The sequence below is a fragment of the Novimethylophilus kurashikiensis genome (assembly GCF_003112435.1).
GTDB classification, from domain to species: Bacteria; Pseudomonadota; Gammaproteobacteria; order Burkholderiales; family Methylophilaceae; genus Novimethylophilus; species Novimethylophilus kurashikiensis.
The window spans coordinates 1-57,671 of record NZ_BDOQ01000003.1 but is presented as its reverse complement, the minus strand read 5'-3'; the positions used below and the strand labels follow the sequence as shown (position 1 = coordinate 57,671).

Below are 57,671 nucleotides of genomic sequence, written 5' to 3'. Positions count from 1 at the left end.
GCGTCGGGCGGCAGTCGGCATGGTTGCCGCAGCACTTGGGGTTGCGCTGGGTTTGCTTGTGTTCGTCTAGCCTCGAACTGCCCTCACTGCCTCAATTCACCCGGAAACGGCCGACCAGCGTTTGTAGTTCGGTTGCCAGCCGGTCTAAATCCTGCGAAGCGGCTACTGTTTGGGAAACGATATTGCTGGCCGCATCGGCGCTCTCGGCAATTGCGTCCATATTGTCGGCGACCGATTTGCTGGTAGTACGCTGTTCCTCGGTAGCCCCCACGATGCTGTTAACGGCGAGGCTGACCTGCTCGACCGATTCGCGGGCATGGGCTAATACCGCTTCGACCTTGCCTAACGCGGCTTCCCCGCTGCCGATGTAGTCGAGCCCCTTCTGCATCGATACCTCGACCTGGGCCGAGCGCTCGCGCAAGGATGTCGTGATGGCGTCGATTTCGTTGGCTGCGCTGGCCGATTTTTCCGCCAATTGGCGCACCTCGTCCGCAACCACGGCAAACCCGCGGCCTTGTTCCCCGGCGCGTGCAGCTTCGATAGCAGCGTTGAGGGCGAGGAGGTTGGTCTGGCCGGCGATATCCTTCACCTCCTGCGTCATGTCGCTGATGGCGTTGGCGCTTTCGATGAACTGTTGCACTGCACTGGCGATTTCATCGACCGATTCGGCTACCAGCTTGATTTTCTGAGTCAACTCGGCCAGGTTCTGCTGTCCTTCACGGGTCTTTTCCTGACTTTGCAGCGATTGTTCCTGAAGATGATCGGCGCTTTCTGCAATGGCGGCGATCCTGTCTGCCAGCGCGTCGACGGCGGCCGAGGTCGACGACGATTTCTCGCGCTGCAAGCTGGCCGTGTCGGCGACCTGGCGCGAACTGGTCGATAGCTTGTGTGCCGATCCCATGACTTCAGACGCCGAACTGGCAACCTTGGCAATCAAGGTCTGGAACTGCGTCATCATGCGGTTGAATACTGCCGCCGCCGAGCCGATCTCGTCCTGGTTCTTGACCTCCAGGCGCCGCGTCAGGTCGCCTTCGCCTTGTGCGATGTCGCTAAGGCCGCGCGTCATCGCCTCCAGCGGTTCCGTCACGAATTTGCGAATAAAGGTGTAGACGAAGAACAGCAAGGGTAGTGAGAGCCCCAGCGCCACGCCGATGATCTGGAGCGTGAAGTCACGCACCGTGGCGTTGGTTTTATCCAGCGAGACTTTCATGCTCACAGCGCCCAAGGCGGTGCCTTCGGGCACCATGTGGCAGGCGATGCAATTCTTGCCGAGGTAATTGGAGCGGGCGATGATGGGGAAGCGCACATGCAGGAACTGGCCTTTGCCGTCGTCCTCCATGGCGTATACCGGCTTCTTGTTCTGCATGACTTGCTTGACGATGGGGTCGCGGCTGGATTCGTCGGCGGCACCGGGGCCGAATTTCTTGATGACTTCTTCACCCCGTACCACCTGTACGTCCCGCAGTTCGTTGAGCTGCTTGATCTGGTCGAGGAACACGGCACGCTGGGCGACGGTTCCCGTGATCATCATGCCGGTAAGACCGGCCATGGTCATTTCATACACGCTGCCGGAAAAGTCCCGGGCCTGATCGATGGCAAGCTGCTTCTGCTTGTAGGCCGTCCAGGCGATCATGCTGCCCCAGGCAATAAAAAGCATGATCCAGATAGCGATGAAGAGACGCATCCAGATTTTGAGATCGTGAAACTTCCGCATGATGTTCAAACCAATTTAAGAGGATTAGGTCCTATTCTGCATTCGGAGTACGGTCGACGTCCAGCCGCAACAGGCTGGTATAATGGAATATTTGATTTTTAACGGAATCGTCATGGAAGCCGAACGCCTCAACGCCATCGCTAATCACCTGCAGGATCTCGAATCCCGCGGTGCCGACCTGCGGAGGTATCTTTGACTTCGACGGCAAGAAAGATCGCCTGACCGAAGTCGATCAGCTCGTTGGGGACCCCAGCGTCTGGAACGACACTGAAAAAGCCCAAGCCTTGGGCAAGGAAAAGAAATCCCTCGAAGCTGTGGTGCTTACACTGGAGCAGGTTGCCAATAGCCTCAAGGACGCGCAAGAGCTGTTCGAGATGGCGCGCGAAGAGGGCGACGACGATACGATCCTCTCTATCGAGGGCGATGCGCAGGAACTGGAAAAAGAGGTGGCCAACCTCGAGTTCCGCCGCATGTTCTCCAACCCCATGGACCCGAACAACTGCTTTATCGACATCCAGGCCGGCTCCGGCGGCACCGAAGCTCAGGATTGGGGTTCCATGCTGCTGCGCATGTATCTAAGGTATTGCGAGCGTAAGGGTTTCCAGGTCGAAGTGCTGGAGGAATCCGAAGGCGACGTGGCCGGCATCAAGAGCGCCAGCCTGAAAATTTCCGGCGATTACGCCTATGGCACGCTGCGCACCGAATCCGGCGTGCATCGCTTGGTGCGCAAGTCGCCGTTCGATTCCAACGCGCGTCGACACACCAGTTTCTCGAGCGTGTTCGTCTACCCAGAGGTGGACGATTCCATCGAAGTCGATATCAACCCAGCCGACCTGCGCATCGATACTTATCGCGCTTCCGGCGCCGGTGGACAGCACATCAACAAGACCGATTCGGCCGTGCGGATCACGCACATCCCGACCAATACGGTCGTGCAGTGCCAGAACGACCGTTCGCAGCACCGCAATCGTGCCGAAGCCATGGCAATGCTGAAGGCGCAGTTGTATTCGCTGGAACTGCGCAAGCGCAACGAAGAAAAACAGGCGATGGAAGATGCCAAGACCGATATCGGTTGGGGCCACCAGATTCGTTCCTACGTGCTGGATCAATCCCGCATCAAGGATCTGCGCACCAACGTCGAAATCGGCAATACCCAATCCGTGCTGGACGGCGACCTCGATCCGTTCATCACCGAAAGTCTCAAGCAGGGAGTTTAAATGAGCGAACAAGAGAACCCGTCCGTGCAAACACAGGACGAATCGCACGTCATCGCCGAGCGCCGCAACAAGCTGAAGGCGTTGCGGGAACAAGGCGTGGCTTTCCCCAACGATGTGCGTCCGACCCACAAGGCTGCCGAACTGCATGCCGAGCATGGCGAGAAACCGGGCGAGGAGCTGGAGCCGCAAGCCGTCCGCGTGGCCGTTGCCGGCCGCATGATGCTGAAGCGCGTCATGGGCAAGGCGAGCTTTGCCACGTTGCAGGACGCGACCAGCCGTATCCAGTTGTTCATCCAGCGCGAGGCTATCGGCGAAGAGCTCTACGATGCGTTCAAAAAGTGGGATATGGGCGACATCCTGAGTGCAGAGGGCACGCTGTTCAAGACCAAGACCGGCGAGTTGTCGGTGAAGGTGGATGTTCTGCGCCTGGTTTCCAAGTCTCTGCGCCCGCTGCCTGAGAAATTCCACGGCTTGGCCGACCAGGAAACCAAGTACCGCCAGCGCTACGTCGACCTCATCATGAACGAGGATACGCGCAAGACCTTCGCCGCGCGTAGCCGTGTCGTTTCCGCGATCCGCAATTTCATGACCGGCCATCAGTTCCTGGAAGTGGAAACGCCGATGCTGCATCCGATTCCGGGCGGCGCGGCAGCCAAGCCGTTCACTACCCATCACAATGCGCTGGATATGCAGATGTTCCTGCGGATCGCGCCAGAGTTGTTCCTGAAGCGCCTGATCGTCGGCGGCTTCGAGCGCGTGTTCGAGATCAATCGAAACTTCCGTAACGAGGGATTGAGCGTTCGCCACAACCCCGAGTTCACCATGATGGAGTTCTACGCGGCCTACACCGATTACAAGTGGCTGATGGATTTCACCGAGGAGTGCATTCGCGCTGCTGCCATTGCAGCCTGTGGCACGGCGACGGTGACCTATCAGGGACGTGAGGTTGATCTGGCAAAACCGTTCCAGCGCCTCACTATTGTAGGAGCGATCAAGAAGTACGCACCGGAATACACCGATGCGCAACTGGATGATGTCGGGTTCATTCGTGCCGAGCTCAAGGCCAAGTGGGGCATCGAGGCGTTGGCGCATGTCGGTTTGGGTGCGCTGCAACTGGCGCTATTCGAGGAAACTGCTGAATCTCAGCTGTGGGAGCCGACGTACATCATCGACTACCCGGTCGAAGTCTCGCCATTGGCGCGTGCGTCCGATACGATTCCGGGCATCACGGAACGTTTCGAGTTGTTCATCACCGGGCGCGAAATCGCCAACGGGTTCTCGGAGCTGAACGACCCCGAGGACCAAGCCGATCGTTTCCGCAAGCAAGTTGAAGCCAAGGAGGCTGGAGACGACGAGGCGATGTATTACGACGCCGATTACATCCGCGCGTTGGAATACGGCATGCCCCCGACAGGTGGTTGCGGTATCGGGATCGACCGCTTGGTGATGCTGCTGACGGATTCGCCTAGTATTCGGGATGTCATCCTGTTCCCACATATGCGGCCTGAGGCGTAAGGCGAGCTTTACAGGAAAGTACCCGCTTGCCAAATTGACAGGCAAGCGGTTTTGGCAGTTTAATAGGTCAACAATAAAAACAAATACCTGAAAAGGGCAAACCTGCCGCAAGGCAGGGGCGCAAAATTACCGGTCCTAAGGATGTGCGCGGACAGCGGGATTACCAGGTGAATGGGTGTATGGCCCTGTTGTTTCCCCTCGAAATTCCCTTCCTGCCTACCCGGCCCGCAAGAATAAGCTAAACGAAAAGATCAACTGGTTCCGGGGGGAACGAAAGCATGGTGAATGCCGGTATCGATGACCGCGCACTCGCCGAGTCCATGGGGCTCGACGAGGAGGATGTGCGTCGCCGTAAGGAATTCCTCGAGTTCACGCCTCGCGATATCGCCCTGCTTAACGCACTCCAGCGTCAGATTCGGTATGATGCCGACGCGTTCTTCGACGATTTCTGCACGCTCCTCCAAGCCGATCCTGAATGCCAGCGCGTCCTTCAAGACAATGCCCAGCTTGATCGTCTAAAACGACGGCAGCAGGCTTATTTCCAACAGCTCCAAGCCGGTGAATACGGTGTCGACTATGCCCAGGCCCGGATGCGGCTCGGCATGGCTCATCAAGCAGCCGGCATCAAGCCGAAATGGCATCTTGGTGCCTATGGCAAGCTGGTGCTCGGCATGCTGCCGGAGGTCATCGAATATTGCGGCAACGATCAGGAAAAACTGGTCGGCACCGTGTCCGCGCTCATCAAGCGCATTCTGCTCGACACCCAGATTTCCCTGGACGCTTATTTCCAGAACGAACATGAGCTGCTGCGCCTGTTGTCGCAGGCGTTTGAAAGCAACATCGAATCGGTACTGATCGCCGATATCAAGGGCAAGGTTCTCCATGCCAATCGCACGGTGCAAGATGTGACCGGTTTTGCCCCTGCGGAATTGGCTGCGCGCCCGTGGGAAACTTTGTTCGCCGATCCGCATGCAGAAGCGCTGACGCTGATTCGGCACACCGTGGCCGAAGGCGGCCAATGGCAAGGTGAGGCCTGGCTCAAGCATCGATCGGCTGAGGATTTCCCGGCCTGGATCAACGTGAGCTCTGTGAAGGACGAGCAGGGCGTCGTCACCCACTTCATTCTCGAGTTTTCCAATATCACCGCCTTTAAGCAAACGCAGCAGGAGCTGGCGAAACGCACCGAGGAACTAGCCCATTCCAACCGCGAGCTGGAGCAGTTCGCCTACGTCGCTTCCCACGATTTGCAGGAGCCGCTGCGCATGGTGGCGAGCTATACCCAGCTACTTGCACGCCGCTACAAGGACAAGCTGGACGCCGACGCCAACGAGTTCATTCATTATGCCGTAGACGGCGCCACCCGCATGCAGGCGCTCATCATCGACCTGCTGACGTTGTCGCGTGTCGGCACCCATGGCAAGCCGATCGAACTGTGTGAGTCCAAGGTGGCGCTGGACCGGGCCTTGGCCAACTTGCGGTTGGCCGTCGAGGAGTCGGGTGCGGTCGTCACGCACGATCCCATGCCCATGCTGACGGCAGACGTGTCGCAACTGACACAGTTGTTCCAGAACCTGATTGGCAATGCCCTCAAATTCCGTGGCGAAATGTCTCCAACGATCCATATCGGAGTCGAGAAAAAAGAGCACGAGTGGCAGTTTTCCGTACGCGATAACGGCATTGGTATCGCGCCGGAGTTTTACGAGCGGATTTTCGTTATTTTCCAGCGCTTGCACGGCAAGCACGAATACCCGGGCACCGGCATCGGGCTCGCGGTCTGCAAGAAGATCGTGGAACGCCATAGCGGTCGAATCTGGATCGAGTCGGAACCGGGCAAGGGCACGACTTTTTACTTCACCTTGCCGTTAGACGGGGGTAAGAAACATCATGGAGATTGAATTGGGTAGACAGGTTGAATTTTTGCTGGCGGAAGATAACCCCGGCGACGTGCGGCTGACCAAGGAGGCGTTGCGCGAGAGCAAGATCCGCAACAATCTCAACGTGGTGCCGGATGGAGTGGAGGCGATGGCCTTCCTGCGCCGGGAAGGCAAGTATGCCGATGCGCCCACGCCGGATGTCGTGCTCCTCGACCTCAACCTGCCGAAGAAAGACGGCCGCGAAGTGCTGGCCGAGATCAAGACCGACCCGGTGTTGAAGCGTATCCCGGTGGTCATCATTACGTCTTCAGAAGCAGAGCAGGACATCCTGCGTACCTACGACTTGCACGCCAACTGCTATGTCACCAAACCGGTAGACCTGGATCAGTTCATCAAGGTGATCCAATCCATCGAGAGCTTCTGGCTGACCATCGTCAAGCTGCCTTCCAGCGTGAGCGACTAAGCGGGACGGAGGGTTCCATGGATCTCAAGCCTATCAATATTCTGCTGGTTGAAGACAACCCGGGAGACGTGCGGCTGGTCAAGGAGCTCCTGGACGAGGATGGCGAACGCTATAACCTGGTCTTTGCTGACCGTCTGGAAGAAGCCATCGCGCTGCTCGAAAGCCAGGATATCACCGCCATCCTGTTGGACCTGCAATTGCCCGACGGTACCGGGCTCGAAACCTTGCATGCGATCAGTGCCGTGGCCATGGGCGTACCTATCGTCGTGCTAAGCAATATTGCCGATGAGCGGCTTGCGGTACAGTCGGTACAGCACGGTGCGCAAGATTTCCTCGTCAAGGGCCACGTCAATGGCCATCAATTGATGCGTTCGCTGAGCTACGCGATCGAGCGCAAGCGCATGGAAGAACGCCTCAACTATATTGCCCACCACGATAGCTTGACCGGGCTGGCCAATCGCAAGCATTTCTACGATAGGCTCAAGAGCGCCATGGCGCTGGTGCGCCGCCAGCACAATCTCTTGGCGCTGCTGCTCATGGATCTCAATGGGTTCAAGGCGATTAACGACACCTTGGGCCATCATGTGGGCGACCAACTGCTGCAACAAGTCGCGCAACGTCTGAGGGAGTGTATCCGCGAGACCGATTGCGCTGCCCGCATCGGAGGAGACGAGTTCACTGTGATCCTGACCGGTATCCGCAATCACGAAGACGTCGCGATTGCCACCGCCAAGATACTCGAGGCCATGGAGCGGCCTTTCCTCATTGAAGGCCAGGCGCTCAATATCTACGCCAGTATCGGTATCAGCTTGTATCCGACAGATGCAGACAATCTTGAAAGCCTGATCCGGCATGCCGACGAGGCCATGTATCAAACCAAGGCGGAGTCGAGTTCCAGTAGTACTTATCGCTTCTATTCACAGGAAAAACCGCCGGAACAGAATGATGGTCCCAGCCTCTACGATGAACTGGTGTTCGCGCTGGCCAATGGCGAATTCGCCATCAACTATCAGCCGCAGGTGAACGTACGCGGCGGATATATCACCGGCATGGAGTCGCTGTTGCGCTGGCAGCATCCGCAGCGCGGATTGCTGCTGCCGCACCAGTTTATGCCGGTCCTGGAAAATACCGAATTGATGTTGAAAGTCGGCGAATGGGTTCTAAGAACGGCTTGCGTCCAAGGCAAGCTTTGGCAGGATATTGCAAGGACACCCGTGGCGATTTCGGTCAACCTTGCCCCTCGCCAACTATTGCAGCCCGATTTTGCCGATATGGTGAAGGAAATCTTGAGCGAAACCGGCTTTGCCCCGCATTTGCTCGAACTGGATATCCCCGAGCATGCCTTGTGGGAGGACGAAGACCAGGCGTACGAACAAGTGTCGCGGCTCAACATGATGGGCGTGCGTCTTGCACTGGACAACTTCGGCAACGGGCGGGCTTCTTTTTACTATCTGCGCAAGTTCCCATTCCACGCCATTAAGCTTGATCGTCGCCTGACCCAGGATGCGACCTCGACGACAGAAGGCGCCGACATGGCGCGCGCCGTCATCGAAATCGCCCATGTATTCCGCATGAAAGGCTCGGCCAGTGGCGTAGAAACGGCGGCACAGCTGGATACATTGCGCAGTCTGGCCTACGATGACGCACAAGGCTTCCTCTACTGCCAACCCCTGCCGGCCGCGGCCGCTACACAACTATTAGAGCGGGCATATCTAGAGCCCGCCGCAATCGAGGCACAATGAACGTTCTGCTTGTCGAAGATAATCCGGGCGATGCCCGTCTGCTCGACCTGATGCTGCAGGAGGCGCTGCCCGACTACAGCCTCACCCATGCCGCTTCGCTCAGCGAAGCTTTTCCGTTGGTGCGGGAAGGGCGCTTCGATGTGATTCTGCTGGACCTGTCCCTCCCTGACGCGAGCGGCCATCAGACTTTCTGGCAACTGCATTCCGTTGCATTTTCCACACCCATCATCGTCATGACCGGCCTTGACGACGAAGCCTTGGCGGCGGAATTGGCCCAGGCCGGTGCCCAGGATTTCCTGGTCAAGGGCACCGTCGACGCACGCGTCTTGCAGCGCGCCATGCGCTACGCCATCGAGCGCAAACGTGCCGAATCTCAGCTGCGCCTTGCGGCACGGGTGTTTGAAAGCACCATGGAAGGCATCCTGATCGTAGAGGTAGGCGGCCGGATTGCGGCTGCCAACGATGCTTTTTGCAAAATCACAGGCCATGCCGAGGGCGACATCGTTGGGAAGTCGCTGGGATTATTGTGGGAAGGCGGCGACCATGACGAAGTGATGCAAGTGGTGCGTGCGTCGCTCGAGAACAACGGCAAGTGGCAAGGCGAGGCGTGCCTGCGTCGCAAGAGCGGGCAATTATTCCCGGCCTGGCTGGGCGCCAATGCGGTATTGGATGCGCACGGCCAGGTGACGCACTGGCTCATCGTTTTTACCGATATCAGCGACCTCAAGGAGTCTCAGGATCGTCTGCAATACCTGGCCTACCACGATCCGCTGACGCACCTGCCAAACCGTATGCTGTTCCAGGACCGGTTGCAGCAAGCTATTGCCCAGACGACACGAGGCGTGCATGGGGTGGCGGTGATGTATCTCGACCTCGACCGCTTCAAGAATATCAACGATACGCTAGGCCATGCCTACGGCGACCGCTTGTTGTGCCTGGTCGCTGAGCGCGTACGGGAATGCGTGCGAGAAACCGACACAGTAGCGCGGCTGGGCGGCGATGAGTTTGCGTTGGTGCTGACCTTTATCAACCACGATCAGGATGCCATCCTGGTCGCGGAAAAACTGATTGAGGCGCTGGTGCCGCCGTTCCAGCTCGATCAGCACGAAGTGTTTATTTCGACCAGTATCGGCATCTCCTTTTATTGGCCGGGCCAGGAGCACAAGTCCAACATCCTCGAAGAAGCCGACGTGGCGATGTATCACGCCAAGAGCCTGGGCCGTAATGGCTATCAAATCTATGTGCCGGAACTGGATGCGGTCGCCTACGAGCATCTGGTGATGGAAACCAATATGCGCTACGCGCTGGAGCGCGACGAATTCAAGCTGTATTACCAGCCGCAAGTCGCGGTCGAGGGCGGCCGCGTCACGGCTGTGGAAGCGCTGTTGCGCTGGCTGAGCCCGGAACGCGGGCTGGTGCCGCCGGACGAGTTCATCCCCTTGCTCGAAGAAACCGGCCTCATCGTGCCCGTTGGGGAATGGGTGATTCGTACAGCCTGCAAGCAAGCCAAGCAGTGGCTAGATGCGGATATGCCGACGCGAGTGGCAGTTAACCTTTCAGGCCGTCAGTTCAAGCAAGCCAATCTGGTTCAGACGGTGGCGAAAGCCCTGCAGGAACATCAACTCCCGCCGCATTTGCTGGAACTCGAAATCACGGAAACTATTCTGATGGATCGGGTCGAAGAGAATATCCGGCAGTTGCACGAGCTCAAGGCGCTAGGCGTCACCATCGCGTTGGACGACTTCGGTAGCGGCGCATCGTCCCTGGGGTATCTCAAGGATTTTCCGGTCGACAGTGTCAAGATTTGCCAATCGTTCGTGCTCAACTTGCCTCACAGCGATGACGACAGCGCTATTGCTAGCGCCGTGTTGGGACTCGCTCAAGGCATGCGCCTTACCAGCGTTGCCGAAGGTGTAGAAAACGAAGCCCAGGCGAATTTCCTCAAGGAACGGCGCTGCGATTACCTGCAGGGTTACCTCTTCAGCAAGGCCGTGCCGCCGGAAGAGTTGGAACATCTGCTGCGCGGGCGGTTTTAAGGCTCCTGAAATCGACGAGTGCCTTTTGTACTGAAATCAATCTTTGAAGGATATTTGATGGATAAAGTAACGCTAGATATTGACGGCATGGCGTGCGGAGGATGTGTCGCTACCGTCCAGAAAGTGCTGTCACAAATTGAGGGCGTAGCATGGGCCGATGTCGAGCTTGGGTCGGCAAGTGCCGAAATTACCTATGATCCTTCAAAGGTGCAACCACCTGCTCTAATCTCTGCATTGGCCGAAGCCGGCTATCCTTCAAAGTAACGGGCTCTCAACTTTAAGATTCTTCCGGCCGCCCCTGATGGAATGAAATGGCTTCTGACATAAATAGGCGCATACGATGTAAAGTCAATAGAGGATCAAGTTTGTAACTTCACATGAGCTTCGTTCAGCCTCCATTTACAGCACTTCCTTAACAACACTAGATTAGCTCGGCAAGCATCTACTCAGATGTCTTCGTCGATATAGTCCGTTCACAATTTTTTCTGATTTTCCCCTTTTCACTCCAAGCGGGTGCTCTATGTAAAGATAATTTAATGATGTTGTGCGCCGGCTTTCGACATAATTGCGCTCGCTTAAGTCCCCGTCGCATGAGGTGAGTTTGTTCATCGTATTCTTCCTGCGTCCGGGTGGTCGGCCATCGCCGACCGTGCAATAGGCGCTCATTCAGTAGTGAATCGGTGAGCGATAACGATAGGGTTTTTGCAGGGGAAAATCTGGATGTTATGGATTGTTAGAGTCGCGTTAAGCCGGCCTTACACCTTCATGGTGATGGCAATATTGATCCTGCTCATCGGACCTATTGTCTATTTGAACATGCGGACGGATATCTTCCCGGATATCAAGGTTCCGGTCGTCAGCGTGGTGTGGACCTACAACGGCTTGCCGGCCAGCGAGATGTCGGACCGCATTACGACATATTACGAGCGTCAGATGACCACGACCGTCAACGACATCGAGCACATCGAATCGCAATCGTTGCCGGGCGTGGCCATCGTCAAGGTTTTTTTCCATCCTGGAGTCAACATCAACGGCGCAGTGAGCCAGGTGACTGCCGTTTCGCAGACCGTGCTCAAGCGCATGCCGCCTGGTATTACGCCGCCGTTGGTTCTCACCTACAACGCGTCCAGTGTCCCGATCTTGCAATTGGCGCTATCCAGCAAGACCTTGCTCGACAATCAGTTGTTCGATATCTCGAATAACTTCATTCGTCCGCAACTCGCCCAAGTGCAAGGCGCGGCGATTCCCTCGCCCTACGGCGGCAAGAACCGTCAGGTTCAGGTCGATCTGGATCCGCAGGCCTTGCGTGAAAAAGGGCTATCACCCGCCGACGTGACCAACGCACTGGCGACTCAGAACCTCATCTTGCCCTCGGGTACCGAAAAAATCGGAAAGTTCGAATACAACGTGTTGCTGAACGCTAGTCCGCACGAGCTGGACGAACTTAACGATTTGCCGGTCAAGACTGTCAACGGCTCGACGATTTTCCTGCGCGATGTCGCCCATGTGCGGGATGGTTTCTCGCCCCAGCAGAACCTGGTGCGCGTGGACGGCAAGCACTCGGTGCTGACTACCATTCAGAAGAATGGATCGGCCTCGACCCTGGACATCATCGAGCACGTGAAATCGCTGTTGCCAAAAATCGAGGCCGGGGCGCCGCCCGGCTTAGTGGTGGGGCTGGTCGGCGACCAGTCGGAGTTCGTCAAAGCGTCCGTTGCCGGCGTGATTCGCGAAGGCGTGATCGCTGCCGCGCTCACCGGCTTGATGATTCTGCTGTTCCTGGGTAGCTGGCGATCCACACTCATCATCACCGTCTCCATCCCGCTCGCCATTCTGTCGGCCATCATGGCGCTGTCGGCGCTCGGTCAGACCATCAACATCATGACCTTGGGCGGCTTGGCGCTGGCTGTGGGCATTCTGGTGGACGATGCCACGGTGACCATCGAAAACATCAATTGGCACCTCGAAATGGGCAAGCACGTGGAAGCGTCGATCATGGACGGCGCGCAGCAAATCGTGGTGCCGGCGCTGGTGTCCCTGCTGTGTATTTGCATTGTGTTCATTCCGATGTTCTTCCTGGAAGGCGTGTCCAAGTACCTCTTCGTGCCGTTGGCAGAAGCTGTGATCTTTTCCATGATCGCCTCGTTCATCCTATCCCGGACCCTGGTGCCGACCCTCGCCAAATATTTGCTCAAGCCGCACGCCCAATACGAGCATCACGACGGCCACACGCCAACTCGGAATCCTCTGGTGCTGTTTCAGCGCGGCTTCGAAAAATATTTCAGCATTGTGCGGGAGAAATACAAAGCCCTGCTGTTGCTGGCCTTGGCGAAGCGTCCCGTGTTCATCGTCGGTTTTCTTACGGCCGTGCTGCTGTCGTTCGCACTGGTCCCCTGGCTGGGTAGAAACTTCTTTCCGGCGGTGGATGCCGGCCAGATCAAGCTGCACATCCGTGCCCAGACTGGGACCCGGCTGGAAGAAACGGCACGGCTCTGCGACGACATCGAGAAAAAGGTCCGCGAGCAGATTCCGGGAGCCGAAATCAAGAACATCGTGGACAACATCGGCTTGCCAGTGAGCGGCATCAACCTGACTTATAGCAACTCTTCGCCGATTGGACCGGCAGACGCCGATATTCTGATTACCCTCAACGAGGATCACCATCCGACGGCGGGTTACGTCAATAAGCTCCGAGATACATTGAACAATCAGTTTCCCGGCGTCAGCTTCGCTTTCCTGCCGGCCGATATCGTGAGTCAGATCCTCAATTTCGGGCTTCCGGCACCGCTGGATGTACAAGTCGTGGGCTTTAACCGTTCTGAAAATAGGGTGTATGTCGCCGAGCTGCTGAGGAAGATTCGCGCCGTACCCGGCATCGCCGATCTACGTTTACAGCAGGCGTTCAACCAGCCGGAGTTGCATGTCACGGTCGACCGTGCTCGTGCACAGGAGTTGGGGTTGAGCCAGCGCGACGTGGCGACCAGCTTGCTCGTGACTTTGTCAGGCAGCCAGCAAACCGCGCCTAACTTCTGGGTGAACCCCAAGAATCACGTGTCTTATCCGGTGGTGGTGCAGACGCCGCAGTATCGCGTCGAGTCGATCAGCGATTTGCAGAGCGTACCGCTACCCGCCGGTAAAACATCGGGCCAGCAGATTCTGGGCGGGTTGGCGACGGTGACACGGACGCAAGGCGACGGTGTAGTCTCGCACTACGACGTGCAACCGGCACTGGATATTTTTGCCACGACCCAGGACCGCGACCTCGGCAGCGTTTCGCACGACGTCGAGGAAATCCTCAAGGAAACCGCCAAGGACATTCCTAAGGGCTCCACCGTCGTCCTGCGCGGCCAGACCGAAGCCATGAATGCTTCCTACACCGGCCTGCTATTCGGCCTGTTGGGTGCCATTGTGCTGATTTATCTGCTGATCGTAGTCAACTTCCAGTCCTGGCTCGATCCTTTCGTTATCATCACCGCGTTGCCGGCTGCCTTGGCGGGGATCGTGTGGATGCTGTTCGTCACGCACACCACGCTCTCGGTGCCTGCCCTGATCGGCGCCATCATGTGTATGGGCGTCGCGACCGCGAACAGTATCCTGGTCGTCAGTTTTGCACGAGAACGGCTGCGGGAAGGCGATAGCGGGATGACCGCCGCAATCGAGGCCGGTTACATCCGCTTCCGCCCGGTGTTGATGACCGCGCTTGCCATGATTATCGGCATGGCGCCGATGGCCCTGGGGCTGGGTGAGGGCGGGGAGCAGAACGCTCCGCTCGGCCGCGCTGTGATCGGCGGCTTGATGTGCGCCACGGTCGCCACGCTGTTTTTCGTCCCGGTTGTTTTCAGCCTGGTCTACCGCAAACACAGGAAATTCACTCCACACAGCCAGCAGCATGGCACTCAATTGACGCAATCTGGAGAACATGATGTCGCATGATACTTCCCACGCAACTGCCTCTTGGTACTTGAGGATAGCGGGTATCGCCTTGTTGGGGATTGCCATTGCCGTAGTCGCCACCGGTGTTCATAGCCGCACCACCCACGAAGAGAATCTGGAAAAACGCGCCCTGCAGCAGGATGTGATTCCCGTCGAGGTGATCGCGCCACAGCAGGGGCCGGGCCAGCAAGACCTGGTCTTGCCCGGCAATGTCACGGCCTTTACCGAGGCGCCGATTTACGCCAGGGTCAGCGGCTATCTCAAGAACTGGAATACGGATATTGGAGCGCACGTTAAAACCGGCCAGGTGCTTGGCACCATCGAAACGCCTGAATTGGACGAGCAAATTCACCGCGCTGAAGCCGATTTGTCGATGGCCGAGGCCAACTATGAACTGGCCGCCAGCACGGCCAAACGATGGCAAAACCTCTTGCTCACCGATTCTGTCTCGCACCAGGAAGCCGACGAGAAAACTGCGGACGCCAAGGCTAAGCAGGCGACAGTGAACGCCTTGCGCGCCACCCTCGATAGTCTGCGTGCGCAGCAATCGTTCAATCGCATTGTCGCGCCGTTCGACGGCGTGGTGACGGATCGCAAGACCGATATTGGCATGTTGGTCAGTGCCGGCAGCAGCGCGAGCGCCCAGGCGTTGTTCCGGGTCGCGGAAATCGACAAATTGCGCATTTACGTCGAGGTGCCGCAGAATTTTTCGGCCCAGGTCAAACCGGGTCTGAGCGCCGAACTGCATTTTCCAGAACATCCGTCGCAGACTTTCCAGGCCAAGCTGGTCAGCACGTCGAATGCCCTGCACCAGGACTCCCGCACGCTGACTGTCGAATTGCAGATGGATAACAAGACTGGCGAAATTTTGCCCGGCACCTATGCCGAAGTGCATTTCTCGCTGCCGTCGAAGGCCAACGTGCTGCGCTTGCCCACGAGCGCCTTGCTGTTCCGCAAGAATGGCATGGAGGTTGCCACGGCGAATCCTGACGGCAAGGTGGTGCTGAAGCCGATTACTATCGGCCGGGACTTGGGAACGACGGTCGAAGTGGTTTCGGGCCTGCAAAGCACGGACCAAGTGATCGACTCGCCTTCGGATTCCCTAGCTGAGGGCGATCAGGTCCGCATGGTGCAACGTGCGGACCCGGTCCAAGCAGCGTCGGCTCAGCCAGGGGCGAAGTCATGAGGAAAACCTGCTTTGCGCTGGCCGTTGCGCAATTGCTGGCTTTGGCCGGATGCGCCACCTCGCCGCCGTATGTAACGCCGAAAGTCACCGTGCCCGACCAATACAGGGAAATGGGGCCGTGGCAGGTAGCGAAACCCTCCGATCAGATGCTGCGGGGCGATTGGTGGAAGTTGCTCAACGATCCGGTGCTCGACGGGCTGGAGGAACGGATCAATGTTTCCAACCAGGATTTGGCTGGCGCCTTCGCCCGCTATACCGCTTCGAAAGCACTGGAGGCGGAAACCGATACGGCGATGTATCCAACGGTGCAAGGGGGGGCGGGGATTACGCGTAACCGGCAATCGGACGACCGCCCACTGCGCGGTAATAATCAGCCGGATTACTACTGGGCCAATAGCATAGGTTTTTCTGCCAGCTACGAACTCGACCTTTGGGGCCGTGTGAACAGCTTGGTCACTGCCGGTACAGCGGCTATGCAAGCCAGCGCGGCCGATTTGGAATCAGTACGTCTGGCCTTGCACGCCAATTTGGCGAGCGAATATCTGGTGTTGCGCGGCTTCGACGCCGAATTGCAATTGCTCAAGGATACGGTTGAGGCTTACCGCCGTCAGCTCACGCTGATCCAGAACCGGTTCCAAGGCGGTATCGCCTCGGCGCAGCAGGTGGCGCGTGCCCAAACGCAACTGCAGGAAGCACAAACCAAGGTGGCAGATATCGTCGCCCGCAGGGCGATGGCCGAGCATGCGATTGCTGTGTTGGTCGGGGAGCCGGCATCGGCGTTTTCGGTTGCCGGTGCGACCACCCCCATTGTCCAGCCTGAAATCCCCTTGGGCTTACCCTCCACGCTGTTGCAACGTCGGCCTGACATTGCAGCGGCCGAACGGAGGGTGGCCGAAACCAATGCTGAGGTAGGGATTGCGCGCGCCGCGTTTTTCCCCAATATTATCCTAGGGCTGCAGGGAGGCTTTCAGAATACGGGAGGGCTGAATTTGTTGTCGCTACCCAACAGTTTCTGGTCGATCGGTCCTGCCGCAGTGATGACACTGTTCGATGCAGGCCGCCGCAAGGCGGAAGTAGAACGGGCGAAGGCCAGGACGGACGAGGCTGCTGCGCTATATCGTGCCACTGTTCTGCATGCCTTCAAGGAGGTCGAGGATAACCTTGTGCTACTGCGGCAATTGCGCGATGAGCAATTCACCGAGCAAGCCGCAGTTGCCTCCGCTGAGAAAAGTCTTGAACTGGCGATGAACCGTTATCGGGAAGGTGTCGTAAGCTATCTCGAAGTGATCGATGCCGAAGAGGCGGTTCTGCGCACTAAAAGAACCTCTCTCGATATCGGGACGCGCTCGTTGCAGGCCAGCATCGGCCTAATTCGAGCCATCGGAGGCGGATGGACCGCACCGGTTGCGGCAGAGCCCAGCACGGCGTCCATCCCAGAAGATAAACGCGGTTAGGTTCGATATCGAGCACAGCTCAGGAAAAAAGCCGGGGGTCGAGTAAAGGGAGGGCAATGACGCGAGTTCTGACCATAGAGGATGACGAAATCACCGCGAAGGAGATCATGGCGGAGCTTTCTACGCACGGCTTCGAGGTCACTTGGGCAGCAACTGGCCGGGATGGGCTGGCGCAAGCTAGCTCTCAGCCGTTCGATGTAATTACCCTCGACCGCATGCTGCCCGATATCGATGGGCTGGAAGTGGTCACTTTCCTGCGGGCCTCGGGTATTGATACCCCGATTCTCATGATCAGCGCCTTGAGCGATGTCGATGAGCGCATCCGCGGGTTGCGCGCCGGCGGCGACGATTATCTCACCAAGCCGTTCGTTCCCGATGAAATGGCTGCCCGCCTGGAGGTCATGTTGCGGCGGCGGAAGCCGGCTGCAAGCCAAAGCAAGCTCAAGGTGCAGGATTTGGAACTCGACCTGATCGCCCGCATCGCCCATCGCGGTACGCAAAAAATCAGATTGTCGCCAACGGAGTTCCGGTTGCTAGAATACCTAATGCGCAATTCCTCTCAGGTGGTGACCAGAACCATGATTTTCGAGGCGGTCTGGGGCTACTCATTCGACCCGGGGACTAATGTCGTAGATGTTCATGTGACTGGGTTGCGCAGGAAGATCGACCCCGAGGAGTTTCCTCCGTTGCTTCGCACCGTGCGCGGAGCCGGCTATGTCCTCGGTTAGATTGTCAGATACCTGGCGTACGACGACCTTCCGGTTGGTATTGTTGTACGGCGGGATGTTTACCATCGGCGTGGTCACGCTGTTGGCGGTCATTTATTTTCATACTCAGGATTTCATCGATCAGCAAACCGCCTACGTCCTCAAGGCGGAGCTTCGCAATTATCTGGCGACGCCGCCGGATAAAATCTCGGATTCGTTCAATATCGATATCCAGCGCGATAGTCGCCATATCGAGATTTACGGGTTGTTTTCGGACACGGGCGTGAGGTTGACCGGCAATGCCGAAAAGCTGCCGCGCGGTTTTGCGCTCGATAGCGAGCCTCATCTCATCAGGCCTCGGTCCTCCGATAGCTGGCTGACGCTTAGGACCGACGTTTGGGGTGTGGGTGCGCGGCTGCCTGATCAACACATCCTCTTTCTCGGCCGACAGCAGGTTCAACTCGATGAAATCCGGCAAATCATCATTCGCGCACTCGGCGGTGCAGTGCTGGTGATCCTAGTCGGCACGGCACTCGGCATTGCCTCGAGTATTCGGCCAATCCAGCGCCTGCGCAAAATCCAGGGCGTCAGTCAAAGCATTATTCAGGGCAATATCGACCTGCGGCTTCCCATGACCGGTAATCAGGACGAACTCGATCTGCTCGCCAAGATCGTGAACAAGATGCTGGATGAAATCGCCCAGCGTATGAACGACATCAAGGGGGCTGCCGATAGTGTGGCCCACGACTTGAGGACGCCGTTGACGCATTTGCGCACCAGGCTCAACCGTTTGCTGAGTCTTTTGAATGCGCCGGACCAGCAGCAGTTGGTGGAAGAAGCCATCGATGAAGTCGACACCGTGCTATCGCGGTTTAGGGCACTGCTCAGGATCGCGGAAATTTCGGGCTCCATGCGGCGTGCCATGTTCAAGCAGGTAGCGATCCAGCCGCTGCTCGAAAACATCAAAGATATCTACACCCCTCTGGCGGAAGAAAAAAACGTTGCCTTGCTGTTCGATCTACCCGAGGTGGAGCTGACGGTCATGGGCGACGGGGATCTGCTATTTGAGGCGGTGATGAACCTGGTCGATAACGCCGTAAAGTTTGCCTCGCAGAACGGGTATGTTACCGCGCGGCTGTTCGAAAAATCAGGCGTTTGTCATATCGAAATCGAGAATAATGGACAGGGTATCCCCGAAGATGAACTCAAAATGGTGATCTTGCCTTTTTACCGTAGCGAGCTCAATCGCCATCAGTCGGAAGGCTACGGTGTGGGCTTGAGCATCGTGAACGCGATCGTCAACCTGCACGGTTTTCGCTTAAGCCTGCAATCGGCCAACGGTGTCACGCGGGCAATCATTGAATGCAGCAATCGCTTGGCAAGCGAGAACGGCGTATAAAGAAATACTAATTCATCGCACCACAATTCTTTAGCCATTCAAACGGCTGTCATACAGATGTAACAATTTCTCTCCAAAATCCGCAACCGCGTGAAAGCTCAATTGGCCAATTAAGTTTTCATCTTCTACTTTCGGATTTGGGGAGCAATTTAATGAAACAAACCAAAATTCGTGCCAGTGTGGCGGCAATCACCGGCATGGCTCTTTTCGGAATCAACGGTCTGGCACAAGCCGACTCTGTCGATGCGCTGCTCCAGGCGCTACGCGACAAGGGCGTGTTGTCTCAAGCTGAATACGATACCTTCAACAACGCTCGCGATAACGAGCGTGTTGAAAAGGTGAAGGAATCCGCGCTCAACAAGGGCAAAATCAAATTGGGCGATTACATCAATAGCATTACCCCGACGGGTGATGTGCGTGTTCGGTATGAACTGCGCGATGCGAAGGGCCAGGCAGTTAATGGTACCAATGGACAGAACGCATTCGAAAAGCTGGGCCGTGCGCGCTATGCCTGGCATCTGGGGTTTAAGTCGGATTCCGATAATGACTTTTTCACTGAATTCCGCTTTGCTTCCGGCACGAATTCCCGTTCGCCCAATAACGACTTCAACAACACAGTAACCACCGATGCAGGCTCTGCCCCAATGAGCAAGCAAGGGGGGGCACAAGTTGACCGCGTGATGATCGGTTGGAATACCACTGAATGGCTAACCTTGAAGGCTGGCCGGATGCAGAATCCGCTGTACACGACTTCCATGGTTTGGGATGGCGATTTGAATCCTGAAGGGTTGGCAGAAGAACTGCACACCAAGTTCAACGATGTCGATCTGTTTGCGACTTTAGGTCAGTTCTCATTGCGGACTAAGTATGACCGTCAAACCTACACTGATCCCATTACTGGGGCCGTGGTGAAGGAAAACAACGTCGCCACCTCTAAACTGTTTGCCTTCCAAGGCGGTGCGCATTATAAGTTCAATGACGAAACCTCCGTCAAGATTGCTCCTGTTTACTATAGCTACGCCGGTTCCGGCGGTAATGGCGCGTTTAGTCCTGGTCTGGGCAACTTGGTCGGTGCCACCAGCGCTCAGCTTAAATGCAGTTCCGGTAAATACGGTGCATCGCTCCCTGTCGGCACATGTAACAACACCGGCACGAACAATCTCGCCATTCTGGAAGTTCCGGCTGAATTCAACTGGAACATGGGCGGTCATCCCTGGAAGATCTGGGCTGATTACGCCCACAACTTCGACGGGGATGACCGTGCTAAGGCTGCGGGCGCCATCACAGTTGCGAACGGTGGCAGCCCGACCTTGGATAAGAGCAGCCAGGACAATGCGGTATTGGTCGGTATCCAAGTCGGTTCCCCGATGGCGCTGGCTGCTTGGGAAAAGGTCGGCACTTATCTTGGTAGTACGAGTGGCATGAAGAAGCATGACTGGATCGCTCGTGCCTGGTATCAGCGCGTAGAAGCCTACTCGCTTGATCCAAACTTGGTCGATTCCGATGTCATGAACGCGCAGGTCAACATGCAAGGCTTAGCTGCAAGCGCTAGCTACATGCTGTCCGATAACGCTTTTGTGACACTATCCGGTGCGCACGGTACCCGCATTAACGATGCATTGGGTACCGGCGGTTCGGTTGATACCTCGATCATCAATGCTGATCGCCGTTACAACTTGTTGCAAATGGATGCAACCTGGAGGTTCTAATCCTCTTACGGAAGCTTCACATCAAGTTACCTAGCCACTTGATGACGCAAACCGGCATGCGCGGAGAAAAATCACGCATGCTTGCAAAGCCCCCGGTTTCGGGGGCTTTTGCTTTCTAGTCGGTTGTTGCAAAAGCTTCATTTCCCCTTAATCAAAACGTCACTTTAAGCCTCTACATTACGCAGCATAAAAATGATTCAAGGAGAGTCTACATGCTGCAACAAATTAAAACCGTCGCCCACGAACGGACCCGGCCGTCGCTGCATTACAGTTTTGCTCGCACGCCAGCCGAAGTGATGGAAGCGCAGCGTCTGCGCTATAAGGTTTTCGCGGAAGAAATGGGGGCTAAATTATCAGGACATGACGGGCTGGACCGCGACGGGTTCGATGCGTTTTGCGAGCATCTGCTGGTGAGGGATGTCGAATCAGGCAAGGTGGTAGGAACCTACCGCATTCTCGATCCGCAAATGGCGGGCGAGGCCGGCGGATACTATTCAGCGGGCGAGTTCGACCTGACGCGCCTGATGCATCTTTCGCCTTCCATGGTGGAACTGGGGCGTGCTTGCGTGCATCGGGACTACCGTAGCGGGGCCACTATCAGCTTGTTGTGGGCCGGGCTGGCAAAATTCATGGTCAAGAACGGTTACGAATACCTGATCGGCTGCGCCAGCATTGGCATGGCCGACGGCGGTCACATGGCGGCCAATTTGTACGAGCAGCTAAAAGACAAGCATCTCGCCCCTGTGGAATATCGTGTATTCCCGCGCTGCCGACTGCCGATCGAAGCATTGCAAAACGATATGCCTGCAGACTCTCCAGCCTTACTAAAAGGATATCTGCGCCTTGGTGCTTACATTTGCGGCGAGCCGCATTGGGACCCTGACTTCAATGCGGCCGATCTCTTAATCATGTTGCCGCTGGCACGCATGAATCGTCGGTACGCTGACCATTTCCTAAAATAAACCCCGCATCACCTTCTCGGTTTGCCCGCTTCGTGCGGGCTTTTTTTATGCGGCAGTAACAGCGGTTAAGCAAATGTTGGATAATAGCCTCCAATATATTGTTGAGTTCCGAACAGGGTTGAAGCTGCTTAGCTATTACCGTTGGGTCGATGTGCCTCGCATTCTGTTGCTGGCCTGCCTGTATTTGGCCGGAGCCCGTTTCGGACTGGAGTTTGCGGCCTTCGGCAAGAACGTCACGCTCATTTGGCCGCCATCCGGCATCTCCCTGGCATTCCTGCTCATATACGGTCTTCGGTTATGGCCCGGCGTAGCGCTGGGTGCTTGCTTGAGCGCAATGCTCAGTACCCATTCGGGTATCTTCGCTATTGGACAAATTGTGGCAAGCTTGGTCGAGACCTTGCTCGCTGCCTGGCTGATTAAGCGTATCCGCGGATTCGATATCTCCCTTAATCGCATCAAGGACGTGATCGGATTGCTCGGTTACGGCGTTCTGCTTGGGCCGCTGTTCGCCGCCCTCGTTGGCTCTGCTTCGCTGATGTTCATTGGGGACATCCATGGGCTGCAATTCTGGCGCGGACTGATGCTGTGGTGGATGGGCGACGCCCTCTCGGTGCTGGTGATTACCCCGTTGCTATTGTCGATACGATCTAATCCCATCGATTGGTCCTGGATACGCAAGGGCGAAGTCGTGGCCCTGACCTCAGCGTTGGCGGTTCTTTCTGCCGTGGTCTTTTTCGAATGGTCGCCCCTCGGCCTCGAGTTTCACCCGCATGTGTTCGTGCTGTTCCCGCTGGTGGCGTGGGCGGCGCTGAGTTTCGGACTTTCCGGGGTCACCGTTGCCATTTTTTTCATCACGGCAATCTCGCTGGTCTCCGGTATTAACGACATCGGTCCTTTCGGGCTGGATTTCGCCAAAGGCAATATCTTCAATTACTGGCTTTACATTGCCATTATCGCGGGCAGCAACCTGGTGCTGAGCGGCGTGTATTCCGGACGCTTGCAATCCGAGGCCACGCTACGCGATCAGTTGCAGCTTTATAACGCGCTGATTCAGGCCCAGTCCGACGTGGGTGAGGGCGTGCTGGTGGTCGAGAACGAGAGAGTCATGTACGCCAACCAGGCGATGAGCTTGATTACCGGATACAGTTTGAAAGAGATGTATGCCTTCGACAGCTTTCATCAGCTCCTAAGTCCGGAGGAGCGACCACGTGTCCGCGAGAAGCACGTGCGAAGGCTGGCCGGTGAGCCGGTAGAGCGCCGTTACGAAGTGCTGGGCCTGCACAAGCTAGGTTATCCCATCCATCTCGAACTCGCCGTATCGCTGATGCGCCAGAAGCACGGCGCAACCCGCATGACCATCGTGGTACTGGATATCTCCGCCCGCAAACAGGCCGAGGCCAACCTAGTACTGGCGCATCAGGTGTTCAGCCATGCGGCTGAGGGCATCCTTATCATCGATCCTGAACAACGGATCCTGGAGGCCAATCGGGGATTTGAGGAAATCACCGGCTACACGCGCAGCGAAGTCGTGGGCCAGAAGCGCGAAATGTTCGTGGCGGGACCCGATAATACGGTGATCGATGCCGACGTTTGGCGCGAAGTGCATCAATCCGGGTTGTGGCAAGGTGAGATATGGAGCCGCCGCAAGAACGGCGAGTTATATCCGGAATGGCTTTCTCTGAGCGAAGTGGTAGACGAAACGGGGCGTGTCGCCAACTACATCGCCGTGTTTTCAGATATTACCTTGCGCAAGGAGTCGGAGCAGCGTCTGCAATTTCTAGCCACGCACGATGCCCTCACCAAGCTGCCTAACCGTACCCTCTTGCAAGAACGTATTGACCACGCCTTACGCCTCGCCCAGCGTAACAAGACACGTCTCGCAGTACTGTTCATCGATCTTGATCGCTTCAAGGTCATCAACGACACCTTGGGCCACGATGCCGGCGATCAACTTCTGCTCGAAGCCTCCGACCGCTTGCAAAAATGCCTGCGCGACTCCGATACCATTGCTCGCCAGGGCGGGGATGAGTTCGTGGTGCTGCTGGAGGAGTTCGGCGAGGACGTGCAGGTGCTTGGTCATATTTCCCGCAAGATCATGGCGGCCCTGACGCAGCCGTTTGAGTTGTTGGGGCAAGAGGTGTTCATCAGCGCCAGCATCGGCATCAGCGTATATCCGCAAGATGGCCAGGATATGAACACCTTGCTCAAGAACGCCGATATCGCCATGTATCGCGCCAAGGAGCAGGGCAAGAACAATTTCCAGTTCTACGCTTCGGATAGTAACGTCCATAGCTTCGAGCGGCTGGCATTGGAAAATAGCCTCCGCAAGGCGCTGGAGCGCGACGAATTCATATTGCATTACCAGCCTAAGGTGGATTTGAAGACCGACGCTATCGTCGGTGCAGAAGCCCTGGTGCGCTGGATGCATCCCGAACTTGGCATGATTCCGCCCAACCAGTTCATTCCGCTGGCCGAGGAAACCGGCTTGATCGTGGCGATCGGCGAGTGGGTGTTGCGCGAGGCGTGTCGCCAGAATCGTGCCTGGCAGGAAGCCGGGCTACCGTTGATCCGCATGGGCGTTAATCTTTCCGGGGGGCAGTTCCGTGACGACAATCTGCGCCATGTGATCGCCTCGGCGCTCGCCTATAGCGGCATGCAGCCTGACTACCTGGAGCTCGAGATTACCGAAAGCATGATCATGCATAACCCAGATCGTGCCACGCTGATTCTCCAGGGTTTCCGCGACATGGGCATGCGAACGGCGATCGACGACTTCGGTACGGGTTATTCATCGTTGGGCTACCTCAAGCGTTTCCCTCTGGATGCGCTCAAGATCGACCGATCCTTTGTGCAGGACGTGCCGGGCGACCAGGACGATGTGGCAATCACCCAGGCCATTGTCGGCTTGGCGCACAGCCTAGGGCTTAGCGTGGTTGCGGAGGGCGTGGAGACGCCGGACCAGCTGACGTTCCTGCGCCGCCTGCAATGCGAACAGGTCCAGGGCTTTATCTACAGCAAGCCGGTGACAGCGGAGAAATTTGCGGAATTACTGGAGGCCGGCCCATTCAGCACCCTGGGCGGAGAAATCTAGCAACGGAAAACCTGAAACTACTCGGTAGCGTCGATATTGCCCTGTTGCTGAACCACTTGCTTGTCCAGCCGGCGGGCGCCGTTGAAACGCTTGGTCCAGTAAGCGTCGTTCATGTTCACGATATCTACCCCGCCGCCGCTCGAAGGCGCATGGATGAATCGGCCGTCGCCAAGATAGATGCCGACGTGCGAGAAGGATTTTTTGAGCGTATTGAAGAACACCAGGTCACCTGGCTGCAATTGATCGACCGGAATGGATTTACCCAACTGGCTGATGGCGCGTGCGCCGTGTGGCAGCGTCAGATTGGCGGCCTGGTTGAACACGTAGCGGACGAACCCGCTGCAATCGAAGCCGGTTTCAGGAGAAATCCCCCCGAACTTGTAAGGCGTGCCGCTCAGGGCGAGCGCACTCAGCAGGACTTCCTGCATGGTGGAGCCAGCCTGCTGCATGGCAGATGTTGCTTGGCCGAAGAAGCCGAGGCTTTCAGGCGCAGCATCATCCGCATGGCCGATATTGGCGGCGAGGCCAAATACGGCTGTCAAAATAAGGGCATATAAACGCATCGCTCGGATTTTATAAGCGAATTGCCTATCGAAGCAACCACTTTGGCTTGGGTGTAGAATCGAAAACAGGATCAACCTTAGATCGGAGATCATCATGAGCGATGTGCAGAAGCTAACATTGGATGAAATCAAGGCCGCTGCCGAGCGCTTGGTCAAAGCCGGTGGAAATGTGCGCGAAACTTTGCGCGAACTGACCGTGCAGGCGCTCACCCAGGGCGAACTGGCCGAGCGCGAAATCCGCGAGGTGTTGGCCGCGATTACAGAAGGCGTGAAACTGGGCGCCGAACAACGCGCCAGCGAAGTCAAGAATGCCTTGGGAGATGCATTGCATGGCATGGACGATGCCTTGACGCACGCCGCGGAAGCCATGCAACTGGCGATCAAGGAGGCTGCTTCGGATGCCAGGGAGTTCGGCAACAGCGATTTGCAGCAAAGCCTCAACGATCTCAAGATGCTTGAGGAAATGCTGCTGGAAACCTTATCGCGTGCCGCTGAAGGGGCGCAAGGGCTGGTCAAGCAGGAATTGCTTTCCATGGCTGAGCACGGACGTCGCATCGGTACCGATACCGGCACCCGGGTGCGTGCCGTGGCTGATGATCTCGGTAATCGGGTCAGGGGAGCGGTGCAAGGGGCTGCCACTGCCGGCAAACAAGCGGCTCGCATGGTCGGTGCACGTGTCGCCCACATGTCGAGCCGCAAGCTCGGCGAAATCGCCGATCGCCTGGCGCAAAAAGCCGAGCAGCTTAAACACTAAGCGTTAACAATCAAAAAAGATAATTCCTGAACAATGATTCGCGAAACCGTTTCGGTCATGCGGGACTTCGGTCGCCTGCGTGAAATTGCCGGTATTTTTATCCGTTACGGTTGGGGCGATGCCATCAAGCGCCTCGGCCTGAGCAAATTACTGGGGGCATCCAAGCTGCTGCACCCCCAGGCCGCGCTCGAAGTCATGCACTTGCCGCCAGAAGTGCGGGTGCGCATGGCGATACAAGAGTTAGGACCTACTTTCGTCAAACTCGGCCAGGTGCTTGCTACCCGCCCTGATATCTTTCCGCCGAGCTGGATCGCCGAATTCGCCAAGCTGCAGGACAAAGTTCCGCCTGTGCCGTTCGAGGAACTCCTGCCCCAACTCGAGCAGGCCCTGGGGCATTCGCCTTTTGAAGTGTTCCGCGAACTCAATCAGGAAGCTATCGCCGGCGCATCCATCGCCCAGGTGCATGCCGCTGTGTTACAAGATGGCACGCCGGTTGTCCTGAAGATTCGCCGTCCGCATATCGAATCCTTGATCGAAGCCGATTTGCGGCTGTTGTCCCATCTCGGCCGACTCATCGAGTCGGAAATGCCGGAGGTGCGCCGCCTGCACTTGGGCAAGATCATCGGTCAGTTTTCCAAGTCGCTACGCAAGGAGCTCGACCTTGCCGCCGAAGGCCGCAATACCGATCATTTTCATGCCAATTTCGAGGCCAACCCCGATGTAGTCTTCGCGAAGATTTTCTGGGAATACACCTCCGAAAAGCTGCTGGTGATGGAGCATTTGCCCGGTATTGCGGGCAACGAGATCGAAGAAGCCCGCGCCAGCGGTCTCGATCTCAAAAAACTGGCCGCACTTGGCGCCAATACACTGCTCAAGATGGTGCTGATCGACGGTTTCTTTCATGCCGATCCGCATCCGGGCAACGTGTTTTATCTGCCGGGCAATCGCCTGGCGGTCATCGATTGCGGCATGGTGGGGAGGCTGACGCTGGAACGCCGTAACCAGATCGCCGACTTGCTGGCGTCGCTGGTGTCCAAGGATTACGAGACCCTCCTCAACATTCTCATCGATTGGGCCGGTGATGCATCTGTCGATGAAACGAAGCTGGAAGGTGACCTGGAAGAGTTTTTGTTCAACTATCACGACGCTTCGCTACGTCAGATCAGCTTCGGCCGCTTGCTCAACGACCTCACCACCGTGATGCGCGAGAACCATCTCTCAGTGCCGTCCGACCTCGCCATGCTGTTCAAGGCGCTGATCACGCTGGAAGGCCTGGGGCGTCAGCTCGACCCGGATTTCCAGATCGTGCGGCATCTCACGCCCTTCGTGAAACAGGTCATATACGACCGCTATATGCCCGGCACGCTATTGAAACGCGGCCGCCGCAGCCTCATGGGTGCGCTCGGCATGTTGACCTCGGTGCCGCGCGACTTTGCCAAGCTGATGAAGGAAATGCGACGGGGGCGGGTGAAGATCGAATTCGACCTCAAGCGGCTTGATCACTTCGGGCATCAGATCGATCACAGCACCAATCGTCTTACGCTAGGCTTGCTGACCTCGGCGCTCATCATCGGCTCCTCCATCGTCATGACCGTCAAGGGCGGGCCCACTTTGCTGGGACTGCCGGCATTCGGCTTCCTGGGGTTCTTCATCGCCTCGGTGTTCGGATTGTGGCTCATGATTTCCATATGGCGCTCCAGCCGGGAGGATTGATCGCCATTGGGGCGGATGCCCTGAAATAAAGCATGGGATTGGCGCTTTTCTGGGGCGCCGTCCCGGTTATTATTTTTATCATTTCACCAAGTTATTGATTTTTAATAATTAAATATCCTGGCACAAGCTTTGCTGAAGCTGTGTCATGGCTAATCCAACGACTACGGCATTCGACGAGATGCGAACCGGCAGCGGCGACGTGCGTCCGCTGTATGAGGCTTGCGATCAGTGGCTGCGCGGTGTGACGCAAGCGCAACTGTCGCAAAAATCCAAGGAGGCGGAGTTGTTGTTCCGTCGGGTCGGAATTACTTTCAACGTGTACGGCGAAGATGCAGGCGCCGAGCGGCTGATTCCGTTCGACGTCATTCCGCGCATTCTCAGCGCTGGCGAATGGCAACGGCTTTCCGATGGCGCCATCCAGCGCGTGCGGGCGCTCAACCTGTTCCTGCACGATCTTTACCACAAGCAGGAAATCATCAAGGCCGGCATCGTGCCCGCCAGCATCCTCGCCAACAGCCAGTATCGGCCCGAGATGCAGGGCGTGGATGTCCCCGGAGGCATTTACGCGCATATCGCCGGCATCGATATCGTGCGCACGGCGGAAGATACTTTCTACGTGCTGGAAGACAATTTGCGCACGCCGTCCGGCGTCTCTTACATGCTGGAAGACCGCAAGATGATGATGCGGCTTTTCCCGGAGCTGTTCCGGCGGTATTCCGTAGCGCCTGTCGAACACTATCCGCAGGTGTTGCTCAATAATCTCCGTGCCGTCGCTCCTGATGGCGTGCGCAATCCTACCGTCGTGCTGCTCACGCCAGGCGCCTACAACAGCGCCTATTTCGAGCACGCCTTCCTTGCGCAGCAAATGGGCATCGAGTTGGTGGAAGGGCAAGACCTGTTCGTTCGCGACAACTACGTCTACATGCGTACGACGGAAGGTCCGAAGCAGGTGGACGTGATCTATCGCCGCATCGACGACGATTTTCTTGACCCGTTGGCCTTCCGTCCCGATTCCATGCTGGGCGTGCCGGGGCTGGTCTCGGTTTACCGCAGCGGCAACGTAACCTTGGCCAACGCCATCGGCACTGGCGTGGCGGACGATAAATCGACCTATATCTACGTACCCGAGATGATCCGCTTTTATCTCGGCGAGGAACCTATCCTTTCCAACGTCCCGACCTACAAGCTCGGCGAAAAGGACGATTTCGCCTATGTGCTCGATCATCTGCCGGAACTGGTGGTGAAGGAAGTACAAGGCTCCGGCGGTTATGGAATGCTGGTCGGGCCGACGGCCTCCAAGCAGCAGATTCTCGATTTCCGCGAGCAGATCCTCGCCAACCCCTCCAACTACATCGCCCAGCCGACATTAGCCTTGTCTACCTGTCCAACCTTGGTGGAGCAGGGCATTGCCCCGCGCCACGTAGACCTGCGGCCCTTCGTGCTGTCTGGCAAGACCGTGACCTTGGTGCCTGGCGCCTTGTGCCGGGTTGCCCTTAGGGAAGGATCGCTGGTGGTCAACTCGTCCCAAGGGGGCGGGACGAAAGATACGTGGGTGCTCCAATGCTAAAAACTGATTCCGATCACTACTGCATCCTTGCTACGTACTTAGAACAGTTTTTGGGAGCGGCTTCACCATGCTAAGCCGAACTGCCGACCACCTTTACTGGATGTCCCGCTACATCGAGCGGGCCGAGAACATGGCGCGCGTGCTGGATGTTACCTGCCGCATGTCGCTGGTGCTGAATATCACCCAGAGCGAAGTGGACTTGTGGCGTCCGCCCTTGCAGATAGCAGGCAATGTCAATGTCTTCGAAGCAAAATACGGCGCTTACACCGCCGCTAACGTCATCCGCTACATGGTGTTGGACGAGGACAACCCTTCGAGCATTTTGAGTGCCCTCGACAGTGCCCGTGAAAACGCCAGAGCTGTCCGTGTGGCGATGTCATCGGAGATGTGGGAAAGCGTCAACAGCTTGTGGCTGGAACTGGGGCAGCGCGTGCGCGCCGGGATCGGCGAAATGGAAATCGGCGAGTTCTGTGATTGGGTGAAGTCGCGATCGCACCTCTTTCGCGGGGTGACCTACAGCACCATGCTGCGTGACGACGGTTACCGCTTCGCACGACTCGGCACCTTCATCGAACGCGCCGACAACACGGCACGCTTATTGGATGTGAAATACCACTGCTTGCTACCCGCTACTGAAGGGGTCGGCGGCGCCGTGGACTACTACGAATGGAGCGCCGTGTTGCATGCGGCATCGGCGTTCGAGGCCTACCAGAAGGTTTTTAGAGACACCATAACCCCTTGGAAAGTATCTGAATTATTGGTGCTGCGACACGATATGCCGCGCTCGTTGCATGCCTGTTTCGACGAAATCATGGCCATTCTCGAACACCTCAGTGCCGCCGGCAGCGAGGAATGCAACCGTATGGTGGGTGAGCTGCACGCACGCTTTCATTACGGCCGCATGGAAGACATTTTCCAGGGCGGCCTGCACGAGTTCCTGCTGGATTTCATCGCCCGCAACAACGCCCTCGGCAACGAAATCCAGCGCACTTTCCTGAGACATCCCTGGAGTTAAATTCCTAAGCGAGACCATCATGCAACTCTCGATCGAACACCGCACGCACTACAGCTACAGCAGCCCGGCTGACTACACCATCCAGCACCTGCGCCTGACCCCGCAGAGCGGTTTCGGCCAGCGCGTGAAACGCTGGGAGATTCTGGTCAACGGACGTATCAGCCCCCATGCCGATGCCCACGGCAACGTCGAACACACGCTGGTGGTCGATACGCCTCACGACGGCATCACCATTACCGCCGTGGGCGAGGTGGAAACCGATATCGACCTGCCGCCCCCGGCCGATACGCTGCCTCTGGCGATCTACCTGCGCGAAACCCGACTGACTGCCGCCGACGCTGCACTGGCTAATTTCGCACGTGGTTTTTGCAATGTACGCGGTCAATTGGACGAGGCCGGATTGACCGAATTGATGCACGGTATCCGCGACAAGGTGCGTTATCGCAAGGGGCTGACCGACGTGGCCACCACGGCTGCGCAAGCCTTTGCGGCGCGGCATGGCGTTTGCCAGGACCATGCACACATTTTCATCGCCTGCTGCCGCAACATGGGGATTCCGGCGCGCTACGTCAGCGGCTATTTGTTTACCCCGCACGGGGAATTGATGGAAAGCCACGCCTGGGCTGATGCCTGGCTGGAGGATGCTGGCTGGCAGAGCTATGACGTCTCCAACGGGCAACGCGCCAACGGGATACACGTGCGTTTGGCGACCGGCCTGGACTATCGGGATGCTTGCCCGGTCAATGGCATTCGCCGCGGTGGCGGGGAGGAATCGATGTCGGTGAGCGTGCAGGTACACCAATCGGCGCAATCGCAGCAATGAAGTGATCTGGCAAGGCGCGAAGTAAACGCGTCGATTGTTCTGCAAACGAGCCCCCGCTATGATGGGGCTCTTGTTGTTTCATAACGGTTAAAAAATATGACGTATTGTGTGGGGCTGCTGCTTGAGCGCGGCTTGGTCATGGCATCGGATTCGCGTACCAACGCCGGTGTCGACCATGTATCTACCTTTCCCAAGATGACGGTGTTTTCCCAGCCCGACGAGCGCGTGCTGGTGATGATGACTTCCGGCAACCTGGCCATTTCGCAAGCAGTGGTGAGCCGATTGCAGAACGCGCTGACGGAGAATGCAGAGCCCAACCTGTACAGCGTCACCAATATGTTCGATGCCGCCCGCGCGGTGGGCGACGCCGTGCGGGCGGTGCATCAGGAAGACGCCGAACACCTGCGCAAGCATCAGGCCGATTTCAACCAGGCCATTATCCTGGGCGGGCAAATCAAGGGCGAAAAGCCGCGCTTGTTCAACATCTACGCCGCGGGCAATTTCATCGAGGCGGTAGCCGAGACGCCGTATTTCCAGATCGGCGAGACCAAATACGGCAAGCCCATTCTCGACCGTGTCATCAATAGCAGCAGCTCGCTGGCCGAGGCCGCCAAATGTGTGCTGGTGTCGTTCGATTCCACCATCCGCAGCAATCTATCGGTGGGTATGCCCATCGACTTGATGACCTATCCCGCCGACAGCTACCGCACTGATTGCATCCAGCGCATCACGGAGGGCGACCCTTATTTCCGCCAGCTCCAGCAGAGCTGGTCGGAAGGGTTGCGCCGTGTCTTCAGCGAGATTCCATCGCCCGATTGGTGTAAATAAAGGCTATGTGATGTAGGAGCGCCGCCTCGGCGCGATTTCCCCGGTTATTACCACATCGCGCCGAGGGCGGCGCTCCCACTAGCCTGTATTGCGCAATCCCGCCGCGATACCGTTGATGGAGAGGTGGATGCCGAACTTCACCCGGTCGTCCGAAGTGCCAGAACGGAAACGCTTGATCAATTCGACCTGCAGATGATTAAGCGGATCCAGGTAGGGCAAACGATTGCGGATGGAATTCGCCAGCGCCGGGTTGTTGGCAAGGCGAATGGCGCTACCCAGCAGCAGGTTGAGCGCATGCGTGGTGAGTGCGTATTCTTTCTCGATGCAGCCGAACACGGTTTGCCTCAACTGCTCGTCCGCCACCAATTGCGAGTAGCGCGAGGCGACTGACAAATCGGTCTTGGCGAGCACCATGTCCATATTGGCAATCAGCGTCTTGAATAACGGCCACTCGGCTAGCATTTCTTTCAGCTGGCGGATGCGATCCTCGCGGTCATCAGCGTTGAGGAAGTGCTCGATGGCGCTGCCGAAACCATACCAGCCCGGTAACAGCAATCGGCACTGTCCCCAGGAAAATCCCCACGGAATCGCCCGCAAATCCTCGATGCGCCGTGATGCCTTACGCGCAGAGGGGCGGCTGCCGATGTTGAGCTCGGCGATTTCCGAAATCGGCGTGGCGCTGAAGAAATAATCGGTGAAGCCGGGCGTCTCGTAGACCAGGCTGCGATACGCTTGCATGGCCGTCGTCGAGAGCGCATCCATGGTCTGCTCGAACTTGCGGCGTTTGTCGTCCGAAAGCTGGTCTTGCGGGAACAGGCTGGCATCAATGGTCGCGGCGATGAGTGTCTCGAGATTGTGCCGGCCCACGCGCGGATCGGAGAACTTGTTGGCGATGATCTCGCCCTGTTCGGTGAGACGAATCTGCCCGTCCACCGTGCCTTGCGGCTGTGCCATGATGGCCTGGTAGGTCGGGCCGCCGCCGCGTCCTACCGTGCCGCCGCGGCCGTGGAACAGGCGCAGCTTGACCTTGGCCTGGCGGAACAGCTCGACCAGGCCGACTTCCGCCCTGTACAACTCCCAATTCGCGGTAAGAAAGCCGCCGTCCTTATTGCTGTCCGAGTAGCCGAGCATGATTTCCTGCTCATTGTCGCAATGGCGTAGCACGTTGCGGATGCCTGGCAGGCCAAGCCACGTCGACATGATCTCGGGCGCATGGCGCAAGTCGGCGATAGTCTCGAACAGCGGAACAATGTTGATATCCATCTGGATGTTGTCGGCGCCCCAGTTGCCGCGTAGCAGCCCGGCTTCCTTTTGCAGCAGCGCCACTTCCAGCATGTCTGATAGCGTTTCGGTATGCGAAATGATGTACTGGCGGATGGTGCGTGCGCCGAACTTGTCGCGCACTTCCTTGGCCTTTCGCAGCACGCCTACTTCGGACACGACCAGCGGCGAGTAATCCTGGTAGGGCGAGAACATCAAGCGCGGCTGGCTCAATTCTTCGAGCAGCACGCGGACTTTTTCCTTTTCCTCCAGCGCGGCATAGCTGAAGCCATGGCCGGATTTGGTAAACAGCTCGTCTATGACAGCTTCGTGGATGTCCGAGCTTTGGCGCAAGTCGATGGTTGCCAGATGAAAGCCGAATGTCTTGACCGCCTTGATGAGCTTGCCCAATCGCGGATAGATCAGCGCCTGGCCGTGGTTGCGGCGTAGCGAATCGACCACGATGTCGAGATCGGTGAGGAAAGCCTCCAGGTTGGCGTAGGCCGTGGTCGGCGTCAGCTGGCGAGCGTTGATGTCATGGCCGGTGAATTCGCGGCAGGTCTGCACGAGACGCGATGCAATGGTCACCATGGCGCGGCGGTAAGGCTCGTCGGCACGATGCGGGGACTGGTCGCGCGAAGCTTCGGCGAGGATCAGTAAGTCCGGCGTGACGTTGACCAGATGCATGGTCATCGACAATTCGCCGCTCAGCGCCAGCGCTTCTTCGATGTAATACTCGAACGCTGTCGCCGCTTGCTGGGTCACGGCCTGTTGCAACGTATTGGCATCGACGAAGGGATTACCGTCGCGGTCGCCGCCGATCCAGCTGCCCATCTGGAAAAAGCTCGGGAGCTCGTAATCCGGGTTGCCGAAACGCGTGGCGAGGTGATGCTCCAGATCTTGCAGCAGCTCCGGCAGCACGTCCAGGAAGGTGGTGCGGTAGTACGACAGTGCGTTGTTGATCTCGTCGTTCACGGTCAGCCGCGAGAATCGCAGCATGCGTGTCTGCCACAGGGCTGTAATGGCGCCGCGCAGCATGAGGTCGTTGCGTTCGGCCTCCTGCCGCGTGAGGCCGCTGGATCGTTTCAGCAGCAGCGCGGAAATCCTGCGCTCGGTGTCCAGGATGCTCTGTCGTTGTACCTCTGTCGGATGGGCGGTGAGCACGGGGGAAACCAGGGCCGAAGCGAAAAAGGCTTCGATCTCGGCCATGCTCATGGGCTCGAACTGTTCCAGCGAATGATCCAGCTCGCCGGGCTCGGGCTTCCCGGTATGGCCGTGGCGGCAATGGCTGTGGAGGTCTTCTGCGATGTTGACCAGATGCTTGAAATAGCTGAAGGCGCGGACTACGGCGATGGTCTGGTTGCCGCTCAGGTGTTTCAACAGGTGATCCAGGCGTTGCGCCGACGCAATTTCGCCGTCGCGATGAAACTTCACTCCGGCGCGGCGGATGGCTTCCACCGCGTCGAAGGTTTCCTTGCCTTCTTTTTCGAGGATGACCTCGCCCAGCACCCGCCCTAGATAGCGGATGTTATCTTTCAGTGCTTGTTCAGGCATGCTGCTTGATGGTTGGCAAGTGCCAAATGTCCTTGTTGTAGTCGGCGATGGTGCGGTCGCTGGAGAACTTGCCGCTCGCCGCGGTGTTGAGGATGCTCATGCGCGTCCAGTGTTCCTGGTCCAGATAAGCGCTGGCGGCGGCTTTCTGGGTATCGATGTAGCTGCGGAAATCGGCAGCGGTGAGCCACTGGTCGTGCGGATTGTAGATGCTGTCGACGATGGGGTCGAAAATACCTGGCTCGAACAGGTTGAAGTGGTTGCAAGCCAGCAAATGCATCACGCGCGACAAGTCTTCGTCTTGCGCAATGATGGCAGCCGGATCGTAGCGACGCTTCATGTCTTCCACTTCTTCCGCATTGAGGCCGAACAGGAAGAAGTTTTCTTCACCCACTTCTTCCATGATCTCGATATTGGCGCCATCCAGCGTACCTATGGTCATGGCCCCGTTCATCATGAACTTCATGTTGCCAGTGCCCGAGGCTTCCTTGCCGGCAGTGGAAATTTGTTCTGATAAATCGGCCCCTGGGCAAATGATTTCCATGGCCGAGACGCGATAGTCCGGCAGGAATACCAGTTTGAGCAATGGGCTGACTTCCGGATCTGCATTCACAACCGCCGCCACCGCATTGACCAGCTTGATGATGCGCTTGGCCATCATGTAGCCGGGTGCCGCCTTACCGCCGATCAGCACGCAGCGCGGGGTGATGCCTTGCTTGTCGCCGCGCTTGATGCGGTCGTAGAGGTGGATGACGTGGAGGATATTGAGCAGCTGGCGCTTGTATTCGTGGATGCGCTTCACCTGGATGTCGAAAATGGCATTGACGTCGAAATCGACCCCGCAATCCCTCTTGACCAAGGCCGCCAGGCGCGCCTTGTTGGCCAGCTTGATCTTGCGCCATTTGGCGCGGAACTTAGCGTCTTCGGCAAAGGGCGCGAGCTTACTGAGTTGCTGGGTATCCGTTACCCAATCCGGTCCGATGGTAGCCGTGATGAGCGCGCTCAGCTCGGGATTGCTGGATGTCATCCAGCGGCGCGGGGTCACGCCGTTGGTCTTGTTGTTGAATTTTTCGGGCCACAGCTCGTAGAAGTCGTGGAAGAGGTGTTGCTGCAACAGGCGCGAGTGAAGTTCTGCCACCCCGTTGACCGAGGTGCTGGCGACCACGGCCAGATAAGCCATGCGCACTTGCTTCTCAGGGCCTTCTTCGATAATCGACATGCGGCTTTGACGCTCGCCGTCACCCGGCCAACGCTGCGCCACGGCAGTAAGGAAGCGCGCATTGATTTCGCAGATGATGTCCAACAAACGCGGCAGCAGGCGGCCGAACATGCTCACCGGCCATTTTTCCAGCGCTTCCGGCAGTAGCGTATGGTTGGTGTAGGCCACCGTCTTGGAGGTAATCGCCCAAGCTTCGTCCCAGCCCAGGCCGTGCTCGTCCATGAGCAATCGCATCAGTTCCGGCACGGCGCAGGTGGGGTGGGTGTCGTTAAGCTGGAAGCAATGCTTGTCGGCGAAATCGGTGAAATCGTTGCCGTGCTTGCTTACCCAGGCGCGCAGCACGTCCTGCAAGCTAGCCGAAGCCAGGAAATATTGCTGGCGCAGGCGTAGTTCCTTGCCGTTTTCGCTGGCGTCGTTGGGGTAGAGCACCATGGTGATGTGCTCGGCCGCGTTCTTGGCGGCCACGGCTTCGGAATAGCTGCCGGCGTTGAATTCGTTAAGGTCGAATTCATCGGTGGCGGTCGATTTCCATAAGCGCAAAGTGTTCACCGTGCCGTTACGATAGCCGGGAATAGGCATGTCGTAGGGGATCGCCAGCACATCGTGCGAATGCACCCAGCGAGCTTTGGTTGTGCCCGATTCGTCCGTGTAGAAGTCGGTATAGCCGCCGAATTTGACCCGCACCGACAGTTCCTGGCGTTCGATTTCCCATGGGTTGCCGATGCGCAACCAATGGTCGGGCTCTTCCAACTGGTAACCGTTTTCGATCTTCTGGCGGAACATGCCGTACTCGTAGCGGATGCCGTAGCCCATGACCGGTAGTTGCAGCGTGGCGCAGCTATCGAGGAAACATGCCGCGAGACGGCCCAGGCCGCCATTACCCAAGCCTGCATCGTGTTCCTGGTCGATGATTTCCTCCAGCGCCAGGCCGGTCTTCTTCATGATGTCGGCGGTAGCGCCTTTCTCGTCCAGGTTGAGCATGGCGTTGCCCAAGGCGCGGCCCATGAGGAATTCCAGCGAGAGGTAGAAAGTGCGCTTGGTGTCGCGGTCGTCGTAGGAGGCCTGGGTTTTTTTCCAGCGCTCGACGATACGATCTCGCCAGGCGACGGAGAGCGAGGTGTAGACGTGATAAGTCGCTTCGTTGAGCTCGTTGCGCCCCAGGGTGCGGCTGAAATAGCGACGGAAGTCCTCGAAAATGCTTTTGCCGTCCATGCCCAGTGGCGGCAGGTCGGCGAATCCAGCGGGCGTCTTGCTTGTAACGAATGGTCTCGAGTTCACGATGTTATCTCTAGAAAAAAGTTTAACCGGCGTCTGCAAAAGGCGCGGCGGCGGCCGCAGGCACTGACGGCAATATTTTCAAGCCCTGGTTGAATGGTAGCAACTATCAGGCCAGCCAAATATGAAGCCTGTGTTGCATGCGAGATGCATCAGTGTGTGTGTTGGCGCACTGAGCTAGTCTCCCGGAGACTGGCATTTTCTTGGATTTGGCACGATTTTAGTGCAAACCGGGAGGGCGGGGCAACGCGACAGGCTGGGCGCGGGCTTCATCCATATAACTATTCCACACATTGTCTCGATGACATGGTGACTGACGAAAACAGTAGAAAGGATATCGAACAGGAGCAGCGACGGTTGCTGGAGATTCTGGATTCCGCCAAGGACTTGATTGCCTTGGTGGATAAAGAGTGCCGTCTGCTGTATCTCAACGACGCCGGGCGCAAGATGCTCGAGATCGGCCAGGACGAGACGCTGGATGAGATACGGTTCGACCGGTTTTACGACGATGAGGCGGCCGCCGAAGTGACGCATTGCGAGCTTCCCGAGGCAGATCGCGCCGGTCATGCCGATTCGGAAACCCGGCTGCGATCCAAATCCGGTCGGGAGATTGCCGTGTCGCAAGTGATCGCTGCTCACCGTGATGGCAGGGGGGATGTGACGCATTACTCCGTCATCGCCCGCGATCTTCGCGAGCATAAAAAATTGCTGGAGCATTATCTCCTGTCCGACAAGGTATTCACCTTTACGGCGGAGGCCATCATGATTACCGACAGCCGCAACCGCATCGTCTCGGTCAACCAGGCCTTCAGCCGCATGACCGGTTACACGCTTGAAGACGCCAAGGGCCGCGATCCGGTATTTCTTTCTGCCGGTAATCTCGACAATAACTTCTATGCCGAGATGTGGCAGTCCATCGACACTACCGGGCATTGGGAGGGGGAGTTGTGGGATCGTCGCAAGGACGGCACTTTTTACCCCAAGTGGCTCAGTATCAATGCCGTGACTGAAGCCGGCAGCGACGAAGTCACGCATTACATCGGAATTTTTTCGGATATCACACTGCGCAAGCAGCAGGAAGATCATATCCGCCACTTGGCTTTCCACGATCCGCTGACCGGGCTTCCCAATCGCAGCCTGTTTCAGGATCGTTTGCGCCACGCCCTGGCGGAATCGCGGCGGGACATGTTGCCGGTGGCACTGATGCTGCTCGACCTCGACCATTTCAAGTACGTTAACGACACCCTGGGTCACTACATGGGCGACCGGCTGCTCAAGGAGATTTCGCTGCGGCTGATGCGCAGCGTCCGCGAGAGCGATACCGTGGCGCGACTTGGCGGCGACGAGTTCGTCATCATCCTTAATTGCGTTCACGATCTGCGCGACGTGGTGCACGTGGTGGATAAGATCACCAGCGATCTGGCGCGCCCTATTCGTATCAACAGTCATCAGTTCCGAGTGGCGGCGAGCCTGGGAATCGCCATGTATCCCGACGATGCCACCACCATCGACGACCTCATGCGCTGTGCCGACACGGCGATGTACCACGCCAAGGGACGCGGCCGGGCGAATTACCAGTTTTTTACGCCGCGCATGAACGAGGCGGCGCACGAACGGGTGATGATTGAGGAACACCTGCGCCGAGGGCTGGACCAGCACGAGTTCGAGCTCTTTTATCAGCCCAAGATCAGCCTTGATCCTTATCGGTTGGTAGGCTGCGAGGCGTTGCTGCGCTGGAACCATCCCGATTGGGGCATGGTATTGCCGACACGGTTTATTCCGGTGGCCGAGGAATCAGGGTTGATCCTGCCTCTAGGCGAATGGGTGATCGGCGAGGCCTGTCGCCAGGCGCGCAAATGGCTGGAGGACGGTCTGTGCATGCAGATCGCCGTGAATCTTTCGGGACGGCAGTTCCGCGATTCAAACCTGGTGCTCAAGATCCGTCAGGCGTTGGAGGGCGGAGACGGGATTTCGCGCTGGATCGAGCTTGAAATCACCGAGAGTACATTGATCGAAGGCGCCAGCCACGCCGCCCAGACGTTGCACGACTTGCATCTACTATCGCTGCCGTTGGCCGTGGATGACTTCGGCACAGGGTATTCCTCGCTTTCATACCTCAAGACCTTCGCCATCGATACATTGAAAATCGACAAATCGTTCGTGGACGGTATCGACAACGACCCCAACGATGCGACCATCATTCGTGCCGTCATTTCGTTGGCGCATCAGCTAGGCATCAAGGTCGTGGCGGAGGGGGTGGAGGACGCGGGACAACTGCAATTTCTCCAAGATCAGCGTTGCGACATGATTCAGGGCTATTACTTTAGCGAGCCGTTGCCTGCGGACGAGTTCGAGGTCTACGCACAGCGCGAATTCCCCGCGGCGTTTAGCAGCAGCTATAATTAGCCATCTTTTCCAGCCGCTGCCGCGGCCCTTGATGCGCCGCCTCTTTTGTCCGACCTCGATCACATTTTTTCTGAAACCGGCCCCCTCGCCGAATCCCTGCCGGGCTATCGCTTGCGTTTGCAGCAACTGGAAATGGCACAGGCTATTCAAAGCGCCATCGATCAACGCAAGGTGCTAGTGGCTGAGGCCGGGACGGGCACGGGAAAAACCTTCGCTTATCTGGTGCCGGCGCTGCTTTCCGGCGGTAAGGTGATTGTTTCGACCGGAACGAAAACACTTCAAGACCAGCTGTTTAACCGCGATCTCCCTGCCGTGCGGGATGCGCTTAAGGCACCGGTGACAGTGGCTATGCTGAAGGGCCGCGCCAATTACATTTGCCATCATCATCTGGCCCGCGCCGAGGCCGATGGTCGATTTGCCAGCCGCGAGGATGTACATCACCTGCACGAGATTACCCGTTTCGCCAAGCGCACCCAGACCGGTGACAAGAGCGAGCTCGCCATCGTTCCTGAAAACGCGACGATTTGGGCCAGCGTGACCTCCACCCGCGATAACTGCCTGGGCCAGGAGTGCGAGAGCTACAAGGAATGCTTCGTGATGGAAGCCCGCAAGCGAGCACAGGCGGCCGATGTCGTGGTGGTCAATCACCATTTGTTTTTTGCCGACGTCATGCTGCGCGATGAAGGTGTGGCCGAACTGCTGCCGGCGGCCAATACCGTGGTATTCGACGAGGCGCACCAGTTGCCGGAGGTCGCTGGATTATTCTTCGGCGAGGATGTTTCCACAAGCCAGGTGCTTGACCTTGCCCGCGACGCCCGGGCCGAGGGCATTACTGAAGCCAAGGATTTCAAGGAGCTGCCGGAAGCGGCCAATGCGCTGGAAAAAGCTATCCGCGATTTTCGCTTGGTTTTCGGCCTTGAGGGCATGCGCATGCCGGTGCAAAAAGCGTTGGAGCGCAAGGGCTTCTCGGAGGGGTTGCAAGGAATGCGAGACCAATTGGCCGCGCTTTCCAAGCTGTTGCAATCGCAGGCCGAACGCGGCCCGGGTATGCAGAACTGTTGGGAACGCGCTCAGGTGCTGCAAAACCAGCTGGCTGCATGGCAGGCGGGGGATAATCCCAACCTCGTGCGCTGGGTCGAGGTCTTCACCCAGAGCGTGCAATTGCACGCTACACCACTCTCCATCGCCGAGATCTTCGGCAAACAGCTCGAAGGCCAGACGCGGGCTTGGATCTTCGCTTCGGCCACGCTCGCTGTAAAAAGCGATTTCAGCCACTACCTCGGACAGATGGGCTTGATCGAAGCCGCTACCGGTTTTTGGGAAAGCCCTTTCGACTATCCGCGCCAAGCCTTGCTCTATGTGCCACAGGGGATGCCTGAGCCTAATACGCCAGATTACGCTACTGCCGTCGCCAAGGCCGCCCTGCCTGCCATCAAGGTGAGTCAAGGCCGCGCTTTCGTGCTGTGTACCAGTCTCAAGTCGATGCGCGATATTCATGCATGGTTCAAGGAGGCGTTCGAACGCGAAGGGCTGGAGTTTCCCCTGCTGCTGCAAGGCGAAAGCTCGCGCAGCGAGTTGCTGGAGCGATTCCGCAAACTCGGCAACGCCGTGCTGGTGGCGAGCCAGAGTTTCTGGGAAGGCGTGGACGTACGAGGCGAGGCGCTCTCGCTGGTCGTCATCGACAAACTGCCGTTTGCCCCGCCGGACGATCCAGTATTGGCGGCACGGATCGACAAGCTCAACGCCGAAGGCAAGAGTGCCTTCATGGAGTATCAACTGCCGTATGCGGTGATTACGCTCAAGCAGGGAGCGGGTCGGCTGATCCGAGACGAGGGGGATCGCGGGGTGCTGATGATTTGTGACAAGCGGTTGGTGGAAAAACAGTACGGTCGTCGCATCTGGCAAAGCCTGCCGCCGATGAAGCGCTCGCGGGAAATGGCCGATGTGGAAGCATTTTTCGAGATATTGGCAGCGGAGCGGGCCGAGGCGGAAAACGGCGGTTCGGTTTAATAATATTGGAGCCTCTGGCTGCGTTTGAGTTGGGACGTGAACAGTAGGTGAACCGGCAACAAAATCGCGGGCAGATTGTCTGATATTCGGTCTGTCGAAGCCGTTCAAAACCGGTTTCGAAAACCTTGGATAAAAATTCATGCTCGACTGTCAACGCCTTGGTATGTCGAGGCGTTAAATGTATACCGGCAATTGAAAATCTTAATGATCTGTATGCAGAAATTTAGCTTTGCAAACAGATTTAAACATGGTTATGATTGCCTGCTTTTCGCGTTTGGCTAACAAACAGTTTTAGATATTTTTAGGAGAGAGATCGCATGAAAGCATTATTGACCACGGTTGCCGCCGCTGCTTCCCTGATGGTTGCTGCTCAAGCTGGTGCTGCTGTTGACATGGAAGCCGGCAAGGCGCTGGCTCAAAAGAGCGGCTGCTTGGCATGCCACAGCGTTGACAAGAAGATCATCGGCCCGGCTTATAAGGACGTTGCTGCCAAGTACAAGGGCGACAAGACCGCTGAAGCCAAGCTGATCGAAAAGGTGAAGAAGGGTGGTTCTGGCGTTTGGGGCCCGATGCCGATGCCGGCTAACAGCCCGCAAGTGAAGGACGAAGACATCAAGACCCTGGTTGAATGGGTTCTGGCTCACTAAGAGCTGTTTGATGTGCAATAAAAAAGCCGGCGCAAGCCGGCTTTTTTATTGTCTGCCGATTACTCGTTGGGGATGAGTTTGCTGTGGCGGACGGAGTAAATGAAATAGACCACGACCCCGATGACGATCCAGACGAGGAAGCGGTGCCAGGTTGCGCTGGGCAGGAAAGCCATGAGTGCCAGGCAAGAGGCGATTCCCAATACCGGAATCAATGGATTCCATGGGTTTTTGAACGGGCGATGCAGGTCGGGCTGGCGTATACGCAGCACGATGACGCCGACGCAAACCATGACAAAGCTGGCCAGGGTGCCGATATTGACCGTCTCGGCTAATTCACCCAGCGGGAAGAATCCGGCGATGAGGGAAATGATGAACCCGCACATCAGGATGATCCGCACCGGCGTCTGGCGGCTAGGGTCGATGGCCGAGAAGAATGGAGAAATCAGACCATCGCGGCTCATGGCGTAGAGAATACGCGTCAGGCCGTAAAGCAGTACCAAAAGCACAGTGATGAGCCCGGCGAGCACTCCGGTGGCTACCAGCGTTGACGACCACGTATAGCCGAGCTTTGTCAGTGCATGTGCAACAGGGGAAGAGACATTAAGGTCGGTATAAGACACAATGCCGGTAAGTGCGCCGGACACCAGTATATAGACGATGGTGCAGAACGTGAGCGACGCCAACAGGCCGATAGGCAGGTCGCGCTGGGGATTCTGGGCTTCATCCGCGGCTGTAGAAACAGCGTCGAAACCGAAATAGGCAAAAAACACCAATGAGGCCCCTGCCAGCACGCCCGTGGTCTTGCCGTCCGCCAATGTAGAGAACCAGCCAAAAGGCATGAAAGGATGCCAATTGGAAGAATTAAGATGCATCGATGCAATGGCGAGGAAAATGGCGATGGTGCTGAGCTTGATGATGACGATGGTGTTATTGACCTGCGCACTTTGCTTCACGCCGCTGATGAGCAGGATGGTCAGCACCCAGATAATCCCGAAGGCCGGCAGGTTGATGATGCCGCCCAGACTGGGTGCCTTGGTCCAGACTTCCGGTAGATGCAGGTTGAAATTGGCTAGCGTATTGACGAAATACCCTGCCCAGCCGTTTGCCACAGCCGCAGCGCCCACGCCGTATTCCAGCAGCAAAATCCAGCCGATGATCCAGGCTGCGAATTCGCCGAAGGCGACGTAGCTATAGCCATAGGCGCTACCTGAGCCACCCACTGAAGACGCTAATTCGGCATAGGCCAACGCGGCAAATGCCGAGGCGATACCTGCAAAAATAAACGAGAGTACAACGGCCGGTCCGGAGAGCGTCGCGGCCGCGATCCCTGTCAACACGAAAATGCCCGTGCCAATAGCGCATCCTATGCCAAGCAATGCCAAGTCGAATGCGCTCAAGCACTTCCTGAGTCCGCTTTGACTGTGGTGAGTGATGGGCTTGGTTCGGAACATCCGAGCGAACATGAAGTGATCTCCCCTTATATTTATTAATCAGTATGCATGAAACATACGGGCTACAGTGGAATATTAGGCCAGCCAATCCTTGTGGATCAGGAAATCGCTATAGAGCATGGCTTCAGGTGAATGAGCTTCCGGTTGCCAGTCATAGCGCCATTTCACGATGGGCGGCATGGACATCAATATCGATTCGGTGCGCCCCCCCGATTGCAGGCCGAATAAGGTGCCGCGATCGTACACCAGGTTGAATTCGACGTAACGTCCCCGGCGATAAGCCTGGAAATCGCGTTCGCGTTCGCCGTAGGGCTCGTTAATACGACGTTGCAGGATGGGCAGATAGGCTTTGAGGAAATGGTCGCCCACGCTCTTGGTCATGGCGAAGCTCTGCTCGAAACCCAGTTCGTTGAAATCGTCGAAGAAAATGCCGCCCACGCCGCGCGGTTCCTTGCGATGCTTGAGGTAGAAATAATCGTCGCACCAGCTTTTAAAACGTGGATGCAACTCCTGGCCGAAGGGCGTAAGCGCATCGCGGCAGGTGCGGTGAAAATGCTGGGCATCTTCTTCATAACCATAGTACGGCGTTAAATCCATGCCGCCGCCGAACCACCATACCGGTGCCTCGCCGGCTTTTTTCGCCATGAAGCAACGTACGTTCATATGTACGGTAGGGGCATAGGGGTTGCGAGGATGCAGTACCAGTGAGACGCCGGCAGCCTCAAATCCGCGCCCGGCCAATTCCGGGCGATTTGCCGAAGCCGAAGGGGGCAGGCGGTCGCCGCTGACATGCGAAAAATTCACGCCGCCGCGCTCCAGCACATTGCCTTCTTCCATGACGCAACTGATCCCGCCGCCGCCTTCCGGACGTTGCCAGGAGTCGTGCAGGAAGTTCTTGCCGTCCACGTGCTGCAGCCCGTCGACGATGCGCTCTTGCAGATCGAGCAGGTATTCTTTGACGCTGTTGAAATCCATGAATTGCTCCAGGTAAGGATGCCGAGGATTGTAGCGCAGGCGGCCTCGTCTGCATTCGAAAATCCTGATTGGGCGTAGGAGCGGCATCTCACGCCGCAATCATTTTGGAATCGCCCCGAGGCGGAGCTCCCACAGTTATTTCCGAATGATCCTGCCGGTGGCGAGGTCTTGGATCGTGGAAGGGCGACGGCGCTTGCCGACGAGTCCGGGCAACACCTTGACCGATGCCCCGAATAAACGCTGACATTCGCGCCGTGTCTTGGCAGGCTTGCAGCCGCTACGGTTGGCACTCGTGGAAACGAGGGTCATATCCACGCCTTGGCACAGTTGGCGTGCGCCCTTGTGGGCAGTGATGCGGACTGCGATGCTAGGGTGCTTTCCGCTCAGCCAGACCGGGCAGTGTTTATTGACGGGGACCAGCCAGGTATGGGGTCCGGGCCAGGTGGCTTTGGTCTTATTCAACTGCTCCGGCGTTAGTGGGGCGATATAAGGCTTGAGCTGCCGCATGCGGCTGGCGATGAGGATGAGGCCTTTGGCTTGAGGACGTTTCTTGAGCCGAAGCAGGCGTTTGACCGCGCTGCGGTTCATGGGGTCGCAGCCGAGGCCGAAGCAGGACTCGGTCGGGTAGGCGATCAAGCCGCCATTTTTGAGGTATTGCCGCAATGCTCGATACTTCATGCGTCTCCCCATAACGCAGGTGGGCCTCACCTGCGCGTTCAAACAGTCATCGGATTGGGAAAAGAAGAACGGGCTGGCCGTTCTTCAAATGCAGGCGAGGCCGCCTGCGCTACGACTACCTTGAAATGGCGCGATAGCCGATATCGCGGCGCATCTGACGCCCTTCAAAGGTGATACCGTCGGCGATTTCATAAGCGCGGGCCTGAGCCTGCTTCACAGTATCGCCCAATGCCGTTACACACAACACGCGGCCGCCGCTGGTCACGGCTTGGCCGTCTACCAGCTTGGTGCCGGCGTGGAATACGTGCGCGTCTTGCAGATCGGACGGCAGGCCGTGGATCACATCGCCGGTACGCGGCGTATCCGGATAATTGGCGGAAGCCTGGACGACACCCAATGCCGTGCGGCGGTCCCAATCGACTTCAACCTGATCCAGCGTGTTGTTGACTGCGTGTTCGACGAGGTCGACGAAGTCGCTCTTCATGCGCAGCATGATGGGCTGGGTTTCCGGGTCGCCCATGCGACAGTTGAATTCCAGCGTCTTGGGGTTGCCGTTCTTGTCGATCATGAGGCCGGCGTAAAGGAACCCGGTATAGGGAATGCCGTCCTTAGCCATGCCTTGCACGGTGGGGCGAATGATTTCGCGCATCGCCTTGGCATGGATTTCAGGCGTCACGACAGGCGCCGGAGAATAAGCGCCCATGCCGCCGGTATTGGGGCCTTGGTCGCCGTCCAGCAAGCGCTTGTGGTCCTGGCTGGTGGCCAAGGGCAGGATGTGCTCGCCGTCTACCATGACGATAAAGCTGGCTTCCTCGCCTTCCAGGAAGGCTTCGATCACTACGCGGGCACCGGCTGTGCCGAGCTTGTTGTCGGCCAGCATCATGTCGATGGCTTCGTGGGCTTCGGCTTCGGTCATGGCAACGACTACGCCCTTGCCGGCGGCCAGGCCGTCAGCCTTGATGACGATGGGGGCGCCTTGTTGCTGTACGTAATCGTGTGCGGCAGCAGCATCGGTGAAGGTGGCATAAGCGGCGGTAGGAATGTTATGGCGCGCCATGAAGGCCTTGGCGAAATCCTTGGAGCTTTCCAACTGTGCGGCTTCGCGAGTCGGACCGAAAATCTTCAAGCCGGCGGCGCGAAAGGCATTGACCACGCCTTGAGACAGGGGGGCTTCGGGACCGACGACCGTCAGTGCGATGTTTTCGGTTTTGGCAAATTCCACCAGCTCAGGCACGGCCGTGATCGGCACGTTCTGCATGTCGGGGTTCAAAGCCGTGCCGGCGTTGCCGGGCGCGACATAAACACGGGTAATGCGCTTGCTTTGCGCCAATTTCCAGGCCAGGGCGTGTTCGCGCCCGCCGTTGCCGATGACCAATACTTTCATAGATGCCTCTTAGTGCCTGAAGTGGCGAACGCCGGTGATGACCATGGCGATGCCATGCTCGTCGGCTGCTGCATAAACTTCTTCGTCGCGAATGCTGCCGCCCGGCTGGATGACGCAGGAAGCGCCGGCTTCAGCCAGCACATCTACGCCGTCACGGAACGGGAAGAAGGCGTCGGACGCTACTGCAGCGCCTTGCAGCGACAAGCCAGCGTTGGCGGCCTTGATCGCAGCGATGCGGGTGCTGTCGACGCGGCTCATCTGGCCGGCGCCGACGCCTAGCGTCATGCCGTTGCCGCAGAACACGATGGCGTTGGACTTCACGTACTTGGCGACGCGCCAGGCGAACAGCAGGTCTTTCAGTTGTTCCGGCGTGGGTTGCTTTTTGGTGACTACCTTGAGTTGGTCGGCCGTCACGTTGAGCGCGTCCGGGGTCTGAATCAGCAAACCGCCGCTCACGCGCTTGTATTCCAGCGCATTGTTGCCGTCGCCGAGCGGCACGATGAGCACGCGCAAGTTGCTCTTGGCAGCCAGCGCAGCCTTGGCTTCTTCACTGAAGCTGGGCGCAATCAGGACTTCGACGAAGTGCTTGCGCTCGTTCATCGCGTTGACCACGTCGATGCCGACTTCGCCGTTGAAGGCGATGATGCCGCCGAAAGCGGAAGTCGGGTCGGTCTTGAAGGCTTTTTCGTAGGCGCCCAACAAATTGGCATCAATGGCAACACCGCAAGGATTGGCATGCTTGACGATCACGCAGGCCGGCACGTCGAAGGTCTTGACGCATTCCCAGGCCGCATCGCTGTCGGCGATGTTGTTGTAGGAGAGTTCCTTGCCCTGCAACTGGCTGAAGCTGGCCAGTGCGCCGTCGGGCACAGTGCTGTCGCGGTAGAACGCGGCATTCTGGTGCGGGTTCTCGCCGTAGCGCAGGTCCATGACCTTGACCACTTGCGTGTTGTAGCGGTCGGGGAAATCCTGCTTCTGGTTCTTGGCGTCGAGCGCGGTTAAATAATTGCTGATGGCCCCGTCGTATTCGGCAGTGTGCGAGAACGCCTTCTTGGCAAGCTTGAAGCGGGTTTCCGCACCGATGGCGCCGTTGCTGGAAGCCATTTCGCGTGCCAGTGCTTCGTAGTCTTCAGGGTCGGTCACGATGGCGACGTGGGCGTGGTTCTTGGCCGCAGCGCGCACCATGGTCGGGCCGCCGATGTCGATGTTCTCGATGGCGTCTTCCAGGGAGCAGTTGGGGTTGGCGATGGTCTCGCGGAACGGGTAGAGGTTCACCACGACCATATCGATGTTGGGAATACCGGCCTCTTGCATGGCGCTCACGTGTTCGGGCAGATCGCGACGGCCCAAGATGCCACCGTGTACCTTGGGGTGCAGCGTCTTGACGCGACCGTCCAGCATTTCCGGAAAACCTGTGTAGTCGCCGACTTCAACCACGGGAACATTGTTCTCGCGCAGCAATTTTGCGGTGCCGCCGGTAGAGAGGAGTTCGACGCCGAAAGCATTGAGCTGCTTGGCGAATTCGAGGATGCCGCGTTTTTCGGAAACGCTGAGAAGAGCACGTTTGATGATGGCCATGATGATGACTTGGAAAAATAAAGCGGTTAGGAAAACGTTGTCGTGCCCGAAGTGCCATGGACGGCAAAGGCAGGACAATGATTAACGGGGTAAGCGGACAGGCACATGGTTACTGGATGTTGTGCTGCTTGAGCTTCTTGCGCAGGGTGTTGCGGTTGAGGCCGAGAATCTCGGCCGCCTTGCTCTGGTTGCCGCTGGTGCGGTGCATGATGCTTTCCAGCATGGGTTTTTCCACGCAGGAAATCAGCATGTCGTAGACGGCGTGCGGCGGCTCGCCGTCCAGGTCGCGGAAATAGTCGTCCAGCGCCTGGCGTACGCAGGCGGAAAGATCGGTTTCACGCATAAGCTGCCATTTCCTCTGATTCCTCGTGGATGTAAGTCAAGCGCTCGCCTTGCTGGCGGAGCTCATTGAAGAACGCGTCGATCGCGGCGAGTTGTTCTTCGTGGGTTTGCAATTGGTTCATGGCGTGGCGGAAATTCGCCGAACCGGCCAAGCCCTTGGTGTACCAGGAGATATGCTTGCGAGCGACACGGGTGCCGGTTTGCTCGCCGTAGAACTGGATGAGGTCGGCGAGATGCGCCAGCATGACACTGCGGATTTCTTCCACCTCGGGCGGCGGCAGATGTTTGCCAGTATCCAGGTAGTGCGTGATTTCGCGGAAAATCCAAGGGCGCCCCTGGGCGGCACGGCCGATCATCACGGCATCTGCGCCCGTTTGGTCGAGTACCAGCTTGGCTTTTTCCGGCGTGGTGATGTCGCCGTTGGCTATGATGGGAATCCCTGCCTGTTGCTTGACCTCGGCGATGAGGTCGTATTCGGCATGACCGGTGTAGAGGCATGCCCGGGTACGGCCGTGAATGGCCAATGCCTGGATGCCGCTGTCTTCGGCGATCCTAGCGATCAACGGCACGTTCTTGTTGGCCTTGTCCCAGCCCAGGCGGGTCTTGAGCGTCACCGGCACGTCAACCGCGCCGACTACCGCCTTGAGGATTTGAGCCACCAAGGGCTCGTCCTTGAGTAGCGCCGAGCCGGCCATCACATTGCAGACCTTTTTCGCCGGACAGCCCATGTTGATGTCGATGATCTGTGCGCCGCGGTCGACGTTGTACTTGGCCGCTTCTGCCAGCATCTTGGGGTCGGCACCGGCGATCTGCACGGAAATCGGCTCGACCTCACCCTCGTGATTGGCCCGGCGCAGCGTCTTTTCGCTGCCGTACAGCAGCGAATTGGACGTGACCATCTCGGACACGGCGAGGCCGGCGCCCATCCGCTTGCAGAGCTGGCGGAAAGGACGGTCGGTCACGCCCGCCATAGGGGCGACGACGAGGTTGGATTTGAGTTTGTACGGGCCGATTTGCAAGGCGACGATTCCGGACGGAAAAGTTGCCTATTTTATATGCAAAACGGGTTGGAGAGAACCCGTTGCATGCTTGTGGTTGAGGTTTTTTACTAAACGCTCAACGCAGGGGTTGCTGATTCTAGGCACCGAAGCGCTTCACCAACCCTTCCGCCTCTTTGTCGGGGACGGAAGCCAGCACAGTGACCTGCTGGCCGAACGCCTTGTCCAGCACTTGGCCGCCAAGCTTGGCGATTTCCCTGGTCAATCCGTCCAGGCGCCCGTAATCCACATTGAGCCGCAATGTTTTCATCTCTACGAAGGGGATGATCTTGGCTGCATCCAGTGCCATTTTTGCCGTGCCGCCATATGCCCGCGCCAATCCGCCGGTGCCGAGGTTGATCCCGCCGTAATAGCGAACCACGGCGACACAAGCATTCACCAGGTCGCGTCCTTCCAGATATTGCAAGATGGGCTTGCCGGCCGTGCCGGAGGGTTCCCCGGCATCATGGAAGCGTAGGATATAACCTTGGCCCTCCGGATTTTTTACCCGATAGGCGAACGCCAGGTGATGGGCGTGGGAGTGCGCTTGGGCGAGGCGCCGCAGCAGCATGGCAACGGTGCGTTCGTCCGCGCAATATTCGGCAACCGCGACGAAGCGGGATTTGTTGATGGTCTGTTCTGCCTGACCTAGCTGGGCGATTTGTTGCACGAGAAATATTTAAACGTCCGTTTATCTGTCTCATTTTACCGCTTGTCAGGCGCGGTTTTACATTTGGCAAATCGACTGGCTAGGATGTAGTCGTTGGAAAAGGGCAAACCCGGCCGAAAGGCGGGGACGCAAAGCCACCGGTCTAAAGGAGCAATCCCATGACAGCGGGGCCGCCGGAAAACTCATCTCCATGACAGGTTGGCGATTCCCTCCGCCGTCAACCGCCACTGAGCGCCTCGAGTTCTGGGTTTGCCCTTTATTTTACGGGAGCAAGCCATGAAATCTGCGACTTACCAGCTGTTCGAAACCCTCTTGAGCGTGATTGCGTTTTTGGCGATCGGCTTGGCCATTACTACTACGGCAATGCAGGTGTTTAATCCCGAAGACGGCGTCATCATCTGGCTCACCGGAGAATGGAACGTGCATCCTGTTTTTTTAGCCATGCTCGGCGGTGCGATATTCTTCATGCGGTTCTGGTTGCATGGGATGCAGAGCGAGCGTATCGGCAATCTGATGTTTTACGGGGCCGTGGGGTTGGGCTTGTGCGAAGGTGTCAAGTTGATGATGGCTTGATGCCGTTGAGCAGCGCCAGGGTGGTGTTGGCAAGTATGCTGATTTCTTCTTCCCCGAGAATATAGGGCGGCATCAGGTAAACCGTGTTGCCGATGGGGCGCAGCAGCAGTCCAAGCGTCAATGCTGATTGATAGAACTTGACTGCGAATTGAGGATCATGGGTATCGACCTCAAACGCCCAGATCATGCCCTTATGCCGGAAATTCCTAACAAGGGGGTGCATTCTCACCGGCTCCAGAGCCGTGGTTAGTTGTGCTGCAGTTTCCCTGTTTTTCTCCAGGACGTTGTCCTCTTCAAAGATATCCAGCGTTGCCAGGGCCGCACGGCAGGCCAACGCATTACCCGTGTAGCTATGCGAATGCAGAAACCCGCGAGCGACGCGGTCGTCGTAAAACGCCGCGTACACCGTATCTGTGGTCAATACCGCCGAGAGCGGTAGATAGCCCCCGGTGATGCCCTTGGACAAACAAATAAAATCCGGCCGAATGCCTGCTTGCTCGCAAGCGAACATGGTGCCGGTGCGGCCGAAGCCTACTGCAATCTCATCAGCGATAAGATGGACGTTGTAACGGTCGCACAAGCTGCGCGCTTGCTGCAAATAACTTGGGTGATACATGCCCATTCCAGCAGCGCCCTGGATGAGCGGTTCAAGAATCAGGGCGGCGGTTTCTTCGTGATGTTGAGCGAGATACTGTTCGAGTGATTCGGCGCAACGCTGGGCAAAAGCCGCATCCGATTCTCCGGGCGCCGCAAGTCGTGCATCAGGAGAGGGCACTTGCACGCTTTGTCGCAATAGCGGGGCGTAGGTGTCCTTGAATAAGGCGACGTCGGTAACGGATAGCGCGCCTACCGTCTCGCCGTGGTAGCTGTTTTGCAGGCTGATGAAATTGGTCTTGAGTGGCTTTCCGGTATTGCGCCAGAAGTGAAAACTCATCTTGAGCGCGATTTCAGTCGCCGAAGCGCCGTCGGAGCCATAGAAAGCATGACCCAAGCCCGTTAAGCGAGCCAGGCGCTCCGAGAGTTCGACCACAGGTTGGTGGGTGAATCCTGCCAAGATGACGTGCTCCAGGCGTTCCAGTTGATCCTTAAGTGCGGCATTGATGCGAGGGTTACTGTGGCCGAACAGGTTCACCCACCACGAGCTCACCGCATCCAGATAGCGATTGCCGTCAAAATCTTCCAGCCAGGCGCCCTGCCCGCGGGCAATGGGGATGAGCGGCAGGCTCTCGTGCTGCTTCATCTGGGTGCAGGGGTGCCAGACGGCGGCGAGGGAACGATTGAGGAGATCTTGGTTGCGCATGGCTGGGCGGTTGGAAAACGCGGGTGCCTGCTTTTTACACCAACGGCAAGCCTGCCGACAATAGCGGCAAAAAGGCTTAGGATGAAATATTGCGCTTATTGAATGAAAGATTCGTCATGAATATGCGGTGGCTGGTCTTGATGCTTTGCCTGTTGACGGGGCCTGCATGGGCTCGTCCGCAGCTAAAAATCGTGACGCTTCAGCACCGGCTTGCGGAAGAAGTTCTGGCGCCCTTGCAGAGGTTGGTGGGGCCTGGCAGTAGCGTCAGCGCTTTCGGTAATCAGATCATCATCAATGCGGAGCCGGCCGAAATCGGCAACATTGAGGAAACGCTTCGACAATTGGACGTGGAACGGAGACGTTGGCGTATCAGCGTCAGCAGTGGCGATCAAAATTGGGCGCGGCGAGACAATGTCGGTGTTTCCGGGAATGTCGGCAATCGGCATATCAGGGTATGGACGCCAAATGGGCGCCGAGAAATGCCGGACAGCATCGGCATTGATGCGAACGAGGTCGAAACACAAGGCTCCAGCGCGACCAGCATGACCTTGAGTGCACTGGAAGGCGCCCCTGCCTTCATCAGCGTAGGCCAAATGGTTCCTTATTCCGGCTATTGGGTCGATTTGTCGCATCGTTATGCTCGGGGGATCCCCACGACTGATTGGCAGGAAGTGACGACTGGGTTTTCGGTCAAGCCGCGGCAGGTCGGAGATAAGGTCGATCTGGAGATTACGCCTCGAATGGCTCAGCTTGGCGGGAATGGTGTCATCGATTTTGTCTCGCTATCGACCCATGTACAGCTGAAGCCTGGGGAATGGCTTGATTTGGGCGGCCTGCTGGGAAGTCGAGACGAGGTTTCGCAAGCGATACTGCAAAACTCGTCGACACAGGGATCGCGGGCGGTCAGCTTGAAAATCAAAGTCGAATAATCCGGTTCTAGCAAGATGATGGATTGCCCTTCAGACAGCTTTAATTCCATATCATTTTCACAGCTGGCAGCATTCGTTAACTTGCCTAATGAGCTTAGAATCGCTATAGTCTTTATGGGGCAAACCCGTGCGAAAGCCGGGGACGCAAAGTTTCCGATCTAAGTGCTTGAATCAGTTTTAGCTGAGTCAAGGACGATGATAGCGGGGCTGCCGGACGGCGACGAAATACAAATTCATTGGCATTTCGTTTACGGCTGATCTTGAAGTCATTGCGCTTGCTTAGCGCATGCAAGTCGCGTTCGGACCTTACCGACAACAAACAAATATAAGCGGAAGGCATATGCATTCTCATCACGTTTTTACTTCAAATTTCCCCTTTTTCTTGATCGTACCCGTATCTGATCGTTAATTCGTCACGGGATTCGCCACTATTGGTTTCTTAAGCACAAGCCATAAGCTGATGTGCACGGTGGCTGTTGCTGCACGCATTCCAGCCCAGCGAAAAAATGAAAAATAATCCTGACCAGAATTACCGCAAACTGGATCCCTGTACCTTGGGGCGTCCTATCCATTTGTTGCCAGATTTTGCAGCCAAGGTACAAGAAGACTTTGGTGAATTATTCAGGCTTGGACTTAACCGTCGTTATGGAGCGGTATTCAATGTCGAGGCTGCCCAGATGCACCCTCTTGACGATGAAATGGCTGGCCATGGCTGGCGGTTGTATGCGAGTCAATTTGGCTAGGCGAGCCTGGGCAGCCTATTTCGCATTATCTGGCTGTCGACCTAGTGTTCAAGGTAGAGGAAGAAAAAGAGAAAGAAGCCAAGGAGCAGCTTCCCCTGCTCAGAAGTGTGGCGGTCAGATCCTTGTCCGACTACACGATGGGGAAGGCTTCGATGATGACGATTTCCTTCAGCAAAACTGATTAAAAAGAGGAGCAAATTTAATGCAGCAAATTGTTGGGATAGCCATCGTGCTTGGATGCATTTTCGGTGGTTTTTTGCTGAACGGCGGGGCGCTCCATGCGATTTGGGAACCCATCGAATTGCTGATTATTACTGGTGCGGCCCTTGGGGCATTAGTGCTTGGCAACCCCAAACACGTGCTTTCTGAACTGCTGCTGCAACTGCGACAGATCGTCAGTATGCGCAAGCAGGGGTCGGAGTTCCAGCGTCAGCAATTGGGGCGTTATGGCTAGTAACGGCGCGGGATTCAGCGTTTTTTATACCAGCCTCTGCGGTGCCGTAATTGGTACTGAAAACTGGCAACAGTAGCCCCAAAGTTATCCACAACACCGCAATCGAAAAAAAACGCTTAAAATACAAGCGCTTATCTTCGTCCTTCTCTGTTTCCGACCTAATCTCCGCAATAACGCTCGACGGCGACCTTTCAAGTATTTCTGCCAACTTAAAGCAGGTGTATTCGTCTGCCTGCAATCTGCCTTTTCTCAAGCTCGACAATTTCTGCTCACTAATTCCCGTTTTTTTCGCGAATTCGTAATAGCTCCTCGCGCCGATCTTTTCCTTAGCAGCTTCCAGCAACTGTTCGGTGATCATGTTTGTGCCTCCTATCGTTATGCGAATTGTATGCTCCAAAAATGCTAGTTGACATACTTTCAAAATCCGAGTAAAAATTGCTTACTCTCAATTTGAGAGTATCACTTAGACCACGAAAGGCACGAAACATGGCACTCAAGATTGAAATCAAGTCGGCTGAAATCGAAACCCGCCACGGTACTTCTGCACGCACTGGCAAGCCCTTTACCATCCGCAGCCAGATTGCCTACGCTCACACCCTTGAACGCAACGGCACCCCCCGCGCTTACCCCGAGCGCATCAGCATTAACCTTGAGGACGATGATCAGCCTTACCCGGTCGGCACCTATACGCTGGATGATCGCTCTGTCTATGTCGGCGACTTCGGTCGTTTGATGCTGGGCCGTCCGGTACTGGTCCCGGTCAAGAGCAACCTTCAAGCCGCTGCGTAAGCAGATGTACTTCTCCGCCCTGTTGCCTCCTCCATCCTTCCCGGCTCTTTTGAAGTTAGCCGGGGAGGGCGCTTTTTACAGCCCTTCACCCGAGGGCTTCAAAAAGTGACAGACGTCTTCTGCGACTGGATCACCATTTATGAAGATCACCCCGAGGGCGGTCTTCCGATCATCAATGACGGTGCTGTGTGGGCCGTGGACTCTGACGGACAAGTCGAGTGGCGCACCGAAAAGAAATTCACCCACGTAGGCAGCTACGACACCAAGATTCGAATCATGTGCAACGGATACCGCGTATCCGTTGACGGAAACATAGGGAGGTTTGGCCGTGCCGATAATGTCTTTGGCTATAGCGTTCGCGATTGCGTACTCAAGCTTAATTCTCTACTGGCTACTTTCGGCCTACCGCCGTTTACGTTCGGCCTCGGCCTGTTTAACCCGAATGAAGGCGGCATTGTCACAACGGGCGCAATCATCACCCGCGTTGACCTCACCAAGAACTATGTCACCGGAAGCCCTCGCCAAGCTGCTCGAATCGTTTCCTACTTCGCAGGACAGGACGCAGGCCGCAGGGCAACGGTAATGCAGTATGGCGACTCCGGCGTCTCATGGAATGAAGGCTCCAAGTACTGGTACTCGAAGCTATATGTAAAGGGCGAATCCCTCGGCGATCACGCCGATCCGCAACTGGCAGAGTGGGTGACAGCGCAGGGCGTCATCCGACATGAAATTTCACTTAAGAGCAGATACCTAGCACAGAACAACCTCAGACAGATTTTGGACTGGTACCACAACGAAGGGACAGAGAGCATGGAAAACATCGTATACGGCAGATTTGCCGAAGTCTTGGAGCGGGGGACCGCTGTCGAGCATCCCCTAGAACAAATGCCGCGCAAGTTGCGCCAGCTCTTTAATGACTGGCGCACTGGCACAGACCTTTGGCATGACGACAGCGTCTCCGATCGCACGCGCCGCACGTGGCGCAAGCAGCTTTTGCCCTACGGCATCGACATCAAGCAACCCTCGAACGCTGTCCGCCTAGCCACTCGTGTCGAGGTTATCAAGATGCAGGCCCTTGAAGCGCCTGCATGGTACTGGCAGCAGCAACATAGGCTAGCGGCCTGACCATGGACGCCTACAGCATTCAAGACATCCTCACGACCGCTGTCGCGGTTGTCCTGCTCGTGATGGGCTATGCACAAGGAACGCGCCGATGAACGCCGACATGATCGACTTGGCAGAGCTCTGGATCGGCTGCTATGCCCTCGGCTGGCTGGCCGGCTTTTTGATCTACTCGCTACGCCGTTTCACCGAGCTTATCTGAATTCAGGACGAACCCTCGCCGTCCTGAATGCGACAGGCCCGCAGGGCCTGCCGCATTAACCCCGCGAGGTTTTGCAAAGGAAATTTGAAATGAAATACATGAACGCCGCTCGCAAGTATGGTCGTCAAGCCGCTGTTGCCGCCGTCGGCTTTGCATCTGTCGCAGCCAACGCCGCCCTGCCCACCGTTGTTACCGATCAGATCACCACGATTTCTGGCAATGTTCAAGCCGTGTTCGACGCCGTGATCCCGGTCGTAGCACTGGCGCTTGGCTTGGTCATCATCATCAAGCTGTTCAAGCGCTTCGGCAACAAGATTTAAGCAGTAACCGTGAAAACAGGGCAGGGCGTCACGATCTGGCGAGCCTGCCCTTTTTATTTGGGGCATGCCATGCGTTACCTTTTCCTTTTCTTCCTGCTCACCATTACTCAAGCACGAGCCGACACTCTTGGACAGATCAACCTGCCGCAATTGCCCCAGTCCTCGACTGGTTGCCCAGCTGGTAGCATTTCGCTATTAGGGGGCAGTTGTACAACTCCAAAGATTAACGACACCATTCCCGATGTTAACGTCAGTGCGCCACGCCTAGACGGTAACGGTAACCCGATCAGCACCCCGACACCGGATGTTAAAAAGGTCATAGGCGGTTCTATCAGTGGTGCTTGTGTAAATGTCCCTGCTGGTTGGACTACAACCGGTTCGGGTACTAGCTGCCAACTTCAACCGCCTTCCAATGGCGGTACTCCAACTCAAGACTACGCCTGTTCCCTCTGGAATCCTCCTAGTACAGTAGCGCACTTCAGTAGCGCACA

47 protein-coding genes and 3 riboswitches (1 of these 50 running past the window's edge) are annotated in these 57,671 nt (G+C 57.1%); of the genes, 33 read left to right on the top strand and 14 right to left on the bottom strand.

The annotated features are described in order from the left end of the window. Positions 1 to 70, top strand: the final stretch of a protein-coding gene (locus NMK_RS03805; protein ID WP_109014448.1) for an MgtC/SapB family protein. 1,187 nt of this gene lie to the left of the window's left edge; 70 of the gene's 1,257 nt are visible here — the last part of the coding sequence; its start codon lies off the left edge, out of view; the stop codon is at positions 68 to 70. A 21-nt stretch (positions 71 to 91) separates the two neighbouring features. Here NMK_RS03805 and NMK_RS03800 read toward each other — a convergent pair whose 3' ends face one another. After that, positions 92 to 1,714, bottom strand: a complete 1,623-nt coding sequence (locus tag NMK_RS03800; protein ID WP_109015045.1) for a methyl-accepting chemotaxis protein — start codon at positions 1,712 to 1,714, stop codon at positions 92 to 94. A gap of 112 nt (positions 1,715 to 1,826) precedes the next feature. Here NMK_RS03800 and prfB point away from each other — a divergent pair. The 15 genes from prfB to NMK_RS03725 all read left to right on the top strand — a co-directional run bounded on the left by prfB (position 1,827) and on the right by NMK_RS03725 (position 25,002). Continuing rightward, positions 1,827 to 2,931 (top strand): peptide chain release factor 2 gene (gene prfB, locus NMK_RS03795; protein ID WP_109015044.1). Its coding sequence is split into 2 segments (ribosomal slippage): positions 1,827 to 1,907 and positions 1,909 to 2,931, totalling 1,104 coding nucleotides; the frame shifts between segments, so codons are not numbered across the junction. Further along, positions 2,932 to 4,446: a lysine--tRNA ligase gene (gene lysS / locus NMK_RS03790; protein ID WP_109014447.1), complete on the top strand. Its 1,515-nt coding sequence runs from the start codon at positions 2,932 to 2,934 to the stop codon at positions 4,444 to 4,446. It begins immediately after the preceding gene. Positions 4,447 to 4,531: 85 nt separating this feature from the next. Continuing rightward, positions 4,532 to 4,614, top strand: a riboswitch (cyclic di-GMP riboswitch). Between the two features lie 110 nt (positions 4,615 to 4,724). Further along, positions 4,725 to 6,341: a sensor histidine kinase gene (locus tag NMK_RS03785; protein WP_109014446.1), complete on the top strand. Its 1,617-nt coding sequence runs from the start codon at positions 4,725 to 4,727 to the stop codon at positions 6,339 to 6,341. Then, positions 6,331 to 6,783 carry a response regulator gene (locus NMK_RS03780; protein WP_109014445.1) on the top strand — a complete coding sequence of 151 codons (453 nt, stop codon included), beginning with the start codon at positions 6,331 to 6,333 and terminating at the stop codon, positions 6,781 to 6,783. Before NMK_RS03785 ends, NMK_RS03780 begins: the two co-directional genes overlap by 11 nt. A gap of 17 nt (positions 6,784 to 6,800) precedes the next feature. Then, positions 6,801 to 8,525 carry a putative bifunctional diguanylate cyclase/phosphodiesterase gene (locus NMK_RS03775; protein ID WP_109014444.1) on the top strand — a complete coding sequence of 575 codons (1,725 nt, stop codon included), beginning with the start codon at positions 6,801 to 6,803 and terminating at the stop codon, positions 8,523 to 8,525. Then, positions 8,522 to 10,561: a putative bifunctional diguanylate cyclase/phosphodiesterase gene (locus NMK_RS03770; RefSeq protein ID WP_109014443.1), complete on the top strand. Its 2,040-nt coding sequence runs from the start codon at positions 8,522 to 8,524 to the stop codon at positions 10,559 to 10,561. Before NMK_RS03775 ends, NMK_RS03770 begins: the two co-directional genes overlap by 4 nt. Before the next feature lie 57 nt (positions 10,562 to 10,618). Beyond that, positions 10,619 to 10,825: a heavy-metal-associated domain-containing protein gene (locus tag NMK_RS03765; protein ID WP_109014442.1), complete on the top strand. Its 207-nt coding sequence runs from the start codon at positions 10,619 to 10,621 to the stop codon at positions 10,823 to 10,825. Between the two features lie 456 nt (positions 10,826 to 11,281). After that, the gene (locus tag NMK_RS03760) at positions 11,282 to 14,494 is read left to right on the top strand and encodes an efflux RND transporter permease subunit (RefSeq protein WP_109014441.1); all 3,213 of its coding nucleotides are present in this window, start codon (positions 11,282 to 11,284) and stop codon (positions 14,492 to 14,494) included. Further along, positions 14,481 to 15,680: an efflux RND transporter periplasmic adaptor subunit gene (locus NMK_RS03755; protein ID WP_109014440.1), complete on the top strand. Its 1,200-nt coding sequence runs from the start codon at positions 14,481 to 14,483 to the stop codon at positions 15,678 to 15,680. The genes NMK_RS03760 and NMK_RS03755 overlap by 14 nt, the downstream gene beginning before the upstream one ends. Continuing rightward, positions 15,677 to 17,134, top strand: coding sequence for an efflux transporter outer membrane subunit (locus tag NMK_RS03750; protein WP_109014439.1), 1,458 nt, complete (start codon positions 15,677 to 15,679; stop codon positions 17,132 to 17,134). Before NMK_RS03755 ends, NMK_RS03750 begins: the two co-directional genes overlap by 4 nt. A gap of 56 nt (positions 17,135 to 17,190) precedes the next feature. Further along, on the top strand, positions 17,191 to 17,862 hold the full coding sequence (locus tag NMK_RS03745; protein WP_109014438.1) for a response regulator transcription factor: 672 nt from the start codon (positions 17,191 to 17,193) through the stop codon (positions 17,860 to 17,862). Further along, positions 17,849 to 19,240 carry a sensor histidine kinase gene (locus NMK_RS03740; RefSeq protein WP_109014437.1) on the top strand — a complete coding sequence of 464 codons (1,392 nt, stop codon included), beginning with the start codon at positions 17,849 to 17,851 and terminating at the stop codon, positions 19,238 to 19,240. The genes NMK_RS03745 and NMK_RS03740 overlap by 14 nt, the downstream gene beginning before the upstream one ends. A gap of 152 nt (positions 19,241 to 19,392) precedes the next feature. Next, complete coding sequence (locus tag NMK_RS03735) at positions 19,393 to 20,949, top strand: putative porin (RefSeq protein ID WP_109014436.1); 1,557 nt, start codon at positions 19,393 to 19,395, stop codon at positions 20,947 to 20,949. A 212-nt stretch (positions 20,950 to 21,161) separates the two neighbouring features. Then, positions 21,162 to 21,911: a GNAT family N-acetyltransferase gene (locus NMK_RS03730; RefSeq protein WP_109014435.1), complete on the top strand. Its 750-nt coding sequence runs from the start codon at positions 21,162 to 21,164 to the stop codon at positions 21,909 to 21,911. A 118-nt stretch (positions 21,912 to 22,029) separates the two neighbouring features. Continuing rightward, a complete protein-coding gene (locus NMK_RS03725; protein WP_181376161.1) occupies positions 22,030 to 25,002 on the top strand; it encodes a bifunctional diguanylate cyclase/phosphodiesterase in 2,973 nt (990 codons plus the stop codon). A gap of 17 nt (positions 25,003 to 25,019) precedes the next feature. Here the strand turns inward: NMK_RS03725 and NMK_RS03720 are convergent, their stop codons facing one another. Further along, positions 25,020 to 25,544 (bottom strand): C40 family peptidase, encoded by a 525-nt coding sequence (locus NMK_RS03720; protein ID WP_227871353.1) that lies wholly within the window; start codon positions 25,542 to 25,544, stop codon positions 25,020 to 25,022. A gap of 115 nt (positions 25,545 to 25,659) precedes the next feature. Here NMK_RS03720 and NMK_RS03715 point away from each other — a divergent pair, with 115 nt between their 5' ends. From NMK_RS03715 to NMK_RS03690, 6 genes are all read left to right on the top strand, one after another. Beyond that, positions 25,660 to 26,319 (top strand): DUF6781 family protein, encoded by a 660-nt coding sequence (locus NMK_RS03715; protein WP_109014432.1) that lies wholly within the window; start codon positions 25,660 to 25,662, stop codon positions 26,317 to 26,319. A 33-nt stretch (positions 26,320 to 26,352) separates the two neighbouring features. After that, complete coding sequence (locus NMK_RS03710; protein ID WP_109014431.1) at positions 26,353 to 28,032, top strand: ABC1 kinase family protein; 1,680 nt, start codon at positions 26,353 to 26,355, stop codon at positions 28,030 to 28,032. Positions 28,033 to 28,177: 145 nt separating this feature from the next. Continuing rightward, positions 28,178 to 29,599: a circularly permuted type 2 ATP-grasp protein gene (locus tag NMK_RS03705; RefSeq protein ID WP_109014430.1), complete on the top strand. Its 1,422-nt coding sequence runs from the start codon at positions 28,178 to 28,180 to the stop codon at positions 29,597 to 29,599. A 67-nt stretch (positions 29,600 to 29,666) separates the two neighbouring features. Beyond that, positions 29,667 to 30,614: an alpha-E domain-containing protein gene (locus NMK_RS03700; RefSeq protein ID WP_109014429.1), complete on the top strand. Its 948-nt coding sequence runs from the start codon at positions 29,667 to 29,669 to the stop codon at positions 30,612 to 30,614. Between the two features lie 19 nt (positions 30,615 to 30,633). Continuing rightward, entirely contained in the window at positions 30,634 to 31,437 is an 804-nt protein-coding gene (locus NMK_RS03695) for a transglutaminase family protein (RefSeq protein ID WP_109014428.1), read from the top strand. 96 nt (positions 31,438 to 31,533) lie between these two features. Beyond that, positions 31,534 to 32,265 (top strand): proteasome-type protease, encoded by a 732-nt coding sequence (locus NMK_RS03690; RefSeq protein WP_109014427.1) that lies wholly within the window; start codon positions 31,534 to 31,536, stop codon positions 32,263 to 32,265. 78 nt (positions 32,266 to 32,343) lie between these two features. Here the strand turns inward: NMK_RS03690 and ppc are convergent, their stop codons facing one another. Both ppc and NMK_RS03680 read right to left on the bottom strand, forming a co-directional pair. Further along, positions 32,344 to 35,079, bottom strand: coding sequence for a phosphoenolpyruvate carboxylase (gene ppc, locus NMK_RS03685; RefSeq protein WP_109014426.1), 2,736 nt, complete (start codon positions 35,077 to 35,079; stop codon positions 32,344 to 32,346). Beyond that, positions 35,072 to 37,573, bottom strand: coding sequence for a glycogen/starch/alpha-glucan phosphorylase (locus tag NMK_RS03680; protein WP_227871352.1), 2,502 nt, complete (start codon positions 37,571 to 37,573; stop codon positions 35,072 to 35,074). Before NMK_RS03680 ends, ppc begins: the two co-directional genes overlap by 8 nt. 306 nt (positions 37,574 to 37,879) lie before the next feature. Between NMK_RS03680 and NMK_RS03675 the strand changes: the two genes are divergently transcribed. The 3 genes from NMK_RS03675 (at position 37,880) to NMK_RS03665 (ending at position 42,633) form a co-directional block, all read left to right on the top strand. Next, on the top strand, positions 37,880 to 39,976 hold the full coding sequence (locus NMK_RS03675) for a putative bifunctional diguanylate cyclase/phosphodiesterase (RefSeq protein WP_181376160.1): 2,097 nt from the start codon (positions 37,880 to 37,882) through the stop codon (positions 39,974 to 39,976). 45 nt (positions 39,977 to 40,021) lie between these two features. Next, positions 40,022 to 41,986 (top strand): DNA repair helicase YoaA, encoded by a 1,965-nt coding sequence (gene yoaA / locus NMK_RS03670; protein ID WP_181376159.1) that lies wholly within the window; start codon positions 40,022 to 40,024, stop codon positions 41,984 to 41,986. A 317-nt stretch (positions 41,987 to 42,303) separates the two neighbouring features. After that, positions 42,304 to 42,633, top strand: a complete 330-nt coding sequence (locus tag NMK_RS03665; protein WP_109014423.1) for a c-type cytochrome — start codon at positions 42,304 to 42,306, stop codon at positions 42,631 to 42,633. A 59-nt stretch (positions 42,634 to 42,692) separates the two neighbouring features. Here the strand turns inward: NMK_RS03665 and NMK_RS03660 are convergent, their stop codons facing one another. The 8 genes from NMK_RS03660 to NMK_RS03625 form a co-directional block, all read right to left on the bottom strand. Continuing rightward, the gene (locus tag NMK_RS03660; protein WP_109014422.1) at positions 42,693 to 44,096 is read right to left on the bottom strand and encodes an APC family permease; all 1,404 of its coding nucleotides are present in this window, start codon (positions 44,094 to 44,096) and stop codon (positions 42,693 to 42,695) included. Between the two features lie 63 nt (positions 44,097 to 44,159). Beyond that, a complete protein-coding gene (gene hemF, locus NMK_RS03655) occupies positions 44,160 to 45,059 on the bottom strand; it encodes an oxygen-dependent coproporphyrinogen oxidase (RefSeq protein WP_109014421.1) in 900 nt (299 codons plus the stop codon). A gap of 135 nt (positions 45,060 to 45,194) precedes the next feature. Continuing rightward, on the bottom strand, positions 45,195 to 45,737 hold the full coding sequence (gene tsaC, locus NMK_RS03650; RefSeq protein ID WP_109014420.1) for an L-threonylcarbamoyladenylate synthase type 1 TsaC: 543 nt from the start codon (positions 45,735 to 45,737) through the stop codon (positions 45,195 to 45,197). 115 nt (positions 45,738 to 45,852) lie between these two features. Further along, positions 45,853 to 47,121, bottom strand: coding sequence for a phosphoribosylamine--glycine ligase (gene purD, locus NMK_RS03645; protein WP_109014419.1), 1,269 nt, complete (start codon positions 47,119 to 47,121; stop codon positions 45,853 to 45,855). 9 nt (positions 47,122 to 47,130) lie between these two features. Continuing rightward, positions 47,131 to 48,699 carry a bifunctional phosphoribosylaminoimidazolecarboxamide formyltransferase/IMP cyclohydrolase gene (gene purH / locus NMK_RS03640; protein ID WP_109014418.1) on the bottom strand — a complete coding sequence of 523 codons (1,569 nt, stop codon included), beginning with the start codon at positions 48,697 to 48,699 and terminating at the stop codon, positions 47,131 to 47,133. A 109-nt stretch (positions 48,700 to 48,808) separates the two neighbouring features. Further along, positions 48,809 to 49,042: a Fis family transcriptional regulator gene (locus tag NMK_RS03635; protein WP_109014417.1), complete on the bottom strand. Its 234-nt coding sequence runs from the start codon at positions 49,040 to 49,042 to the stop codon at positions 48,809 to 48,811. Further along, positions 49,035 to 50,060: a tRNA dihydrouridine synthase DusB gene (dusB, locus tag NMK_RS03630; RefSeq protein WP_109014416.1), complete on the bottom strand. Its 1,026-nt coding sequence runs from the start codon at positions 50,058 to 50,060 to the stop codon at positions 49,035 to 49,037. Before dusB ends, NMK_RS03635 begins: the two co-directional genes overlap by 8 nt. A gap of 118 nt (positions 50,061 to 50,178) precedes the next feature. Then, positions 50,179 to 50,748, bottom strand: a complete 570-nt coding sequence (locus NMK_RS03625) for an IMPACT family protein (RefSeq protein ID WP_109014415.1) — start codon at positions 50,746 to 50,748, stop codon at positions 50,179 to 50,181. Positions 50,749 to 50,840: 92 nt separating this feature from the next. Beyond that, positions 50,841 to 50,926, top strand: a riboswitch (cyclic di-GMP riboswitch). Between the two features lie 98 nt (positions 50,927 to 51,024). On the opposite strand from NMK_RS03625, the gene NMK_RS03620 reads away from it, so the two are divergent. After that, positions 51,025 to 51,321 (top strand): hypothetical protein, encoded by a 297-nt coding sequence (locus tag NMK_RS03620; RefSeq protein ID WP_109014414.1) that lies wholly within the window; start codon positions 51,025 to 51,027, stop codon positions 51,319 to 51,321. On the opposite strand, the gene bioA is transcribed toward NMK_RS03620, so the two are convergent. Further along, positions 51,302 to 52,621 (bottom strand): adenosylmethionine--8-amino-7-oxononanoate transaminase, encoded by a 1,320-nt coding sequence (gene bioA / locus NMK_RS03615; RefSeq protein WP_109014413.1) that lies wholly within the window; start codon positions 52,619 to 52,621, stop codon positions 51,302 to 51,304. The two genes, NMK_RS03620 and bioA, sit on opposite strands and share 20 nt — an antisense overlap. A 116-nt stretch (positions 52,622 to 52,737) precedes the next feature. On the opposite strand from bioA, the gene NMK_RS03610 reads away from it, so the two are divergent. From NMK_RS03610 to NMK_RS18235, 3 genes are all read left to right on the top strand, one after another. After that, complete coding sequence (locus NMK_RS03610) at positions 52,738 to 53,550, top strand: secretin N-terminal domain-containing protein (protein ID WP_109014412.1); 813 nt, start codon at positions 52,738 to 52,740, stop codon at positions 53,548 to 53,550. Between the two features lie 108 nt (positions 53,551 to 53,658). Continuing rightward, positions 53,659 to 53,765, top strand: a riboswitch (cyclic di-GMP riboswitch). Between the two features lie 261 nt (positions 53,766 to 54,026). Further along, positions 54,027 to 54,293, top strand: a complete 267-nt coding sequence (locus NMK_RS03605) for a hypothetical protein (protein WP_109014411.1) — start codon at positions 54,027 to 54,029, stop codon at positions 54,291 to 54,293. A gap of 202 nt (positions 54,294 to 54,495) precedes the next feature. Further along, complete coding sequence (locus tag NMK_RS18235) at positions 54,496 to 54,747, top strand: motility-associated protein (protein ID WP_146187126.1); 252 nt, start codon at positions 54,496 to 54,498, stop codon at positions 54,745 to 54,747. Here NMK_RS18235 and NMK_RS03600 read toward each other — a convergent pair. Continuing rightward, positions 54,689 to 55,105: a helix-turn-helix domain-containing protein gene (locus NMK_RS03600; RefSeq protein ID WP_109014410.1), complete on the bottom strand. Its 417-nt coding sequence runs from the start codon at positions 55,103 to 55,105 to the stop codon at positions 54,689 to 54,691. The genes NMK_RS18235 and NMK_RS03600 overlap by 59 nt on opposite strands. A gap of 128 nt (positions 55,106 to 55,233) precedes the next feature. Here NMK_RS03600 and NMK_RS03595 point away from each other — a divergent pair, with 128 nt between their 5' ends. The 4 genes from NMK_RS03595 to NMK_RS18690 form a co-directional block, all read left to right on the top strand. After that, positions 55,234 to 55,536: a single-stranded DNA-binding protein gene (locus NMK_RS03595; protein WP_109014409.1), complete on the top strand. Its 303-nt coding sequence runs from the start codon at positions 55,234 to 55,236 to the stop codon at positions 55,534 to 55,536. 105 nt (positions 55,537 to 55,641) lie between these two features. Continuing rightward, on the top strand, positions 55,642 to 56,661 hold the full coding sequence (locus tag NMK_RS03590) for a phage/plasmid replication domain-containing protein (RefSeq protein WP_109014408.1): 1,020 nt from the start codon (positions 55,642 to 55,644) through the stop codon (positions 56,659 to 56,661). Between the two features lie 288 nt (positions 56,662 to 56,949). Then, positions 56,950 to 57,180, top strand: a complete 231-nt coding sequence (locus NMK_RS03585; protein ID WP_109014407.1) for a major coat protein — start codon at positions 56,950 to 56,952, stop codon at positions 57,178 to 57,180. A 9-nt stretch (positions 57,181 to 57,189) separates the two neighbouring features. Continuing rightward, on the top strand, positions 57,190 to 57,671 hold a 482-nt coding region (locus NMK_RS18690), incomplete at its 3' end, for a hypothetical protein (protein ID WP_227871351.1).

What these genes read in the sequence shown, in the direction of transcription:
- NMK_RS03745 (WP_109014438.1), top strand. Translation starts at nt 17,191, where the DNA reads ATGACGCGAGTTCTGACCATAGAGGATGACGAAATCACCGCGAAGGAG.
- NMK_RS03665 (WP_109014423.1), top strand. Translation starts at nt 42,304, where the DNA reads ATGAAAGCATTATTGACCACGGTTGCCGCCGCTGCTTCCCTGATGGTT.
- hemF (WP_109014421.1), bottom strand. Translation starts at nt 45,059, where the DNA reads ATGGATTTCAACAGCGTCAAAGAATACCTGCTCGATCTGCAAGAGCGC.
- NMK_RS03785 (WP_109014446.1), top strand. Translation starts at nt 4,725, where the DNA reads ATGGTGAATGCCGGTATCGATGACCGCGCACTCGCCGAGTCCATGGGG.
- NMK_RS03740 (WP_109014437.1), top strand. Translation starts at nt 17,849, where the DNA reads ATGTCCTCGGTTAGATTGTCAGATACCTGGCGTACGACGACCTTCCGG.
- NMK_RS03755 (WP_109014440.1), top strand. Translation starts at nt 14,481, where the DNA reads ATGATGTCGCATGATACTTCCCACGCAACTGCCTCTTGGTACTTGAGG.
- NMK_RS03715 (WP_109014432.1), top strand. Translation starts at nt 25,660, where the DNA reads ATGAGCGATGTGCAGAAGCTAACATTGGATGAAATCAAGGCCGCTGCC.
- NMK_RS03695 (WP_109014428.1), top strand. Translation starts at nt 30,634, where the DNA reads ATGCAACTCTCGATCGAACACCGCACGCACTACAGCTACAGCAGCCCG.
- NMK_RS03620 (WP_109014414.1), top strand. Translation starts at nt 51,025, where the DNA reads ATGAAATCTGCGACTTACCAGCTGTTCGAAACCCTCTTGAGCGTGATT.
- NMK_RS03750 (WP_109014439.1), top strand. Translation starts at nt 15,677, where the DNA reads ATGAGGAAAACCTGCTTTGCGCTGGCCGTTGCGCAATTGCTGGCTTTG.
- NMK_RS03690 (WP_109014427.1), top strand. Translation starts at nt 31,534, where the DNA reads ATGACGTATTGTGTGGGGCTGCTGCTTGAGCGCGGCTTGGTCATGGCA.
- NMK_RS03610 (WP_109014412.1), top strand. Translation starts at nt 52,738, where the DNA reads ATGAATATGCGGTGGCTGGTCTTGATGCTTTGCCTGTTGACGGGGCCT.
- NMK_RS03585 (WP_109014407.1), top strand. Translation starts at nt 56,950, where the DNA reads ATGAAATACATGAACGCCGCTCGCAAGTATGGTCGTCAAGCCGCTGTT.
- NMK_RS03600 (WP_109014410.1), bottom strand. Translation starts at nt 55,105, where the DNA reads ATGATCACCGAACAGTTGCTGGAAGCTGCTAAGGAAAAGATCGGCGCG.
- purD (WP_109014419.1), bottom strand. Translation starts at nt 47,121, where the DNA reads ATGAAAGTATTGGTCATCGGCAACGGCGGGCGCGAACACGCCCTGGCC.
- NMK_RS03705 (WP_109014430.1), top strand. Translation starts at nt 28,178, where the DNA reads ATGGCTAATCCAACGACTACGGCATTCGACGAGATGCGAACCGGCAGC.
- NMK_RS03710 (WP_109014431.1), top strand. Translation starts at nt 26,353, where the DNA reads ATGATTCGCGAAACCGTTTCGGTCATGCGGGACTTCGGTCGCCTGCGT.
- lysS (WP_109014447.1), top strand. Translation starts at nt 2,932, where the DNA reads ATGAGCGAACAAGAGAACCCGTCCGTGCAAACACAGGACGAATCGCAC.
- NMK_RS03730 (WP_109014435.1), top strand. Translation starts at nt 21,162, where the DNA reads ATGCTGCAACAAATTAAAACCGTCGCCCACGAACGGACCCGGCCGTCG.
- NMK_RS03770 (WP_109014443.1), top strand. Translation starts at nt 8,522, where the DNA reads ATGAACGTTCTGCTTGTCGAAGATAATCCGGGCGATGCCCGTCTGCTC.
- NMK_RS18235 (WP_146187126.1), top strand. Translation starts at nt 54,496, where the DNA reads ATGCAGCAAATTGTTGGGATAGCCATCGTGCTTGGATGCATTTTCGGT.
- NMK_RS03765 (WP_109014442.1), top strand. Translation starts at nt 10,619, where the DNA reads ATGGATAAAGTAACGCTAGATATTGACGGCATGGCGTGCGGAGGATGT.
- NMK_RS03800 (WP_109015045.1), bottom strand. Translation starts at nt 1,714, where the DNA reads ATGCGGAAGTTTCACGATCTCAAAATCTGGATGCGTCTCTTCATCGCT.
- NMK_RS03735 (WP_109014436.1), top strand. Translation starts at nt 19,393, where the DNA reads ATGAAACAAACCAAAATTCGTGCCAGTGTGGCGGCAATCACCGGCATG.
- NMK_RS03775 (WP_109014444.1), top strand. Translation starts at nt 6,801, where the DNA reads ATGGATCTCAAGCCTATCAATATTCTGCTGGTTGAAGACAACCCGGGA.
- NMK_RS03760 (WP_109014441.1), top strand. Translation starts at nt 11,282, where the DNA reads ATGTTATGGATTGTTAGAGTCGCGTTAAGCCGGCCTTACACCTTCATG.
- ppc (WP_109014426.1), bottom strand. Translation starts at nt 35,079, where the DNA reads ATGCCTGAACAAGCACTGAAAGATAACATCCGCTATCTAGGGCGGGTG.
- NMK_RS03780 (WP_109014445.1), top strand. Translation starts at nt 6,331, where the DNA reads ATGGAGATTGAATTGGGTAGACAGGTTGAATTTTTGCTGGCGGAAGAT.
- NMK_RS03595 (WP_109014409.1), top strand. Translation starts at nt 55,234, where the DNA reads ATGGCACTCAAGATTGAAATCAAGTCGGCTGAAATCGAAACCCGCCAC.
- purH (WP_109014418.1), bottom strand. Translation starts at nt 48,699, where the DNA reads ATGGCCATCATCAAACGTGCTCTTCTCAGCGTTTCCGAAAAACGCGGC.
- NMK_RS03700 (WP_109014429.1), top strand. Translation starts at nt 29,667, where the DNA reads ATGCTAAGCCGAACTGCCGACCACCTTTACTGGATGTCCCGCTACATC.
- tsaC (WP_109014420.1), bottom strand. Translation starts at nt 45,737, where the DNA reads ATGAAGTATCGAGCATTGCGGCAATACCTCAAAAATGGCGGCTTGATC.
- bioA (WP_109014413.1), bottom strand. Translation starts at nt 52,621, where the DNA reads ATGCGCAACCAAGATCTCCTCAATCGTTCCCTCGCCGCCGTCTGGCAC.
- NMK_RS03635 (WP_109014417.1), bottom strand. Translation starts at nt 49,042, where the DNA reads ATGCGTGAAACCGATCTTTCCGCCTGCGTACGCCAGGCGCTGGACGAC.
- NMK_RS03660 (WP_109014422.1), bottom strand. Translation starts at nt 44,096, where the DNA reads ATGTTCGCTCGGATGTTCCGAACCAAGCCCATCACTCACCACAGTCAA.